The 57,671-nt window shown below is 45.6% G+C and carries 54 protein-coding genes (1 of these 54 only partly in view); 11 read left to right on the forward strand and 43 right to left on the reverse strand.

The features are described 5' to 3' along the window. Window positions 1-29: 29 nt before the first annotated feature. Together ACUN27_RS20140 and ACUN27_RS20145 are read right to left on the reverse strand one after the other, a co-directional pair. On the reverse strand, window positions 30-1,400 hold the full coding sequence (locus ACUN27_RS20140; RefSeq protein ID WP_315949970.1) for an ABC transporter substrate-binding protein: 1,371 nt from the start codon (window positions 1,398-1,400) through the stop codon (window positions 30-32). 138 nt (window positions 1,401-1,538) lie between these two features. Then, complete coding sequence (locus ACUN27_RS20145; RefSeq protein WP_445559508.1) at window positions 1,539-2,576, reverse strand: glycoside hydrolase family protein; 1,038 nt, start codon at window positions 2,574-2,576, stop codon at window positions 1,539-1,541. 125 nt (window positions 2,577-2,701) lie between these two features. Here ACUN27_RS20145 and ACUN27_RS20150 point away from each other — a divergent pair, with 125 nt between their 5' ends. Next, window positions 2,702-3,592, forward strand: coding sequence for an AraC family transcriptional regulator (locus ACUN27_RS20150; protein ID WP_445559509.1), 891 nt, complete (start codon window positions 2,702-2,704; stop codon window positions 3,590-3,592). Between the two features lie 17 nt (window positions 3,593-3,609). Here the strand turns inward: ACUN27_RS20150 and ACUN27_RS20155 are convergent, their stop codons facing one another. After that, entirely contained in the window at window positions 3,610-5,469 is a 1,860-nt protein-coding gene (locus ACUN27_RS20155) for an alpha-L-fucosidase (protein ID WP_445559510.1), read from the reverse strand. Window positions 5,470-5,698: 229 nt separating this feature from the next. Here ACUN27_RS20155 and ACUN27_RS20160 point away from each other — a divergent pair, with 229 nt between their 5' ends. Beyond that, complete coding sequence (locus ACUN27_RS20160) at window positions 5,699-6,124, forward strand: hypothetical protein (protein WP_315949966.1); 426 nt, start codon at window positions 5,699-5,701, stop codon at window positions 6,122-6,124. Between the two features lie 273 nt (window positions 6,125-6,397). Here the strand turns inward: ACUN27_RS20160 and ACUN27_RS20165 are convergent, their stop codons facing one another. The 3 genes from ACUN27_RS20165 to ACUN27_RS20175 all read right to left on the reverse strand — a co-directional run bounded on the left by ACUN27_RS20165 (window position 6,398) and on the right by ACUN27_RS20175 (window position 11,359). Further along, window positions 6,398-8,320, reverse strand: coding sequence for a hypothetical protein (locus ACUN27_RS20165; RefSeq protein WP_445559511.1), 1,923 nt, complete (start codon window positions 8,318-8,320; stop codon window positions 6,398-6,400). Window positions 8,321-8,533: 213 nt separating this feature from the next. Then, window positions 8,534-9,244, reverse strand: coding sequence for a YebC/PmpR family DNA-binding transcriptional regulator (locus ACUN27_RS20170; protein WP_315949964.1), 711 nt, complete (start codon window positions 9,242-9,244; stop codon window positions 8,534-8,536). An 81-nt stretch (window positions 9,245-9,325) separates the two neighbouring features. Then, window positions 9,326-11,359: a Na+/H+ antiporter gene (locus ACUN27_RS20175; RefSeq protein ID WP_445560649.1), complete on the reverse strand. Its 2,034-nt coding sequence runs from the start codon at window positions 11,357-11,359 to the stop codon at window positions 9,326-9,328. 440 nt (window positions 11,360-11,799) lie between these two features. Here ACUN27_RS20175 and ACUN27_RS20180 point away from each other — a divergent pair, with 440 nt between their 5' ends. Then, window positions 11,800-12,231: a DUF1641 domain-containing protein gene (locus tag ACUN27_RS20180; RefSeq protein ID WP_127454156.1), complete on the forward strand. Its 432-nt coding sequence runs from the start codon at window positions 11,800-11,802 to the stop codon at window positions 12,229-12,231. 21 nt (window positions 12,232-12,252) lie between these two features. Then, window positions 12,253-13,434, forward strand: coding sequence for an NAD(P)/FAD-dependent oxidoreductase (locus ACUN27_RS20185; protein ID WP_315949963.1), 1,182 nt, complete (start codon window positions 12,253-12,255; stop codon window positions 13,432-13,434). A gap of 80 nt (window positions 13,435-13,514) precedes the next feature. Here ACUN27_RS20185 and ACUN27_RS20190 read toward each other — a convergent pair whose 3' ends face one another. Continuing rightward, a complete protein-coding gene (locus tag ACUN27_RS20190; RefSeq protein WP_315949962.1) occupies window positions 13,515-13,970 on the reverse strand; it encodes a CBS domain-containing protein in 456 nt (151 codons plus the stop codon). Between the two features lie 193 nt (window positions 13,971-14,163). Between ACUN27_RS20190 and ACUN27_RS20195 the strand changes: the two genes are divergently transcribed. Together ACUN27_RS20195 and ACUN27_RS20200 are read left to right on the forward strand one after the other, a co-directional pair. Then, entirely contained in the window at window positions 14,164-14,595 is a 432-nt protein-coding gene (locus ACUN27_RS20195) for a MarR family winged helix-turn-helix transcriptional regulator (RefSeq protein WP_315949961.1), read from the forward strand. Between the two features lie 195 nt (window positions 14,596-14,790). Next, window positions 14,791-15,432: an FMN-dependent NADH-azoreductase gene (locus ACUN27_RS20200; RefSeq protein ID WP_315949960.1), complete on the forward strand. Its 642-nt coding sequence runs from the start codon at window positions 14,791-14,793 to the stop codon at window positions 15,430-15,432. 136 nt (window positions 15,433-15,568) lie between these two features. On the opposite strand, the gene ACUN27_RS20205 is transcribed toward ACUN27_RS20200, so the two are convergent. From ACUN27_RS20205 to kdgD, 17 genes are all read right to left on the reverse strand, one after another. Further along, complete coding sequence (locus tag ACUN27_RS20205; RefSeq protein WP_445559512.1) at window positions 15,569-16,483, reverse strand: NAD(P)/FAD-dependent oxidoreductase; 915 nt, start codon at window positions 16,481-16,483, stop codon at window positions 15,569-15,571. Window positions 16,484-16,552: 69 nt separating this feature from the next. After that, window positions 16,553-17,032 (reverse strand): RrF2 family transcriptional regulator, encoded by a 480-nt coding sequence (locus ACUN27_RS20210; protein WP_315949958.1) that lies wholly within the window; start codon window positions 17,030-17,032, stop codon window positions 16,553-16,555. A gap of 111 nt (window positions 17,033-17,143) precedes the next feature. Then, entirely contained in the window at window positions 17,144-18,472 is a 1,329-nt protein-coding gene (locus ACUN27_RS20215) for an MFS transporter (protein ID WP_315949957.1), read from the reverse strand. A 152-nt stretch (window positions 18,473-18,624) separates the two neighbouring features. Then, complete coding sequence (locus ACUN27_RS20220) at window positions 18,625-19,791, reverse strand: hypothetical protein (RefSeq protein ID WP_445559513.1); 1,167 nt, start codon at window positions 19,789-19,791, stop codon at window positions 18,625-18,627. Between the two features lie 145 nt (window positions 19,792-19,936). Next, window positions 19,937-20,806 carry a sugar phosphate isomerase/epimerase family protein gene (locus ACUN27_RS20225; RefSeq protein ID WP_315949955.1) on the reverse strand — a complete coding sequence of 290 codons (870 nt, stop codon included), beginning with the start codon at window positions 20,804-20,806 and terminating at the stop codon, window positions 19,937-19,939. A 29-nt stretch (window positions 20,807-20,835) separates the two neighbouring features. Next, entirely contained in the window at window positions 20,836-21,798 is a 963-nt protein-coding gene (locus ACUN27_RS20230) for a Gfo/Idh/MocA family protein (protein WP_315949954.1), read from the reverse strand. Between the two features lie 14 nt (window positions 21,799-21,812). Then, window positions 21,813-22,646, reverse strand: coding sequence for a carbohydrate ABC transporter permease (locus ACUN27_RS20235; RefSeq protein ID WP_315949953.1), 834 nt, complete (start codon window positions 22,644-22,646; stop codon window positions 21,813-21,815). A 15-nt stretch (window positions 22,647-22,661) separates the two neighbouring features. After that, window positions 22,662-23,621, reverse strand: a complete 960-nt coding sequence (locus tag ACUN27_RS20240) for a carbohydrate ABC transporter permease (protein WP_315949952.1) — start codon at window positions 23,619-23,621, stop codon at window positions 22,662-22,664. Window positions 23,622-23,691: 70 nt separating this feature from the next. Beyond that, window positions 23,692-25,098, reverse strand: coding sequence for an ABC transporter substrate-binding protein (locus tag ACUN27_RS20245; protein ID WP_315949951.1), 1,407 nt, complete (start codon window positions 25,096-25,098; stop codon window positions 23,692-23,694). A gap of 126 nt (window positions 25,099-25,224) precedes the next feature. Then, window positions 25,225-27,006 carry a cache domain-containing sensor histidine kinase gene (locus ACUN27_RS20250; protein ID WP_315949950.1) on the reverse strand — a complete coding sequence of 594 codons (1,782 nt, stop codon included), beginning with the start codon at window positions 27,004-27,006 and terminating at the stop codon, window positions 25,225-25,227. 25 nt (window positions 27,007-27,031) lie between these two features. Continuing rightward, the gene (locus tag ACUN27_RS20255; protein WP_445559514.1) at window positions 27,032-28,633 is read right to left on the reverse strand and encodes a response regulator transcription factor; all 1,602 of its coding nucleotides are present in this window, start codon (window positions 28,631-28,633) and stop codon (window positions 27,032-27,034) included. 176 nt (window positions 28,634-28,809) lie between these two features. Then, window positions 28,810-29,004, reverse strand: a complete 195-nt coding sequence (locus ACUN27_RS20260; protein ID WP_315949948.1) for a hypothetical protein — start codon at window positions 29,002-29,004, stop codon at window positions 28,810-28,812. Window positions 29,005-29,120: 116 nt separating this feature from the next. Beyond that, window positions 29,121-30,209: a toxic anion resistance protein gene (locus ACUN27_RS20265; protein ID WP_315949947.1), complete on the reverse strand. Its 1,089-nt coding sequence runs from the start codon at window positions 30,207-30,209 to the stop codon at window positions 29,121-29,123. Between the two features lie 14 nt (window positions 30,210-30,223). After that, window positions 30,224-30,898, reverse strand: a complete 675-nt coding sequence (locus tag ACUN27_RS20270) for a hypothetical protein (protein WP_445559515.1) — start codon at window positions 30,896-30,898, stop codon at window positions 30,224-30,226. Between the two features lie 197 nt (window positions 30,899-31,095). Then, window positions 31,096-32,553 carry an alpha-ketoglutaric semialdehyde dehydrogenase GucD gene (gene gucD, locus ACUN27_RS20275; protein WP_445559516.1) on the reverse strand — a complete coding sequence of 486 codons (1,458 nt, stop codon included), beginning with the start codon at window positions 32,551-32,553 and terminating at the stop codon, window positions 31,096-31,098. A gap of 3 nt (window positions 32,554-32,556) precedes the next feature. After that, on the reverse strand, window positions 32,557-33,558 hold the full coding sequence (locus ACUN27_RS20280; RefSeq protein WP_315949944.1) for a mannonate dehydratase: 1,002 nt from the start codon (window positions 33,556-33,558) through the stop codon (window positions 32,557-32,559). Window positions 33,559-33,571: 13 nt separating this feature from the next. Next, window positions 33,572-34,498 (reverse strand): 5-dehydro-4-deoxyglucarate dehydratase, encoded by a 927-nt coding sequence (gene kdgD, locus ACUN27_RS20285; RefSeq protein ID WP_445559517.1) that lies wholly within the window; start codon window positions 34,496-34,498, stop codon window positions 33,572-33,574. Between the two features lie 139 nt (window positions 34,499-34,637). Here kdgD and ACUN27_RS20290 point away from each other — a divergent pair, with 139 nt between their 5' ends. Together ACUN27_RS20290 and ACUN27_RS20295 are read left to right on the forward strand one after the other, a co-directional pair. Then, entirely contained in the window at window positions 34,638-35,645 is a 1,008-nt protein-coding gene (locus ACUN27_RS20290) for an AraC family transcriptional regulator (RefSeq protein WP_315949942.1), read from the forward strand. A 6-nt stretch (window positions 35,646-35,651) separates the two neighbouring features. Further along, on the forward strand, window positions 35,652-36,494 hold the full coding sequence (locus ACUN27_RS20295; protein ID WP_445560650.1) for an EcsC family protein: 843 nt from the start codon (window positions 35,652-35,654) through the stop codon (window positions 36,492-36,494). A gap of 310 nt (window positions 36,495-36,804) precedes the next feature. On the opposite strand, the gene ACUN27_RS20300 is transcribed toward ACUN27_RS20295, so the two are convergent. From ACUN27_RS20300 to ACUN27_RS20330, 7 genes are all read right to left on the reverse strand, one after another. Next, window positions 36,805-37,611 (reverse strand): serine/threonine protein kinase, encoded by an 807-nt coding sequence (locus ACUN27_RS20300; protein WP_445559518.1) that lies wholly within the window; start codon window positions 37,609-37,611, stop codon window positions 36,805-36,807. A 19-nt stretch (window positions 37,612-37,630) separates the two neighbouring features. Further along, complete coding sequence (locus ACUN27_RS20305) at window positions 37,631-38,197, reverse strand: DUF2812 domain-containing protein (protein WP_379172220.1); 567 nt, start codon at window positions 38,195-38,197, stop codon at window positions 37,631-37,633. Between the two features lie 16 nt (window positions 38,198-38,213). After that, the gene (locus ACUN27_RS20310; protein WP_315949940.1) at window positions 38,214-38,552 is read right to left on the reverse strand and encodes a PadR family transcriptional regulator; all 339 of its coding nucleotides are present in this window, start codon (window positions 38,550-38,552) and stop codon (window positions 38,214-38,216) included. Between the two features lie 167 nt (window positions 38,553-38,719). Next, window positions 38,720-39,829, reverse strand: a complete 1,110-nt coding sequence (locus tag ACUN27_RS20315) for a GerAB/ArcD/ProY family transporter (RefSeq protein WP_315949938.1) — start codon at window positions 39,827-39,829, stop codon at window positions 38,720-38,722. Then, window positions 39,822-41,066 (reverse strand): Ger(x)C family spore germination protein, encoded by a 1,245-nt coding sequence (locus ACUN27_RS20320; RefSeq protein WP_445559519.1) that lies wholly within the window; start codon window positions 41,064-41,066, stop codon window positions 39,822-39,824. The genes ACUN27_RS20315 and ACUN27_RS20320 overlap by 8 nt, the downstream gene beginning before the upstream one ends. Next, window positions 41,020-42,534, reverse strand: a complete 1,515-nt coding sequence (locus ACUN27_RS20325; protein ID WP_315949936.1) for a spore germination protein — start codon at window positions 42,532-42,534, stop codon at window positions 41,020-41,022. The genes ACUN27_RS20320 and ACUN27_RS20325 overlap by 47 nt, the downstream gene beginning before the upstream one ends. A gap of 143 nt (window positions 42,535-42,677) precedes the next feature. Continuing rightward, the gene (locus ACUN27_RS20330) at window positions 42,678-43,484 is read right to left on the reverse strand and encodes a methyltransferase domain-containing protein (RefSeq protein ID WP_445559520.1); all 807 of its coding nucleotides are present in this window, start codon (window positions 43,482-43,484) and stop codon (window positions 42,678-42,680) included. 89 nt (window positions 43,485-43,573) lie between these two features. Here ACUN27_RS20330 and ACUN27_RS20335 point away from each other — a divergent pair, with 89 nt between their 5' ends. Then, window positions 43,574-44,203 (forward strand): GNAT family N-acetyltransferase, encoded by a 630-nt coding sequence (locus tag ACUN27_RS20335; RefSeq protein ID WP_445559521.1) that lies wholly within the window; start codon window positions 43,574-43,576, stop codon window positions 44,201-44,203. 29 nt (window positions 44,204-44,232) lie between these two features. Here ACUN27_RS20335 and ACUN27_RS20340 read toward each other — a convergent pair whose 3' ends face one another. Both ACUN27_RS20340 and ACUN27_RS20345 read right to left on the reverse strand, forming a co-directional pair. Continuing rightward, on the reverse strand, window positions 44,233-44,793 hold the full coding sequence (locus ACUN27_RS20340; RefSeq protein WP_445559522.1) for a dihydrofolate reductase family protein: 561 nt from the start codon (window positions 44,791-44,793) through the stop codon (window positions 44,233-44,235). A 30-nt stretch (window positions 44,794-44,823) separates the two neighbouring features. Continuing rightward, the gene (locus ACUN27_RS20345; protein ID WP_315949929.1) at window positions 44,824-45,444 is read right to left on the reverse strand and encodes a hypothetical protein; all 621 of its coding nucleotides are present in this window, start codon (window positions 45,442-45,444) and stop codon (window positions 44,824-44,826) included. 193 nt (window positions 45,445-45,637) lie between these two features. Between ACUN27_RS20345 and ACUN27_RS20350 the strand changes: the two genes are divergently transcribed. Further along, window positions 45,638-46,504 carry a pentapeptide repeat-containing protein gene (locus tag ACUN27_RS20350; RefSeq protein ID WP_445559523.1) on the forward strand — a complete coding sequence of 289 codons (867 nt, stop codon included), beginning with the start codon at window positions 45,638-45,640 and terminating at the stop codon, window positions 46,502-46,504. A gap of 63 nt (window positions 46,505-46,567) precedes the next feature. On the opposite strand, the gene ACUN27_RS20355 is transcribed toward ACUN27_RS20350, so the two are convergent. The 3 genes from ACUN27_RS20355 to ACUN27_RS20365 all read right to left on the reverse strand — a co-directional run bounded on the left by ACUN27_RS20355 (window position 46,568) and on the right by ACUN27_RS20365 (window position 50,524). Further along, window positions 46,568-48,148 carry an extracellular solute-binding protein gene (locus ACUN27_RS20355; RefSeq protein WP_326059454.1) on the reverse strand — a complete coding sequence of 527 codons (1,581 nt, stop codon included), beginning with the start codon at window positions 48,146-48,148 and terminating at the stop codon, window positions 46,568-46,570. A gap of 281 nt (window positions 48,149-48,429) precedes the next feature. Beyond that, complete coding sequence (locus tag ACUN27_RS20360; RefSeq protein ID WP_445559524.1) at window positions 48,430-50,058, reverse strand: glycosyl hydrolase family 18 protein; 1,629 nt, start codon at window positions 50,056-50,058, stop codon at window positions 48,430-48,432. Window positions 50,059-50,122: 64 nt separating this feature from the next. Further along, window positions 50,123-50,524, reverse strand: coding sequence for an NUDIX hydrolase (locus ACUN27_RS20365; protein ID WP_326059458.1), 402 nt, complete (start codon window positions 50,522-50,524; stop codon window positions 50,123-50,125). Between the two features lie 106 nt (window positions 50,525-50,630). Here ACUN27_RS20365 and ACUN27_RS20370 point away from each other — a divergent pair, with 106 nt between their 5' ends. Further along, entirely contained in the window at window positions 50,631-51,068 is a 438-nt protein-coding gene (locus ACUN27_RS20370) for a DUF6376 family protein (RefSeq protein ID WP_326059461.1), read from the forward strand. 63 nt (window positions 51,069-51,131) lie between these two features. On the opposite strand, the gene ACUN27_RS20375 is transcribed toward ACUN27_RS20370, so the two are convergent. From ACUN27_RS20375 to ACUN27_RS20405, 7 genes are all read right to left on the reverse strand, one after another. Continuing rightward, window positions 51,132-51,704, reverse strand: coding sequence for a dihydrofolate reductase family protein (locus ACUN27_RS20375; protein ID WP_315949920.1), 573 nt, complete (start codon window positions 51,702-51,704; stop codon window positions 51,132-51,134). A gap of 102 nt (window positions 51,705-51,806) precedes the next feature. Next, window positions 51,807-52,997, reverse strand: a complete 1,191-nt coding sequence (locus ACUN27_RS20380; protein ID WP_445559525.1) for an oxalate decarboxylase family bicupin — start codon at window positions 52,995-52,997, stop codon at window positions 51,807-51,809. 185 nt (window positions 52,998-53,182) lie between these two features. Continuing rightward, window positions 53,183-54,001, reverse strand: coding sequence for a class I SAM-dependent methyltransferase (locus tag ACUN27_RS20385; protein ID WP_315949916.1), 819 nt, complete (start codon window positions 53,999-54,001; stop codon window positions 53,183-53,185). Between the two features lie 126 nt (window positions 54,002-54,127). Next, complete coding sequence (locus ACUN27_RS20390) at window positions 54,128-54,631, reverse strand: hypothetical protein (protein ID WP_315949915.1); 504 nt, start codon at window positions 54,629-54,631, stop codon at window positions 54,128-54,130. Window positions 54,632-54,728: 97 nt separating this feature from the next. Further along, window positions 54,729-55,412: a DUF7002 family protein gene (locus tag ACUN27_RS20395; RefSeq protein WP_445559526.1), complete on the reverse strand. Its 684-nt coding sequence runs from the start codon at window positions 55,410-55,412 to the stop codon at window positions 54,729-54,731. Window positions 55,413-55,535: 123 nt separating this feature from the next. Continuing rightward, window positions 55,536-57,254: an assimilatory sulfite reductase (NADPH) hemoprotein subunit gene (gene cysI, locus ACUN27_RS20400; protein WP_315949912.1), complete on the reverse strand. Its 1,719-nt coding sequence runs from the start codon at window positions 57,252-57,254 to the stop codon at window positions 55,536-55,538. Between the two features lie 35 nt (window positions 57,255-57,289). Next, on the reverse strand, window positions 57,290-57,671 hold the final stretch of the coding sequence (locus tag ACUN27_RS20405; protein WP_445559527.1) for an assimilatory sulfite reductase (NADPH) flavoprotein subunit. Its footprint extends 1,454 nt past the window's final position; the window shows 382 of its 1,836 coding nt (coding positions 1,455-1,836); its start codon lies beyond the right edge, outside the window; the stop codon is at window positions 57,290-57,292.

A 57,671-nucleotide genomic window follows, 5' to 3' on the forward strand; every position in this document is an offset into this window, starting at 1 on the left:
TGAGCGCCCGCCGCTTGCTGCTTCATTCCTTATTTTTTCATACCTGCCTGCTGCTCCAGCCAAAATTTATCCCATTCCTTCAGAAGGTCGTCAGCGGATTTTTTATCCAGCAAATAGGATTGCTGCCCTTTCATGCTCAGCTCTCCCCAGCTTCCATTACCTGGATATTTAAATGGCGGCGTATAGCTAATAAAAGTATCCGCTTTTGCGGTCATATCCAGGAGCGTTTTATACGGCCCTGTTTGAAAGAACGTATCCGCCGTCGCCGACGTATGGATCGGAATCGTGCCGATTTGTTTAGAGAATTCCGTATTTTCTTTCGGACTTGAGAGGTAGGAGATCAGTTTCCATGCTTCATTCTTATTTTTGGAATTTGCGGTGATCCCCCAACCTGCAGCTCCAGTACTAACTAATGATTTGCCATTAGGTCCTAGAGGCATGGCTGCCGTCTCTAACGTTTTGGGATCCATTTTGTCCTGAAGAACTTTAATAACGTCAGGATCCTGCAGCAAAATCCCGGTTACGCCTGACGTAAAGGCTTGAACCTGGTCTTGGAAACCCCAGTTGATGGAGTCCGGCGGCGAGGCTTCTTTATAAAGCCTTTTATACAATTCTAGCGCTTGTTTGGCTTCGGGAGTCCCATAGATCGTCTTGCCATCCTTCGTAAATGGCGCATTGTCAAGATTCATGACTTTATCATTGTAATCATAGATCATATGATCAAAATTGCCATTCGCTCCCGGGCCACCCCGGAAGGAGAAGCCGTACCGATTTTGCTTCGGATCGGTCAATTTTTTAGCTGCATCCACCAGCTCATCCCACGTTTTCGGCACGGTTAATCCCTTGGCTTCAAACCAGTCTTTCCGATAAAACATTTGTCTTTGATACAGCGCATTAGCTACAAAGTAAAGTTTGCCACCCGTAGATCCTACAACTTTGGATGTACCGGAAAGTGTTTTACTATCCGCCCAGCTTGATGCATAGGAATCCAACGGCTCAAGATAGCCATTATTGACATATTCGGCTATGTTCAAATCCCTAACCTCTAGAATATCAAGGTCTTGCTTAGCGGCCAGCATCGTCCTGATCTTATTATCTGCTTGGTCGAAAGGCGGCGAAATAAGCTCAACCTTGATGTTCGGATTGTCCTTCTGAAACCGTCCAATCGCATCTTGAAGCAGCTTCGTGCGCTCCGGGCTTGTTAGACTTTCGATCATCTGAAGCGTCACTTGTTTAGCAGCGGGCTCCGTACTTTTCGGAGCGTCAGAAGAAGCTGGCGTACTTCCGCCAGGCGCGGGCGTAGTACTCGTACTTCCGCTTCCGCTGCACCCTGCCAAGCTCCCCAATAACATGACTCCGGCTAGCATAGTTGTCCATCCTTTTATTGCAGCTGCCCCCATATCTCACGGCCTCCCCAAATTTGTTATATTCAACTATATTGTCTTAATTCAATAGATATGTCTTACCTCTTCATGAAAATAAAGAAGCCAGCCTCTGATCATCAGAGACCGGCTAGTTCATTCACAATAGCTTGATCGTTATTCCGAGGCAATCGGCACCACCATGTTCCATGTATGAGATGCTTTGCTGAATCCTCCTGCTCCATCGGCTGTTGCTGCAAACAAATGCGTTGGTTTTCCATCTTGGAAAAGAATGAAAGGTCGCTCGAAACTGCCCATTACCGTCTCCGTACCGTCATCCCAACGAACTTTCCTGGAGTAAGCTTTAGGATTGTCAGATAAATTCCAGGTTAATCCATCTATGGAGTGAGCCTGAATACCTGCATGCAGCTCTCCGCATATGCGACCGTCCATATCTTTGGCGATAAGCTCATATCGCTCACCCGTATGCCAAATAAATGGATCTTCCAGATGAAATTTAGCAGGTGGAAATACAGGATCTTCACTGACTACGCGATAGGGACCTTCGAAATGGTCGGCGCGCGCTGCACCGATCATCATGTTCCCGTGTACATTTCCTTCGTATTGACGTGCTTTATAGATGAGCATGACGGAACCGTCCTCGTGAATACAAGGCGCAGGATTGGAAGTCAGGAAGCTGTCAAAATGCCCTGGTCTTGTCGGTAAAATCGGAGCATCCCTCCGCTCCCAAGGACCGAACACACTCGTAGAAGTAGCGATGCCTATACGCTTATTTGCGCGAGCAACAATACATCGCGGATCTGTAAGTCCGAATTCTTCTCCCGGCTGTACATCAGCCAGAGGATTCGTTGATCCCATATAATAAAGCACATAAGTATCCCCGTGTTTCGTTATATGTGGATTATGCGTGCTGCGGCCGTCCCAATATTCAGCACCGCGTGCAGGAAGCACAATCTCCTCGAACGCATAGGGCCCTTCCGGTGTATCGGAGACCGCTCGAACAACCTCTGAGTGAACAAGCCAGCCTGGATGCATCGGCAGATGTTTGGGCCACCGGGATGCAAACATGTGAAAGCGTCCATCCTCACCTTTTATCACAGAGCCGCACCACACCCAGTATCCTTCCATCCGAAATCCCCCGTTCTTTGGTGCAGGTTGCAATCTGTCGTACAAGTTTTTAGTTTGAATAGACATATAAATCCTCCTTTATTTTTTAAAGTGATCGTCTCAATTGACAGCCGTTAGCAAGCGGTTTATCCTAAGAAAAATGCGTAAAATGGCAGCGTTCTTGCGTTTTTCGCAGACTGAGGTGTGAACCAATGACGGAAATAACTTCTATCGTCTCGATCGAGCCATCCATTCGGGCAGCTCATTATCATGCCTATTCCGGCAGAGTAAAAGAGAAAAACCGATTTGGCTACAGCTTTGCTTTTCATTTGATTTATAAAGGATCTGGCTCTGTGCAGATGAACGGCAGAAGTTATCCTTTAAAGAAGGGCACGCTCGTTTTCATTCCTCCCGGCCTTAAACATACTTTTCACATGAATGAGTCGCAGCCGATTTCTTCCTATGATATGTATTGCGATTTTTTCACGAAAAAGAAGACGATTCAGCATCTGTATTTCGATCCTCAGCTTGATTTCGAACCCGGTCTTCTGACAGAAAGCAGACCATGCAAAGAGTTGGAGCAATTAACTGGGATCACGCAGCTAACCCGGTATCCAGAACTTATTCAAACCTTTATTCAGATCGTTCGCATGAATCGATTGGACATTCAATATAAAGCGGAGATCGTAAACAGCCTGCTTTACAGTTGGATTTTACAGTTAATCAATTTAAATTTGTCGGACAACATCCCTGATTACCGCATTCAAAAGATAATCGATCTCATGGAACAGTATCCCGGGATGAACCCGCCCTATGAGCAGTGGCTTGAAATGTGCCAATTAAAGAAATCCCAGTTCTATAGCATGTTCAAGAAAATGACCGGATTGACGCCAAAAGAGTGCTTCTTTCGAATTAAAATGCAGCGAGCCTATGCGACTATCCATGAAAGTAAACGCTCGATCACATCGATTGCGGAAGATCTGGGATTCTCCTCGGTTCATTATTTTTCACTGCAATTTTCCAAATACTTCGGCCTTCCTCCCTCTGAGCTTAGGAAGCAGACGAAGGTTGCAACGGTGTCCTATTCCAAGAAAGAATCCTGACATAAGGCGATGCAGCGTTAATTCCCAACATCCGTTGTATCAACTTCAACATAGGATTCTTTCTGTTCTTGACTTGTCGACAACGGAATGAACGTAATGGCATGAAGCCTCATGAGCTCGCTCCCTTCGATGGAGACAGGCATCATCAGGAGGTCATGCTCTCCTGCGGCAAGCGTCACTTCGTGCTCAATCTGCATGGGAGCAGCTGTCTCCAACGGTGCAATCTGACCCGGAATCCGCTGCTCACCCAGGCATATCGCATAGCTCCCTCCGTACGCAGGTCCAGGTGCGCTCATGCGGATCAGCAATTTATAGACACCCTGATGATTTAATCTCACACGCCACTTGACGAATTGGTGGATACTTGTCCATTTCCATACATAATCGTTGCCCTTCTTGCCGTCCCCGTAACCAATGCCTTTGCTCACTTCTGCATCAAAAGCTCTTAACGTAGTCGTCTGACTGCCGCTGATTAACCGTCCGGGGTGTACGGCAGGCTCCCCATCTACTTCAATGACCATAACTCGATGATACTTGTTACTTGCCTGCTCAGGCACAAGGATCTCCCAATCGTAGTAATTCAGTCTGCTGACAGCCAGATGTTCAGCCGATTCATCACAAGCTTTCTTGATATGGCTTTTCAAGCCGCCTAGCACCAATTTCCCTTCTTGTGGCCAATCAAAGACGTGAAGATACAGCAGATTGCCTCGCCTCGTAGACTCTCCCCAACTCTGGACGGCAAGCGGCGTTTTCTGGGAACCGTAGATGCTCGCCCCGTTCACAGCTAACCAAGAACCGATTCCTTGCAGGATCGTACGATCCTTCTCATCGATGAGTCCGTCGCCCTTTGGCCCCAGATTCATGAGAACATTACCTCCTCGCGCTGCTGACTTCGCCAACAATTGAACGAAGACCTCTGCCGGCTTGTGCGTATGATCATCAGCGGAATAGCCATACGATTCATTGGTCGTTGGAATTGTTTCCCAGTCACCTTCGCACGGAAAAATCTCTAACGCACGATCTGCCGTATTCACATAATCGGAGAAAGTGTCAAAACCGTATCCATGAGCAAGACGCCCATTGACAACAATGCGATCATCAGCCTCACGAATCGCCTTCAGAATTCTTAAATTTTCTGAAAGCGGCAATTTATGAGGTGTATCAAACCACAAAAGATCCGGCTCATATTTGTTAATTAACTCGACAATTTGCGGGATTGATTTCTGATCCACGTAATAGTCCGCGACCCTGGGTACTAGCTCCGGATGTTCGTTGAACCACAGCTTGCCCTTACCTTCGTATAAGCGGAGGTCGCCTCCCGGATTCGCATATTCCCAATCGTTGCCCGGAGCGTCCGGGTGCTCCCAGTCGAAGGCGTGTGAATAATAAAAACCAAACCGCAGGCCATGCCGTTTGCAGGCATCTTTCAGCTCTTGCAGCGGGTCCCGCTGGAATGGGGTCATCCGTATATCGAACGGATAGGCATCCGACGGATAGATCGCAAAGCCGTCATGATGCTTGGCCGTTATGACGACATACCGCATGCCTGCCGCTTTAAATAGCTGTACCCAAGCATCCGCATCAAATTGTTGCGGATTAAACTTCTCGATGCATTCCCTTTTGTATTCATCAAGACTGATTTTGTGAGCTCTCATTACGTGTTCGGCATAACCTCGCGACGGCTGGCCTTTCCATCTCCCCCCGGTTACCGAATATGCCCCCCAATGAATGAAACAACCGTAGCGTGCTTCGCGCCACCAAGAAATCCGCTCTTCTTTGTTCACTAACGAAGCAGGCCACCAACTTACAACTGCCTGTTCAACTGCCAATCGATCTCGCTCTTCTGGATCAAGGATCGTTTTACTAGATTTCGTCATCTTGATGTAGGTCCTCCAAGTAGTTTTCCTACATTATGCCGTCCGATAGCAGATTTGTATTTAGATGAATTTCCGTTTATTTAGATAAATTTCCAGTGTTTTAGGCTCATACTTTCGGGGAACATTGTTCATCATTAATGCCTACAATCCGACAACGCGTTTCGAGCGACATTTTATATACAATCTATTAATCTATTATTAATACTATGATTAAAAAGGAGGACCTGTCGTGGCACATAAAGTGATCAGTGATGAAGAACTATTGTTGCTGCTGTCTCCTATTTGCGATAATCAAGAAACGAACGTGTCTGAGAAGCCGAAACTATCTATGAAACTACTGTATGAACTTATTAAAAAGCTAAAACAAGAAAATGTGATCCTCTCAAATCGGATTGCTGAATATGAGCGCAGATTGGATATCCTGATGGAAAGCAAAGCCCAAGTCGCAAGCAGCGCGGAGATGACCGTCCTAATCGAACCGGCACGATCAACAGAAGTAAAGCATGAGCTTAGCTTATTGCTCTCCTCTAATGATTTAACACCGCGTTCTATGCGGCATCCCTCTCCAAAGAAAAAGTCGATATCGCTTTTATTCTTAAAAGCTTTAACCAAATTGTTCATTCGACGCCGCAGATTCCATCCTTTAAGACACTAAAAAGCCGTCTCCAAAGTAGCCTGTACGACTTTGGAGACGGCTTTTTAAGCCTTGATCTCAAGGAGCGGAACTGTGATCCTCTTTTTCTAAAGAATAAACTGATTTTACAAGTGAAAGGGAACTACGAGCCACTATTTCATCAATTTTACCCTCAAAGCAGGATAATGGCACAAATAGAGCCCTGTAGTTCCGCATCGACCTCAAATCTGCTTATTTTGTAGAAATAGCGGCCCATCGTTCCTCTATCATGCATGCACATCGAGCACATACATCCTATTTCTTAATTTCAAACACTGTCCCTACCGCCCCTTCAAATTTAACGAAGCCATCCTTATCCGAAACAATCAGCTCTAATCTTCCACCCTGTCGAGTTACAATCAAATCCAGCTCTCGCCCACATAGATGAACAGATCGAAGCGCCATATGATCCCAAGCATCCGGCAATCTGGGCTTACAGATAAAGCTGCTTAGCCCTGTAGGCTGAAGCCCGAAAATGCCCTCGGTCATAATGCGGCCATATAACGCGCTTTCCGCGGATAGATGCCTCTGATTGCCTTCCGGATACGCCTCAACAGCATATGGAACGTGATTTCCTAAGAGTCTCCGCCGCGAATACGAAAGCAAATAGGAGATCGCCTCCTCCGTTGCCCCTACGACAAATAACCCCCGTAAGGCATAAAGCGTAGAACGGTCCCAAAAAGTAGTGTCTCCAGCTTGTGTAACTAAACCGTCTTCTGACCATAGCCGTGGAGATAGCAAAGCTTGTATCGTTCCGGATTTGCGCTCCTCGATGCCCATAACTAACGGCGAACAAATCCATGATCGCAAGAGATCATTCCCGTCGTAATATCGATACGTGTCATAGCCTTCCACTACGGCACCGAAATATTGTTCAATAGCCTCATACAGTTCCTGAGCGGAGGAAACATATTGTTTGGCAATTGCCTCATCGCCAAGTTCTCGTGCTAAACGCGAACCATAAACATACGCGGCATAAGCCAAACAAGAGGTGGATAGATTCGCAGAACCGCTTGGAAAGCGCCCCTCCAACTCGTCGGAATCCGATGCGATTACGCCGTCCTTATTCTTTTGCTTTTCACAGAAGGTTAAACACCACATTATAGCTGGCCATAGTTCAGACGCAACAGCCCGATCACCTGAGCTAAGCGCAAAAAGCGCCGCTCCGTAAGCATACATCGCCGCATCGCCCCGGTCTCCCGCTCCTTCCCAGATATCACTGCCTTCTGCAATGATAGAGCTTGGAATCGGTTGATAGTCCGGTCCCATGAAAGCCGTATATAACCGCAGCGCATTACGTGTTGCTTCATTTCCAAGCGCATATCCCAGATAAGGGAAAAAGGGGCCGGCGTATTCCACTTGGTCATTGGTCCAGATAGCCGCATAATAACGTCCACCCCCAGGTCCATGCGTGGGTCCATTTTTCGTCTCAAAAATACTTTCCGCGGCTCTTACTTTCGCAAATGCAAACATTTGATTGAGAACCGGATCCGGCGTTTCTAAGCGTAAATTTTGATTCAATTGCTTAATCAAATTAGACCTCTGTTCCTTTTCCTGACGAACATCCGTCCTTACATCTTTTTCTTGCATATGCCTTGCACTAATGCGAAGACTGAAATGGCATGCCTCCTGTGGGCCGAGCCTATACTCGCTGGCAGCATCATGCGAAACTTCAATGAAATAAATGCCGGATACTCCTTTTACGGTTTTTCGCGACAAGGAAGAATTGATTTTAATAGAAACAGCTTGATCTGATGTATTCGTCACCACGAATTTCTCATAAACACTTTTCGAACTCGTTGAAGGAAAAAGGGTTCTCTCTATCCTTATCCCTTCATCCGCTTTACTTCGGATATACAGCAAACCATTGAATTGAAAGCATATCGGCTTTTCATTCACATTCGGATTTCCATTTATCCATAGAGTCGGCATCGAGGCCAGCTCAAAATCATGGATCAAGCTGCCGTGCGTATCATTTGGAATCGTCCTAAGGGTAGGCCAGACGACTTTGCGGGACAGAATCAGCTTTCCTTCTTGGTTGACACCGTAGCTGACAATAACGGACACTTTCTTGCCGCTCATTTCAAGATGATCTTCGTGAGCGTCTACGTGGTCTTGAGGTATGTTCCATTGGATACCATGATCTAGCAAACTCCATCTTTCCGGATGTTTAGACACTTTTTCCCCTCCTGGTAGAACCGTTGATATGGATGTCCATATTCTATGCGTATTCTTTCGGGTTAAGCATATGTCTAGTTTGCGAGTCATGTATACGTCATCCATGTTTGCACCATGCACCCATATTGGGAGAACATCGCAATATTATGAAATTGGGGTGCAAAAAAAGACCCGCGCGCGTCGCGCGGGTCTTTTAAACTAATCCTATATGAATTATTCCACGTTATGATAAACCTGCTGTACATCTTCCAAATCTTCTAAAGCTTCGATCAATTTATCGAATTGGACTTGTCCTTCATCCGACAAAGTGACGTTATTTTGAGCCAGCATCGTCAACTCAGCAATCGCGAACTCGCTAATGCCAGCTTGTTTGAAAGCTTCTTGAACAGCGTGGAACTGCTCTGGGTCTGCATAGACCATAACCATTTCATCTTCTTCCACGATGTCGCGAACGTCAACATCCGCCTCAAGCAAAACTTCCATGACTTCATCCATGCTTTTGCCTTCTAAGCCGATAACCGCTGTCGCATCAAACATATAGGCGACAGAGCCGCTTACACCCATATTCCCGCCATTTTTATTAAAAGCCGAACGAACCGCTGGCGCCGTGCGGTTCACGTTATTTGTGAGTGCGTCGACAATGATCATCGACCCATTTGGCCCAAAGCCTTCATAACGAAGCTCTTCATAAATTTCATCTGAGCTGCCTTTTGCTTTATCAATAGCGCGATCGATAATCGCTTTCGGTACATTGTACGTTTTGGCCCGTTCTAGAACAACTTTCAATGCACGATTCGCTTCAGGATCCGGTTCGCCCTTGCGTGCAGCTACATAAATTTCAAGTCCGAATTTCGCATAAATTCTACTTGTGTTAGCGTCTTTTGAGGCTTTCTTTTCTTTAATGTTATTCCACTTACGGCCCACGTTTGTTCCCACTTTCTGTTTTTATCTCATTTAACATAATAACCTATTTTCATTCAAAAAGTAAAAATAAAATCACTGAAATTAGCCAATTCCTTCAAGCTCATAGAGCGATGCTTCTCTGTTCCGAATGATTCGTCGAAGCAAGGAGGCCATATCGCGTGTGATGTCGCCCCGCTCATAGAACCATTGCACGGCATCGCGCTCCGCCTGTATAGCGATCCAATGCAGCTCACGCCGGCTGTCGATGAAGGAAGAATCTTTGCGCCTTGAGCCGAACGCGAACCTGCGCAGTCTGTCCACCATTTGCTGGTAGTAGTCCAGCACGCCCTCTGTTGCATCATCGCTTTGGTAGGCGCAGCGTTTGGAGAATTCTTCAACGACAGCTTGGCTGCATTGCATTTTCAATGTCCGAATCTCTGCCAAATCAGGCTCTACAATATTAGAAGCAAGGCGCGGCCGCGTCAAGAACGTAAATAGAAGTTTCAAGCGGCGCCAGATGTTCTTGACTAGCACTTTACCTAAGTCGAGTTTATTGGCCAAAATTATTTCTACTTGTTCCAGCATGTTTAAATAATAATTAGCCTGCTCACGGCTCACTTGTCCGTTTTCCAGACGCTCATGCACAACCTTGCGTTCAATATCCAGAGCCAGCAGCCGCATCTCGGCTTCTTCTTGTTGGAATCGCGGCAGACGTTTCAAGTTACCGTCCTTTTGACCAAGCTGCTGCATCATTAATTTGTAATCGCCAATTACCGTACCTACAACAACCTCATTCTTCTCGTTGCTAGTGTTCTGAAGAGCTCGAACGGCTGCAGCCATAACCTCCAGCTGCCACTCACGCTCCATTCTTTCCTGTTCCGCATCGCCGTCCGTATTTTTCTTCTTAGCGATCAGCGGGAGCACAATGCTTGCGGTCAGAAGAGAGAACAAAATAATGGAAGAGGCAAGAAAGATGATAAGGTCCCTTTGCGGAAACGGAGCGCCATTTTGCAAAATAAGCGGTATGGAGAAAGCACCTGCCAGTGTGATCGCTCCACGTACTCCCGAAATCGCCGTTAACGATAACATACGCAAGCTAGGTACCTCTTGATTCGTATTTCCGAACCAGCGCCCCCCTCTTGCAAAAATAAACGTCCAAACAAAACGCAGGACCAAGAGTAAAACAAAGATGAGAAGGGCATAACCGATCACTTTGAAATTATCGAAATGAGGATCTTTGAGAATCGTCCTGGATACACCCGGGATTTGCAAGCCCAGAAGAACAAAAACCAATCCATTCAGAACAAACAAAATGACTGACCATGTTGAATTAGAAACATTTCGAAGATTCGGCATCGTAAAGGCCAATCGCTCATTCTCGATCGCATGTACCAGTCCACCTGCTACCGCCGCCAAAATACCCGATACGCCTAACTCCTCGGCGATTAAATAGAGCATAAAAGGCGTCAATATTTGCAGCAGCATATGCATCGTCTCATCCTCAAGTCCTGCACGGCGCAGCAGCTGGCGAATGCCAATAATTAAAAAGGCGACTAGCGCTCCAATCACCAGGCCTCCAATGGAGATGACGATAAAGCTTAGACTTGCTTTGGGGAACGAAAACACACCGGTGACCGCCGCGGCAATAGCGAACTTGAAGGCGACGAGGCCGGACGCATCGTTCATTAAGGCTTCTCCTTCAAGGAGCCGCATCAAGCTTTTAGGCAAATGAATACGACCGGCTAAGGCACTGACGGCTACGGCATCCGTAGGCGAGAGAATCGCGGCTAATCCGAATGCCGCGGCCAAAGGGATGGAAGGAATCAACCAGTGGACAACATAGCCCACAACACATACCGTTATGAAAACGAGACCCACGGCGAGAAGCAGGATCGGCGCGCGCAATTTCCACAGCTCGTCTCTCGGTGTATGCTTGCCATCGTGATATAACAACGGAGCAATGAACAGCAGAAAGAACAATTCCGGTTCCAGTTCCAGGTGAATACCTAACGGTACAATCACCAGAACGGCCCCCAAGGCAATTTGAATCAATGGTATGGGGATAAACGGTACAAAGCGGTTCACGACATTGGATACTCCAATTAGAACCAATAAGATCAGAATAATAATAAACACATTCAAGTTTTATGTCTCCTTCCCCGATAAGTGCTATGTACAAACGATTACCACTGCTGCTTTTGTGGCGTTCTTGTGTAGTATTTCAATATTTTTCTTAAAGAATCCTTCCGAGATCAGCAAAAAACGACATCCGATCCATAGGACCAAAGCCTAGGAACCATAAGTCGTATTCGACGGGATGCACCTGGTTTTCCTGTACGGCTTTTAACAGGTTTTGTACCCCATTTTCAGCTAATGTTCACAAATTTGAAATATTTTCAATTATAATTTTGTGTCCATTAGGTGTACAATACCTAAATACGGTTTATATCCAATTGTGCGATGTTGCTTGACATTTTCTTATGTGAAAAATGTTACAACCATGTGGGAAACGATTGTTTCACCCGTACACATTGCGACAGTACCCGATTTTTTTCATCGCAAAGGAGGATTTTCATATGTCACAGACATCTGCTGTTCAAGAAGTGGCAGCAACGGCTGCTGCGGAACCAAAATCGTTAGACGTACTCGACCAATTGCTTAAGCCTGAGGTGCAACAATCTCTGACTGTTCTGGTCGATAATCTGCCTAAACTGGCAGAAATGGTGACTGTGTTAACCAAAGCTTATGATTTTGCGCAAAGTGTAGCTACAGACAAAGTATTGATCAACGATTTTGCCCATGGTATTGGCGAGTTTGTTAAACCGGTACAAGAAAAGGCAAAAGACATTGCATCCGCGGCTATTGAAGCTGGCGAACGCTCGCAGGCTGATGCAGGAGCAACAATCGGTCTATTCGGAATACTAAAAATGCTGAAAGACCCAGAAGTGCAGAAAACACTTCGTTTTGCACAAGCATTCTTGAACGTACTTGCTGAACGTAAAAACTAATACGGACTAGGGATGATAACGATGGCTAAACAAATACTTATTCTTGGCGGCGGTTATGGCGGCCTTTTGACCGCACTAACAGCGCGCAAACATCTGACAGCTTCAGAAGCAAACATAACAATCATCAACCGTTTTCCTACGCATCAAATTATTACGGAATTACACCGTCTTGCTGGCGGAACGATTAAAGAGCAAGCCGTTGCTCTTCCTTTGCAAAGATTACTTGGCAACAAACAAGTAAATATCGTGGTTGATACGATCAAAGAAATTAAACCGGATGATAAAAAAGTCATTACTACTAGTGGCGCAGTACATACTTACGATGCGCTGGTCGTTGCTCTTGGCAGCGAAACGAACTACTTCGGCATTCCCGGACTGGAAGAGAACAGCATGGTTCTCAAATCAGCTTCCGATGCGAACCGTATTCGCGAGCACGTTGAAGCGCGTCTGGATGCTTACAAAGCATCCGGCAACAAAGCTGACGCAACAATCGTTGTTGGTGGCGGCGGTCTAACAGGCGTTGAGCTTGTTGGCGAATTCGCGGATAAACTGCCTGAAGTTTGCCGCAGCAAAGGCATCGATTTCAGCGATGTCTCCATCTATTGCGTAGAAGCAGGTCCTGCTATTCTGCCAGTATTCCCTAAAGTGCTGATCGAGCGAGCGGTGGAAAGCCTTGAGAAACGTGGCGTCACTTTCTTGACTGGCGTTGCCATTACCGAAGCTACTAAAAACACGGTATCACTGAAAAGTGGACAAACCATCGAATCTAATACGATTATTTGGACTGGTGGTGTGAAAGGTAACCCGGTTGTCGGCAGCTGCGGAATCGCAGAAGATCGCGGTCGTGCGACTGTCACTTCAACGCTTCAATCCACTTCCCACTCGGATATCTTCCTTGCAGGTGACTGCGCGGTTGTATTCCCTGAAGGTGGCGAAAGACCATACCCTCCTACTGCACAGCTTGCATGGCAAATGGGTGAAACCGTTGGATACAACCTATCCGTTCAAGTCAAAGGTGGAGCAATGGACAAATTCGTTCCTGTATTCTCCGGAACACTTGGCAGCTTAGGCCGCAAAGACGGTATCGGAACAATTGGCGGTAACAACACACAGCTGAAAGGCTTACCGGCTTCCTTGATGAAAGAAGCAAGTAATATTCGTTACTTGTCGCATATCAACGGTCTGTCCGCTTTAGCTTATTAATGTCGCAAAAAAAGGATGCCCCCAACCTCTCGAGGCTGCCCGGACATCCTTTTTTTCCTTTTTCTAACTTTCGTATCCGCTTACAATAAAGTTTGAAATGAATGCCGGATGACGTCTCCCCTGCTAATGATGCCAACTAATACGCCGCGATGGACCACCGGCAGTTTTTTTATTCGTTTTTTACCCAAAATGGCCGCGATTTGCTCGATATCTTCTTCCGCATCTACCGCAATCACTTTCTTTTGAGCGATTCTCATGACACACATGGGAAGCAGACTGCGAACTCTCTCATCAAACTCTTCGTCGTCCCCTTTGATCACAGCCGTGTACATATAAGATCCGAATACATGATCATCATGCTTGCCGATGTAGCGCATAATATCTCCGTCACTAATATACGCAACCACTTCATTCCGCTCATTGACAACTGGAAGCCCGCTGATTCTGTATTTAATAAATTTCTCAATCACATCGCGAACAGGGTCGTTTTCTTTTACTTTGTAAACTTGGCGAACCATGATCTCTTTTGCTTTCATTGACGATCCCCCCCATATCATTTGCCTTCTGATGTATCTAGATGTATAATGCAACTATATATTTGTATTATACAACTATATACAGGGAACTTCAATTGTAATTCGTACCCTATTCTGAAACATATTCAAAATGAACCTAGTATGTTACGATAAATTCATAGTCATTTCTACTAAATTATAAACGAGGTACTCCATGTCCGAAAAGATCGATCATCCCGCTGAAACGATTGAGCTCGAACTCGCCATCCTCATGCGCCGGTTTCTAGCAGCAACGACCAATAGAAAAATCGGCACGTTGGACCGTTCCGCCTATCTATTACTCCATCAGATTTCTTCGAACGGCTCGTCTGGTGTGAAAGCTTTGGCGGAGGAGTTCCAGTTGGATATCTCGACAATCAGCCGACAGACCGCTTCACTGGAGCAAAAAGGTTACGTCTATCGGATTCCTGATCCTCAAGATGGACGTGCCTACTCGCTGCAGATCACGGAAAGCGGCGCCGCGGAGCTGGCCTCCAACAAGCAGGCTCGCTATGAACGTGTTGCGGAGCTACTGCGAGATTGGCCCGCAGAAGATCAGCAAAAATTCGGTGAGCTCCTAAGTAAATTTAACAGGATCTTTGCTTAACACAAAAAAGGCTTGCCCTACTGGGCAGCCTTTTTTGTGTTATCCTTATCTACCACTATGTGTCAATAGACAGGAGCATGTTTTCATAGTAACATACTAAATGTTAGTGATTGAGGATTAGTTACTCCTGACTCATTGTCGGGTGATCATAAACCGGAATCTCATTCCGATATTCGTAGAAAGAAGGAATTTACAATGTCAACTGTTCTTTATATCTCTGCTCACCCTATGCAAGGTGAAGCATCTTATAGTACTAGCGTTGGGAACCAATTTATTCAATCTTACCGCGAAGCTAACCCGAATGATGAAGTGATTTACCTTGATCTCTTTCAAATGGACATTCCGCGCATTGACGCCGATGTACTCACCGCTTGGGGGAAACTAGGTTCTGGCACAGCATTTGATCAATTAACTGCCACTGAGCAAAAGAAAGTTAGCCGTCTATCCGAGCTTGTTGATCAATTCGTTGCTGCAGACAAGTATGTATTCGTCAATCCGGTGTGGAACTTCTCCTATCCGCCTGTACTCAAAGATTATATCGACGCGATCTGTGTCGCAGGCAAAACCTTCAAATACGTAGCTGGTGTGGGTCCTGTTGGACAGTTGACTGATAAAAAAGCCCTTCACATTCAAGCTAGCGGCAGCGTCTTGTCTCCTGGATCGGCTTACGCTGATTTCGAAATGAGCCATCGCCATTTGGATACGATCATGAAATTCTTAGGTGTGCCAAGCTTTGATGCTATTTTTGTAGAAGGCATGGCTGCTGCTTCCGATCAAGCTCAAGCAATTAAAGATAAAGCCGTTCAAGAAGCTCGTACCCTAGCATTAACTTTCTGATTTCTATCTTACAAACATCAAAACCAGCCCTCGTGAATTTGACGAGAAGCTGGTTTTTTTACATCCGAATACTGGATTATTAATTAGCTCATGATAATAAGAAAACGAAATTGCTGATGCGGCGTCCAGCATTTATCTAACCCTGGCGATCCCATGCCTCTATAAGCAGCTCATTATTAATCCCGGCACCAGCTAAAGCACCTAATGAGGCGGCTGCAATCGCTTGATACATTTCTGAAGAGGCGTCACCTGCACCATAAATACCCGGAACATTCGTTTTCCCAAAAGCATCAACGACAATGGCCCCGGCTTCCGTCATCTGGCAACCAAGCGTTGGCGGGATATCAGATCCGGCAGCCAGCTTTGGTGCAAAGAATATACCCGTGCAAGGAACAATGTTGCCATCTTTCAAGATCACCTGCTGCACCATACCCTTGTCTGACTCAATGCGTAAGATCGGTGAATCAAACACGGATACATGATGCTGCTTGAGTTCTGCGCGTTGTTCATCGGTTAATTCATCGGGTCCATTCGTGCAAATGACATAGTCCGAGGTCCACCCTGCCAACAATTTGGCCATATGCATCGCCTTCGCGCCTTTTGTAATAACGACAAGCGATTGGTCTCGCAGCTCCCATCCGTCGCAATATGGACAAACGAACGCGCTTGTGCCATACACTTCAGTTAAGCCCTCAATATCGACTGGAAGGTCTTTCATGCCTACGGCGAACAGCAGTTTTTTCGCTCGATACGTACTGCCTTGTGCGGTCGTTATTTGGAAGTCACCATCCGCACCTGTTATCGTTACCGCAGTCTCATCAGCAAACTGAACGGATGGATACGCTTGAATCTGTTCTCTCGCAATCCGCCGAAATTCCCCCGGAGTTATGCCGTCCCGTGTGAGAAAACCATGCGTGTGCCGTGTTACTCGATTACGAGGCCTTCCTTCGTCGATGACCAGGACGTTTTTTCTGGCCCTCCCTAACACAAGCGCTGCATTCAATCCTGCCGGCCCACCGCCAATAATCCCTACATCTATAAGTTGTTTCATCTAATCACCCTCCTGGATCTCTAATATCCATAATATAGCTAGAAGAAGCTAATAGCTCCTTGTTACTACTTATTTATTACTTTTTGATGCTGCTGAATCAAGTGCCCCTTGAATCGTGTGCCGCTGTAAATAATGAACCATCTGCTGTTCAGCACCATCCATCACTTTTTTAACCAAACACTCACACCCATTGCCTGCATGATGGTCGGAATGATGCGAATCCTGAACGTTTGATTCAAAAAATAACTGATGCTGCTGTGAATCCAGATTGAAACATTCATACATCTTCTGACGGCCTTCCACAACCTGAATGACATCAAGAAACGTAATCAGATTTGCTGATTTAGCCAACTCGTAGCCCCCACTTGCACCTGTCATTGCACGCACGATGCCATCCTGCCGCAGCTTCGACATGATTTTGGACAGATAGCTCTCGGAGACTCCTAGGAGCGCAGCCAATTCCTTAATGCCTACATGTTGACCTCTTTCAGCGCGAGCTAAATGAATGATGGCATGCAGAGCATGGCCTGTGCTTTTGGAGAATTGCATGAATAACACCTTCCAGCGATTAAAATATACTCTTTACCCTTATGGACCTGCAATATCCATAATAGCTGACCTTCACTCATTTTACAAGTCATTGATTTCTTTTTGCGAACATCAATTTCCAGCCTGTTGCACTTTTTTACCCGAAGACTTGTACCACAATAACATCCCGATTGAAACCAAACCAATTAGCAGCAATAAGCCATACACATGCTGATAGGACAAAGCAAGGCTCGTATGCGTTTGAACCTCGAGCAAAATGCCGCACACAGCGACGGAGATCGATCCGCCACAAAACTGGATCAACTGCATCAGTCCCATGCCTGAACCGATGAGCGTTTTCGGAAGAATACGCGAAGTCTCGTTGTTTAAAGAGGACAGCGTTGCTGAAAATGCTGGCGAAAAGCAAATATACCCGACAAGCACAACGATGGAAGAAGTACCTACGACCGCGTAAAAAAGCAGCATAACTATAGAAAGCACGATGTGTCCAATCAGCAGAAACCGCAGATTCCCATAGGTGTCAATCCAGCGACCGACGAAGCGAGTCAAAAATGCCGATAATATGGCACCTGGAGCAATCGTCAATCCGATTTCCATCGCTGTGCGATGAAACAAGTTTGCCAGTACTAGCGGCATCAGAAATAGATTTCCAAGATTTAAAACCAACACACAAAACCCAATGACGACCAATTTACGAAAATCATGATTCCTCAATAATTCCGGGTTGATGAACGTTTCTTTCCCCCGCCTCAAATGCCAAGCATGCAGCAAGAAGGATACAACGCTGACTACGATCCAAATCATAGATAATTGCGTCACCGCTAATAGTACGGTAGCAGCATTGACAACGGTTAAGATCGCCCCGACGAGATCGAAACGGAAAGGCTGAGAGTCCTCCTTCGGAAGCAAGCGGAGCAGCACTGGCAGGATGACTAAGACGAGGCAAGTGATCGCAAACAGTCCGTTCCAGCCAAAATATTCACTGATAAGCCCTCCTACAATCGGGCCTAATCCAAATGCCATGGCACTTCCAGCTGAGATCATGGCGATGGCAGAGCCGCGTCTCTCTAAGGGCACGTATCGGCTCGCCAGCACCAAACCTAGCCCGGCCATGACACCGGCACCCGCGGATTGCAGGATACGAGCGGCAAGCAAAGCGCCGAAACTGTGCGCAAAAATCCCGTATACGGAAGAGAGGCCAAGCACAAGCAGCCCTACTGTCAGCAGCTTTCTTAACGGCACAATGTCCGTTAACCTGCTGTAAATAACCGTAGATAACGCATATCCAATGGAATAGCTAGAGATGACCCACGCCCCGAGATCCGCAGATATTTGGAGATCACCAATAATACTAGGGATAGAAACATTAAACATCGTCGTATTCATGATAACGATAAATAAGCCGACCGTCCAAACCGGCAGCACAACTTTGTCATTCAAATCCTTTCACCTCAACACATGTTTGTTGTATGTAGCATGCCATCTTCTGTCAATTTCTAAACTCATTGTATCATACAAGTAGTAGTGAAGTAACCATTTATCGAAAAAACCGCGCTAAGCGCGGTTCGAGAATGTTTATTTTCAACACAAGCTTATTTCTCCGTTCCCTGTAAACCCACGTGCATAACCGTACGACTTCCACCCCACGTTGAGATGAAATCCACTTGACTGGAGCAGGAGCGGCTCTCGTAATTGGCATGGCCTGTTTTATCCTGTGCCTTCCCAGTCCCTGGACTATGGATATTATCCAGAAAATCGACTTTACCTTCCGAACTGTCATATGCGATGCCAAAAGATCGCCATTCATCATGAGCGGTCTGCAATTCCTGAGCCGAGTACGATCCGCCGATCTCCAAATAACCCGTTGCCCCGGCATTTGCTTTCGTGCTGTTCCATATCGCTTGTGTCAATGGGCTGCAGCCGGTAATCGCATAAGACTGCTCAGCGGCTAGAATCGCATCGTCGATCTTGGCTTTCTTTTTGGCCGCTTCTTTCTCCTCAGCGATTCTGGTCTCATGGGCATGTACCAAAGATGTCAGGGCAATCTGTATTTTTTCTTTTGCCGCTTTGATTCTTTGATTAAGTGACAATATCTTTTCTCTTTCGAGGTCGGTATTGTTATCTTTCTCCCATAAAGCAGCATGCCGTTCCTTATCCGCCTCAACGAGATCAAACGCGAATGATTTATCCAGCTCAATAATTCGGTCGAGGTTGAAGACTCCCTGGGTTTGCTTACTTGCGATATCAGCAGCTAACAGTTCATTTGATTCTACATAAGTTCCCATATCGAAACTTTTGAAGGGAATCACTTTCTTCGCTGTAAGGAAGGTAAAAATATCCCGTACATTCTTCTCACTCGGATCACCAGAGAAACCTTGATCATCCATCTGTGCTCCCGTGCATTTATCCCTAAGCGTTTTCCATTCCGAGTGACTAAGTTCTTTGGGAATAATCTCAAATTGTTTATCCGAAGTACACCACTCATAGAATACCTTAACATCCTCTTTGTCCAAGTCGCTCCAATGTTCATCGATTTGGGCCATTAATTTTGTTTGCTGCTTAGGGGCAGGCCATCTCATAGCTTGAATCATTGGCGTCCCGACTATCATCTGCTGGACAGCTTTATTTCCGATTGTTCGTTGTAATTGTAAGAGGGATGAATAGGGATGATTCGACACATTCTGCTGGGTACTTGGCCTTCTTAAATTCCCTCCTTGTGACGGCTGTTTAGCTGCTTGACTCGAAATACGTGCGTGCATTGGGCTCCCCCTTGCAAGTCTACATCAGGATACGAATTCGACATTATCTTATCATATTCGCCACACCTTGGATATATTTTCCTTACTCAAAAAAACCTTATCTAAACAGCAGCATGCTGAATAGATAAGGTTTTTGAAGCCTACATTAAAAATAATTTCTTAAATGCGCCGCCGCTTTCACGATACCTTCCCGTTCCTTCTCCAATGTGCCCCAGAAACGGTGATCTTCCAGTTCAATGGAAATCGCACCTTTGTAACCCAGACGATCTAAACGTACAGCGACCTTACTCCACTCAACATCCCCTTGACCTGGTATTGTATACCGCCAAGAGCCTTCCGAGAAGCCATATTTTGCACCAAAAGTTGCCGGTAAGATGCCGCATTCATACAACTCATCATGCAGAATCTCGGTATCTTTGCCATGGCAATGATTGATTCTTTCACCGAACTCTGTCAATGCGCGTAAATAATCGATACCTAGCCGCACCATATGAGACGGATCATAATTTAAGCCAAAATGGTTGGAAGGCAGTGCATCAAACATGGCACGCCACATTTCCGGCGTACAACCGATCGTCGGGTAATGAGGGGCTGGCCCAGGCCAACCCTCTATGGCTATGTAGACGCCTTCGCGTTCCGCATGGCCCACAATCTCCGGAAATGTATCCTTCCATATGGCAAAGCTCTCCTGCCGTGATTGCGTATGATCTTCCGGCACGAGACACATGAACATGACCTTCGCTCCTAGAGCAGCCACTTCCGTAATCTGCTTCTTGACGGCTTCGGCCGCATTCTCTCTACGAGCATCCTCTTTGCTTAGAAGTGTTCCACCCATTTGCAAGGCATCCACGGAACCAATGCCGATCCCCGCTGCCTCACATATTTGTTTGACTTCAGGATTCAAATGCGGAACATCAAGGACATCCAAACCTGCTTGGACAGCCCATGCAGCGGTTAATTCAAGTCCTTCAGCGCCGATTCTAGGCGGTATGCGCATTCCTATTTGTAATTTCATCGTATTTCTCTCCTCATGGCAACTTAGCCTTAATAAGGTTTATACCCAGCAGCTTGATATATCATTTCCGTGAACTTAACAACTTTCAGCGCAAATGTACCTGGCACCTTGACCTCATGGCGTCCTAGAATGGCGTCGATAAAGCTTTTATCTTGATTCGTCGTTTGTTTAGGCAGTTCAGGAACAACCGGCTTTTCTCCAATGCGCCGGATCGTAATTTTACCATTATCGTAAAAAATACCTCCGTCTTCGCCGCAAAACACATAGGTTTCATGCCAGCATGGCGCAAAACCGATAATGTTTAGCCCAGCCACAGCGCCTTCCTCGAAACGGATGGAGGTAAATGAATCGATCTCCACAGGTGCTCCTTGGGTATGCAGGTTCGTCTTCACTTCAGCCGGTGTAAGCCCCGTCGTCCATAGGAGCACATCGACGATGTGACTTCCGGAATCCATAAGCATACCGCCTCCAGACAGCTCCGGCACTTGTCTCCACAAGCCGGTAGTGAACTGTTTCCATTCCTGATACAACGATGCCGTAATCGACGTCAGCTTCCCGATCTCACCACGTGCAATCGCATCGCGAATGAAAAGGAATTCCGGCTGGAAATGGCGCTGGTAGGAGACCTGCATGACTTTCCCAGCCTTCTCTGCTGTTGCAATCAAGAGCGCCGCTTCTTCTGATGAACAAGTCATGGGCTTCTCAATGAGAACATGCAGCCCTCTGCTCAGCGCATCGGTCGCTTGCTGGAAGTGCAGCGTATGCGGAGAGCAGATCACTACAGCATCTAACTCAATTTCATCCAGCATAACTTTATAGTCTGTAAAATGCTTTACACCTTCAAGCTCAAACTTGGTTGCAAACTTTTCTCTGTTCTCTGTGCTTGTATCACACAACGCTACAATGTCCGCTTCCTCTAATTCCAGCAGTTGACGGCCATGTACTTGGGAGATTCCTCCCGTTCCAATCATACCAATACGAATTTTGCTCATTGAACTGCAGCCTCCTATTTAATACCTGAGAAAGTAATTCCTCGAATAAAAGCCCTTTGTACAAAAAAGTAGAGCAAAATAATAGGCAATGTGATCATAACCAGCGTAGCCATCATCATCTGCCACTCGGCGCCGTGCTGCGATTTGAACGACTGCATGCCAAGCATCAACGTGTACTGGTTATCGTCTGACAAATAAATGAGCGGCCCCTGATAATCCGTCCAGCTGTTCATGAACTGAAACAACGCGATCGTCAGCAAAGCAGGTCGGCACAGAGGAAGAATAATTTGCCAATAAATGCGGAGTTCTGAGGCGCCGTCAATGCGTGCTGCATCTTCCAGTTCTTTGGGCAAGCCCATAAAGAATTGGCGTAGCAAGAAAATGAAGAACGGTGCGCCGAAAAAAGCGGGAAGCCAAAGCGGGATGCTGGTCCCGACCCAGCCGAAATTTTTGAAGGCGATAAAAATGGGAATCATCGTGACCTGATAAGGCAGCATCATGACGATGAGTGTCACTGCAAAAAGCGGCTTCGCCCCCCTCCAAGGAATTCTAGCCAAGCTATAAGCAACAAGCGGGCAGGATAACAGCACCGCGAATGTTGCCAGGCCTGCAATTGTAAGCGTATTCTTCAAGTATTTGAAAAAAGGAATGTAATCTAACGCTGCAGGATAGTTGCTCCACTCCATAACATGAGGGATCCAGACTGGAGGCCATGTGAACAATTCGTCGTTTGCTTTGAGTGAAGTAGATACCATCCATAGAAATGGTGAAAGGAAAAAGGCGCCAACTAGAATTAACAAGAGGTGTGAAAATATTTTTCGAGTAGTTCCAAGTTCTGTGCTTCCCATAATGATCTCTCCTCCCTATTCTTTTCCTTGATAATGGACCCAGCGCTTCTGCGACACGAAGATCAACGCCGTTAAACCGACCACAATCAAGAACAGAATCCAGGCCATTGCGGAAGCATACCCCATTTTCAAGTAACCGAATCCGTTCGTATACAGATACATGACATAGAACATCATGGAATTAGCCGGTGTTCCCTGACCATTCGTGAGGGTATAAGGCAGAACGAAATTTTGTAAAGCGCCGATGGTGCCCATAATTAAATTGAAAAAGATAACAGGTGTCAAAAGCGGTAATGTAATTGTTTTCGTTCGCTGCCAAGCACTGGCTCCATCCACGCTGGCGGCATCGTAGTAATCTTGGGGAATATCCTGCAAGCCTGCCAAATAAATAACAACGGCTTGCCCTGTGCCCCACAAGCTCATTAGAATTAGGGACGGCTTAGACCATGCCTCACTTCCAATCCAGGGCGGGCCGGATATCCCGATCTTTTCCAACCAAAAATTCACAAGACCGAATTGCGGGTTGAGCAGCCACAACCAGATGATTGTAGTCGCGACTGGAGGCACTAAGCTAGGAATAAAAAACAGGGTACGGTAAAAGCCTTGCCCACGTATTTTTAAATTTAGCAGCAGTGCCAGACACACGCCAAACGCAATACTGAGCGGAACGAAAATCACCGTATAGTACAAGGTATTATAAATACTAATCCAGAATACCTGGTCTTTAAAAAGATTTGCATAATTATCGAAACCTACGAATTCTCCGGGTTCAAGAATGCTGTAGGTGGTTAGGCTGTAGTAAGCTGACATAATAAGCGGATAGGCGTGAAAGAGAAGCAAACCGATAATCCAAGGCATGGCGAAGATCAATCCGAATAAGGAAATCTTTCTTTCGAAGCGCGTTTTCTTCGTCTTAACAACACTAGCGGAAGCTGATAATTTATTGATGGAAGTTTCAGTCTCAGCCAATTTCAATCCGTTCCCCTCCTTTTCAAGTATAAGAGGCAGGGCCATGCAGAATGCCCTGCCTTCTATTTTCTAGAAACTAATTACCTACTTTAGCTAATTCGGTGTCCACATTCTTCTTCACTTCATCGAGCAGCGTTTTGGCATCACCTTTGCCATGAATCGCCAAGTCTTGCACCCTGATGGATTCATTCCACAAGAAGGCCCCTACAGGGGATACCGGTCTTGTGTATGCCCCTGGCATTAAGTCCAAAAATACCTTTAAGTTCGGATTTTCGGACAATTTCAACTCTTCATTAACTTGCGGCATTGCCGTAATATCATTTCCGGCTTTCGGACGTTTGGCGTAGAGCAGCGTACCTTCCTTATGCGCGACGAACTTGACGAATTCCCATGCTTCCTTCTCATGCTTAGAGCCCTTCGGAATAACGTAGGACCAACCGCCTGCCCAAGTCGTCGGTTTAGCGCCATCTGCTACAGGCATTGGGGCAACGCCCCAATCGAAGTTCAGTTTGTATTTCGCCAAGTCATTCAAAATCCAGTTGCCATCAAATTCGAAACCAACCTTACCCGTCCAAAATGGATTCATACCGGTTTGCCCCATGGCATCGGAAAAACTGGTCAAGTTTCCGATGTCATACTTTTTCGCATAGTCAGCCATCCATGCAAGCGCTTTAACGTTCTGCGGATCGTTCGGCGTCAAGTTATGGCTGCTATCCTCCCACTTCCCGCCAAAGTTCCAAGCATGCGTGAATAAGTATCCTTGATTCATCCATGGGATAAAACCAATTTGCGAATATTTGCCGTTGCTGCCCTTTTTGAAAATCTTCTCCGCCATTTGATCTAACTCTGCGATCGTTGTAGGCGGCTTATTCGGATCAAGTCCCGCTTCTTTCATCAGCGTTTTGTTGTAGAACATCCCGCGATTATCAGTACCCCATGGTAACGCGTATACTTTGTCTTTATAAACCGTTTCGGCCCAAAGCCCTTTATAATAGTCATCTGGAGATATTCCGCTGCTCTTCACATAGCCCGATAAGTCTGTCAGTGAGCCTTTGGCCGCCCAAGAACCGATCAAGAATCGGTCGAACAAAGCGACGTCTGGCGGATTTCCGCCGGCAATAGCCGTCAGCAATTTATCGGAGGCTTGTGTTTGGCCTGTTGTCTCCACGAAGGTCATTTTCACTTTTATGTTAGGATGCTGCTTCTCAAAAACGTCTACTACAGTAGCTTTAAAATCCTTCTGATAGTCTCCGCCCCACGGAAACCAAAAATCAATCGTAACCGGTCCGCCTGAACTTGTAGCCGCTTTAGGCGTGCTAGCGTCTGTGCTCTTTGTTTCTGTTCCTTTGGTACTTGGACTGCTCGATGCGGTGTTCGTGGAACTGCAGCCGGCCGCTGTCAGAGTAATTGCCAGTGCTGCTGAGAGTGGGAGTGCAATCAACTTTTTGCTTTGCCAATCGATACGTTTTTTTCTATTGTTCATATTGATCCTCCTTTAAGTTTCTCAATCGCTTATGAGCTTACCTTTATTGTAGGCGCTTTCAATGCCTCCTTTAAACGTGGGGATTTTTGTTTTTAGTGTATTATTTTTGTTCGTTCACGGATTTCGTCATACTCGAAGTGGCAGCACTAGCTTCACTGTTGTTCCTGACCCCGGCGTACTCGCAATCGAAAGGCCATATTCTTTGCCATAAGTTAGCTGAATTTGTGAATGAATGTTTCTTAGAGCAAAATTATGCTCCCCCTCCCACTCATCACTTGCCATCATAGCGGTTAGCTCCGCCATTTTATCCGGTTGAATCCCGATTCCGTCGTCCTCGACCTCGAAGTGTAGAATCTGACCGTCCAGTTTCCAACGGATATCCAACCGGCCTTTGCCTCGCTTATTCTCAAGCCCATGATAAATCGCATTCTCAACAAGTGGCTGAAAAACGAATTTCAGAACTTTATGGTTCAGCATGGCGGAATCTATGTACATATTTACGGTAAATTTGTCTTGATACCTTACTTTTTGAATCGATAAATAACTCTCGAGCAGCTCAACGCTTTCTTTGACCGTTACAAAATCATTTCCTTCACTTAAGCTGATCCGGAGATATTTCGATAAACCGAAAATCATCGTACTGATCTCATCGACCTTATAAATGCGGGAGATCCAATGAATGGAATCCAATGTGTTATACAAAAAGTGAGCATTTATTTGAGAAGCCATCATTTTCAATTGCGTTTCTTTTTTAAGCAGTTTTTGAATGTACACTTCATCAATTAAATCCTTAATGCGCGTCACCATCGTGTTAAAACCGTGATACAGCATGCCGAATTCATCCTTGCGTTCATCCGTAATTTGCACATCGAAATCACCTTCTCTTGCCCTGCGCATAGACCAGAGAAGCATCCTGACGGGCTTATGCATTTGCTTAGCAAATAAAAACGCTAAGGCAATTGCCACAACGCTAAAACCAATGACGAGATAGACTGTGTAATAGGCAATTTTTCTTGAATCACTGACCAAGTTTTGAATCGGGGCCATACCGACAAGCTTCCAATCATTAATTTTCAATTGATCATAAACGACCATGAGATCTTTGCCATCGACCCTGTCTGTTAAATACCCGCTGGGATTCGGCGGAAGATTCAAGCCGGCTGGTCGCATGCTCAGTGAACCGTCCGAATCGGCAACAACCGTATCATTCTGATTTACAATATACGTCGTACCATGAGCTTGGAAATCAACCTCGGACAAAAATTGCTGGATCAACTCCGGATTAAACTCCATGATGAGCACCCCGAGCGTTTGATTCAGATTGTCGAAGTTTTTGAGCGAACGGCCCATCACAAAAACAGGTTTATTGTCTTGATCCAGTGTTGTTTGCACAAGTGGGGATCGGATGCCATACCATACCACCTGACCGTTAGCAGCTTTAATCTGCTTGTACCAATCCTGCTCTTCTTCCACTTTGCTCACCATCGGCAGTTCCGTAAAACCCGTGTTTGTGAACCGATAGGAAGCACTACGCTCTCCCAAAATATAAATGTTCAACGTATCATTTTTGACATTCACCAAGTTGGATAAAAACTTGCCGATCTGTTGGTTGTTATAGCTTTGATCGTAGCTATCTCGGTATTCCCCGAGAATACCCTTCTGAATTTCCTTATTGCCAAAAATTAATAAAGACCTGTTATCATATTCGTTCATAATAAGCTCAAGCCGCCTGTTCGCTTGCTGAATCGTTTGCCAAGCTACTTGCGAGACTTTGGAGCTGATAATTTCATTTGCTTTATGATAGGATAAATACCCCATGAGCATGATGGAGATCGTTATGCTTGCAAAAAATAAGATGAATAATTTATAGCCTACGGAACGCCATTTAAGATGCGCAAGAAGCTTCAAGCGATTGTCCCCTCCATATTAGGCATTAGACGCCAATATCGCGATACTGAGCTGGCGTCATTCCCTCCTGCTCTTTAAACAGTTTTGCAAAATGCCTGAAGTCCTGGTAACCCACCTGCTCCGCCACCTCATAAATTTTAAGCGTGGAAACCTTGAGCAGCTCCTTAGCCCTGTTGACCCGAAGACGAATTAAGTATTTACTGAACGTCTCCCCCGTTTTTTCATGAAATATTTTGCTAAAATAAGAGGGGTTCAAAAACAAATGCTCGGCAACCCGGTTCATCGTTAGCGGTTCTGTATAATGTTTTTCCATATAGTCGACAGCGAGCTCAATAAATCTTTTTCGATTTCCCGAGGCGTTATCACCAGGCTGGAATTGGAGCAGGATCGTGAGGAGCACATCCTTTAAATCCGATAAAGCAAAGTAGGGAAGGACAAAGCTCTTATTTCCCTCTTTCAAATCCGAAGCATAATTGATTTCTAATTTCATCTCCACTTCTGTGAAGAGTGCGGTTAAGCCCTTTCTCAGCACATGCGGCGAACATTTCTGTTTATGTATTTGCAAATGTCCGAACAATTCATCAATCAATACACGAAGGGCAGCATCATCGCTAAGCTTCACAGCATGTACAAATCGGGTTAACCAACCATTAGGCGGCGTATATTTAGGAAGTGAATGAGATGGAGACACGTCCATCCGATCCGCATCATAAACCTTACCGTATCCTTCGTAGAACGCATAAGCGGAAATCTGCACGGCTTCTTGGAACGAGGCATGGATGTCTGTGATATGACTATTTTTACTTATTCCAATGTTAATGCCGATTCCCAAGTACCGCCAGCAAGCGGAGATGAGTGTCTCCCAAATCCCCTGCTCATGGGCAAGATCAGCTTCCTTGTTGGGGGAAACTAGAATGGCTAAATCTGTATCGGGGTCGTCATGCAATGGACAAGCGATCATCTTCATTGCATTTTTCCCGGTTTCTTTGGCTAGATTGCCAATGGCATGGCGCAGCAAGTGATGCTCCTTCGGGTTGTGCTCATGCACGCCCCAGTCATAAATCTTGATCATGATGACTTTGATCTGATCGGGGTTTAGTGGAATATTGAGACGATCCCACACAGTGCGCGAGAATTGTTGTGAAGCGCTTCCATTTGTGAGAAGCGTTTCAACATACCGCTGCCGCGCCAGCGGTAAACTTTCTCGAACGCGTTCTGACATCTGCACGAATTCGTTATGATCTTCTCTTTCACGTTTTATTTGTTCAATGCACTTCCGCACAACCTCCAGCATGAGTGTTTCCTCAATTGGCTTCAGCACATAATCAACGGCTCCGAGACGCATCGCTTTTTGCGCATAGCTAAACTCGCTGTACCCGCTAATAATAATGATTTTTGAGGGCATATTGGCGTTTTTGACGGCTTCAATGAAAGCAAGGCCATCCATACGCGGCATTTTGATATCTGTGATGATGATATCCGGCATCTGGTTTTGAATAAAGGTTAAAGCCTCTTCTCCATCCTCTACATCTCCTATGACTTCTATGCCTTCTGCTTCCCAATCAATCGTTGTAACTAATCCTTGACGAACCCACCTTTCATCATCCACGATTAATAAAGAGTACATTATTCATTCTCCTCTCGTATAAAAGGTCAGCTACCCTTCAAAAACGCTTATTTCTTAGATGTCTTTTCCATACTTTACATGAATTTGATAGATCTGAAAAGTGGGTACTAAAAAGATGTCCAGGTCCAGAGAAAGGAAATAACTGGAGAAACTCCAGCTATTTCTTCGTTAGTACTTTAAACCTCATTTTTATTCCCGGATTTCCGCCGCTTCATGACGTTGTTCACTAAGTTTTGGGTTGCGTCTTGTGTGGAATCAAACACATTCTCAATGGCGTTTTGGACATAATTTGTCGCTGATTGGCCCATGTTATTAAACATACTCGTTTTGTTTTCAACGATATTCTTCTGGCCTTTCGTCGAATCAGGCATAATACTTACCTCCCCTTTCAATTGGTTTGACATTCGGTCTAATTTCCCAATTATGGACAAATCTTATTCATAAAAAAAGCAAGGCTGCCCAGTACGTAGGGCAGCCTCGCTTTATTTTATTCTAAAAGTCCGCTAAGCTCAGCGTCTTTCTCTGCATTTGTTTTATTGCCAGGCATTAAGCCAAGTCTCTGGGTCATCTGCTGGCTAATGTTCCCGAGCCGTTTCGTGTGCTCCGTAGCCGATTGAATGATTGTCCGATTAGACTGTTCGAACAGATCCAGCGCACTAAAGAGATCATTCATTCCGCGCTCAATGGAATCCATCTGTAATCCTGAATTCCCAAGCAGCTCGTTCGTTTTCTGCGTCGTTTCCTTCAACAACCGTGAGTTGTCCTCAAACATTTTATTTAGCGTCGCGTTCGCCGAATTGACAGCATCAATGGTTTGTACTTGATCCTCAATAGCCATTGAAATCATCGCTGATACCGTAAGTAGATTCTGCGTTTTGTCGATTGTCGCATCGACCGCATCGATGAGTTTATCATTATTGTCATTGATGATATCGGTACCCGCAATCGCTTGCTGATAGAGGATGACCATTTCCTGAAATGACTGTATACGCGTCACTACTTTACGAAGGCCTCTTTCGAGATGAACCTTACGGCCTTCATTTTCCGGCTTGCTAATCTCCGTTTCAAACAACTGCTTTAAGTTTTCGCCCATGGCAATCCGCATTTGAAGATTGTAGACCGATTCTAAAGAGTTTTTCTTCAATGTTTTCATGTAAGCCATATTTTCTTCCAGTGTTTCCTTACCATTGCGAAGCGATTGGACGATCGCATTCACGTTCGTTTTTACAGACTGATATTTGTAAATATAATTTTTCAGCGGCGTCTTTTTCATGATTTTCTCGAAAAATCCCAACTGCTTACTTTTGCTCAAAGAATCGATTTCATGACGAAGTTTCAAAATGTTGTTTTGTACTTCCGATCGTTTGCCAGACATCAATTCATTCACGGGGCGCTCTAACATGGCTAAGGATTGACCGGCTTGCTCCATGGTTTTGGCACCCATACGACCAATGGAGTCCATCAAGACTTCTAATTCCATATCATCTGTAGTAGATACTTTCTGGAGCATTTGTTTCGCTTCCTGCTCCACTCTCTGCAAATCTGCAGATTTTAATTGCACTAATTGGGTTGTCATCGTTAGTTCCTCCTTTAGTCATCAGAACGATAGCGTTGTTGGATGAGTTCCATTCGCGTTTGCAGTTCAATCAGATCTTTTTGTTCAATTGTCTCAACATACGTAGAGAGTTTGGAGTTAATATCCTTGATCCCCGTAAGCAGGAGTCGACGATTTAGCCGTTTCGCTTCTCCACCCAGCTTCAGAAAGGGGTTAATCGCGCCATTCAGGTCCTTGAAGATCAAACGTTGTATGTTATGATTCATGTTTGCATCATTTAGTTCTTTCAACTGTGGAATTAACCGGCCAACTCGTGAAAGTAAACTAAGCGTCTTCTCTACGATTTCATTATCCAGTGTGTTCTTCTGGCCTTCGGATATCATCGTCTCTTCGATGACATGAATGTACTCGGCAATCGGACCCCAAAATGGATCGGTTTCATTCTCACTTTTGCCCTGCGGCTCCACTTCACTGCCCAGATTCGTGCTGCTTGTACTCCTCGCATTTGGCAAAGCATCACTGGCAGCATTGGGAGCTTGCAACTTTTTCACTTCCATTGAATGATTGCGACTAAGCAGGATAAGACTGCCTAATGAAAAAGTAGTTGGCACTAATAAGTTAATTGCCCCAGGCAGAAAGCGGGCAGTTATGAGACTTACAACATACCCCAAAACGGATATGCCTATAGCAACTTTAAACTTCGATTGCACCGTACATCCCCCTTTTTTCACCTAGTTGTTAATTCATCTATAGAACTATTATACATTCAAACACTAAATTCACACAAAGATTGCTGACATATCTTGTCGCCTTCTCTCCTTTTTCGATATGAAGCGTTCATTTAGCAGAAAAAAATAGTTGAGCAGGAAGCTAATCCCGCCCAACTATTCACTTTTAATTCCCTTATTTAAGCTTTAACAAATATCGTTTTAATATCCGTATAAAATTCAATCGCCGCTTGCCCCTGCTCCCGAGATCCCGAACTGGACTGCTTCACTCCGCCGAAAGGTGCTTGTAATTCTACACCTGCACTCTCCGCATTAATCCGGACCATACCGGCATCGATATCCTGCATGAACGTCAACATAGTCGAAATATCCCGTGTAAAAATCGAAGCGCTCAGTCCAAACTTCACGTCATTCGCGATTTGGATCGCCTCTTCCAGCGAATCCACCTTAATAAGAGCAAGCACAGGGCCGAAAATCTCTTCCTGCGCGATGGTCATCGAGCTGGATATGTTTTCAAAAATGGTTGGTTCAACAAAGTAACCGGCTTCCAAATCCCGCCCCAGGCCTTTTCCGCCTCCGCATAGTAATGTGCCTCCTTCTTCTACACCTTTTGTGATATAGGAAAGGACCGTGCGGAACTGGTTTTCACTCGCAAGAGGACCCATCCACGTTGCAGCTTCAAAGCCGGAGCCTAGACGGATATTCTGAACTTTCTCCAGCAGCTTCATCTTAAAAGCTTCGTAAATCTCGCTATGCACGATTACTCGGCTCGTCGCTGTGCATTTCTGCCCCGTTGATTTTAAGCCTCCGCTTATAGTGGCATCAACGGCTAGGTCTAGATCCGCATCCCGTGCTACGATGACGGGGTTTTTTCCGCCCATTTCGAGCTGGTACTTGGCACCTCTTGCCAGAGCGCTTTGCCCGACTCTTTTCCCCACAACGTTCGAGCCAGTAAATGTGATGCCTTGAATGTCCGGATGGTCAGCCATTGCTTGTCCGATGAGGCCACCATCGCCCGTCACCATATTAATGACACCGGCAGGAAGCCCTGCTGCATGGAAACATTCCATGATCAAAGCAGCGGTTACCGCTGTCTCTTGCGCAGGCTTGAACACAACGGTGTTACCGTAGATCAAAGCAGGGGCCATTTTCCAGATAGGAATTGCAACCGGAAAATTCCAAGGCGTAATCACGCCAACGACGCCAAGCGGCGCACGGGACGTGAACATTAACGCGGCGCTATCCGTAGAAGAGATCACGTTACCGATACTTCGCATGCCTTCACCGGCGTAATATCGCAAAATCGCAACACCGCGCGCGGTTTCCCCTTTCGCCTCCGGGAGCGTTTTTCCCATTTCGCGGGTCATCATTTCCGCAATTTCATCCAGGCGCTGCTCCACTAGATTAGCTGCCTTGAACAAGAACTCACCGCGTGCCGGGCCCGATAATTTGCGCCATCCCATCTTGGCCTCTTTGGCCGCGCCAACAGCTTCCTCCAGATCATCCAACGTTGATTTCTGGATGTAGCCCACTGTTTCATGGCGGTTAGCCGGGTTCATGCTGGCTTCAACCAGGTTGCTGGAAGCGGATTTCCACTCTCCGCCTATATAATTGAGAAACGTTTGAGGTTCAAACATGGTTTAATCCCTCCCGCCTCTAAATTCGGTTAATGCCGCGAGCAGCGCTTTCACATAGCCGATGGAATACGCCCAACCGACCCAGCCCATGCCGGATTTCGAAGGATTATGAGGAGCACGGTCCATTTCAAGTGAAGTAATGTGATCCGGGTTAATACAGCCGTTATAGCCAACCTGATGCAAGGCTAATAAAATTTTCGCCATATTCATGTGCCCATCGTCTAAAAGCGCCTCTTCAAATGCCCCTGCCGTTGCCAGGCTCCCCCGAATATTACGGAAGTGAACCAGAAAAATTCGATCTTTACGCCCGTATTGATAAATTTCATCAAGAACTAGCGGTGTGCCGCCTGCTTCTCCGCGAGTACCGACGCAGTACACCAAGCCAACATTTCTGCTGGGATACGCATCAATAACGCGATGAAAACCAAGCCCGCCGAATGGCGTATTATGATGCGGTGTATCTGAGGGATGAACAGCCAGATTGACATTGTACTCTTCTGCCAACGGAACCAGCTTGCCAAAGACGAGATCGAAGCGCTTCCACCAAGCGTTCAATTGTTCCACGGTAGGCGGCTGCTTGTCTGGATTCCGATGAATAGATTCCCCGCGTACCAACGCCCCTCCTCGGTGCACAGCCGTGTATTCCTCTGACAGATAAGGAAAGACATCGCCCGCAAACCGCTGACGAACGAGCGTGATCCCCGCTTCGCCAAAAGCTTTGATGGCATTGCTGCCATGATCCAACTGGATCTCAGATCCAGGTTCCTCCAACATAAAACTGTTTGATATATCTGGAAGCGTCACACGGTTAATGTCCATCCCATGTGATCGGATTCTTCGTCTTAACTTAATCAGTTGGTCGAGATCCGGATAACCAAGCTCCTTCACGCCGGGAAAGGAAGATCCTCGCGTAAAATCAATACAATCGACGCCAAGCTGGCACATTTGTCTTAAATCGCTATCGGAGAGATCACAAGTTGGAACTTGAATCGATACCTTCATCATTGTTCATTACCTCCTATAAGTTATTGGCAGCATCGATCAAGTCCACGCTCTTTTTGATAATCGATTCCAACTGCGCATAATGCTCTCGTTCAACTTGCACTAGTGGTGACCGAACTTGCAAACCAACGGGCAGACCGACGATATCCATCCCCGCTTTGATCAAGGAAACTGCATAACCTTTGCGAAGCTGCCGGATCCGGTGAATCGGCAAAATCACTTCGCGATAGATCGCTTGCAGCAATTCCTGATTGCCTCCGATTAGGCTCTCATGAAATTTCCTTGATACTTGAGGGATATAATTGGATATGGCCGATGAATAGGAATGGAAGCCAAGTGCATGATAGGCAGGCATCGTTAGTTCCGCCAGCGGCATCCCGTTCATCCATTGCAACTTATTTCCAAGAGATTGCACAAATTCGATATTAAGCTCGAAGTTGCCTAACCCGTCCTTGAATCCAATGACATTTGGCAGATCTGCCAATCTTTCTAGCGTATTTAATGTAAACACCGCATTATCACGCTGATAAATAATGACTGGCAATACCGTGCTCTGAGCGATTGTCCGGTAATAATTGTACAACCCTTCCTGCTCAGGGATGATCAAGTAAGGCGGCAGCAGCAATAAACCATTTGCTCCAATTTTTTCCGCCAGTTGGACGCGTTGGACCGCTTCCTTCAGGTTGCCCCCTGCGCCTGCAAAGACAGGCACTTTTCTAGCCGAAACCGAGACTCCAATCGTAACTAGCTGCTCATATTCTTTGATATCCAAAGATTGAAACTCTCCAGAACCGGCACAAACAAATACCGAATCCAAGCCACCCGCCAATAAAAATTGCACATTCGCCTCAAACGCTTTTTCATTCACATTCTCGTTATGATCAAACGGTGTTACCGGAAAACCCATGATCCCTGCCAACGATACATGCTTGTCGCTTCCCATATCGAACAACCCCTTTTCGTAATCTTCCACCTCATTATAGAAAACGAACACGAAGTCAGTCTTTGTAAAAACACGCCGCTTTTTTAAAAAAATCCGTGATATAATAGATGTCAGCTTACTAGAGGGGAGAAGCGCTTTCATGCTGAACCATACTGTTTATTCTCGAAGTAACCTATACCTCAACCAACATGTGGATCAGCTGCATGGTGCCTCCGCATCCATCTTTGTTCACTACTGGGGGGCAAAGCCGCAGCACAAGGGAAATAGCCCTCATGCGCATTCCTTTTTTGAAATTTGTTATGTCGTCCAAGGTGAAGGCGTTTACTTTTCAGATGGTGTAACCTATCCGCTGCGTGCTGGAACGCTTTACTGTTCCAAGCCTGAGAGCAGACACTATATACAAAGTGATGAGGGCATGCTGCTGTTGTTTTTTGCAATTGAGCCCATAGCGTCCGAATCGAGCGAAGCTTTTATTCACGATTTTCACCAATTAAGTGCTTATCCGCATTTATTCATCCCGAATGCCGAGCAAACCTCGCCAGCACTCATCTGGCAAGCGCTGCTCCTGCATGCAGCTGAGTCCGAAATTCGTTATAAAGAATCAATTGAACATCTAGCCTATACACTGGTCATGAGTTGTATCAGCTTATTTCTGCAGCACTGCCTTTCTGGTGATACGGCTTCATCCACAACACGAACAGAGCTTCAAGGCACTCTCAAACGTGCAAAAGAATATATCCAAACTCACCTTACGAAAAAAATAGCACTTTCAGATGTTGCCCAATGCCTGCATGTGTCCGAGCGGCAGCTCTCTCGCCTCATGGCGGAAGAATTAGGGCAATCCTTCCCTTCCGTCGTCAAAACCGAAAGGGTCAAAAGGGCCGCCTATCTGCTAGGTTACACAGACATTCCGCTTAAACAAATTGCCGAAGATACCGGCTTTGAAAGCATCCACTATTTCACGCAAGTGTTCACCAAGGAAATGGGCACTCCGCCAAGCTCCTTCCGCAAAAATAGTCTTAACGCCGAAACTGTCGACGCCTGGATTCACAAATATTTAGAACAAGTAGCAACCCGATATCAAAAAATCCTGCCTTTGCATCCAAATACAGCTCTCAAACGTATACAAGATGCAAAGGAGTTGTAAATCATGATGGAATCAAGGGAACAATTGCTGCAAGAGCTGAACATTGTTAAAACGTGGGAGTCTGAGCAGAAAGATTTGTGGTTTTGGGAGAAAATCGGGCGTCTGCCATTTCAAATATTGGATCGGCTTACACCTAAAGTATTGAATAAGAAGATTAGCGATGCTTTGAATGAACTAGGGAATTATTTGCAAGCGGGTGGCCGGTATCTCATCTCTGAAACCGGGACATTGCGCCATATTGAAGAAGTGCGTCACCGAAGCGAAGGTAATCATCAGGCCCATACACAGATTGCTGATATTCAAGACGTGGAGACACTTCCACTACGGATCCTGGATCAAGCAGCAGATGAGATTATTCACAATCGGACGAAGTTAGCCACGCTCCAAGGAGCAACGACAGGAATTGGCGGCATTCTGACTCTGGCCATCGATGTTCCAGCCATTCTCGGCCTGTCTTTGAAAACCATTCAAGAACTGGCTATCTGTTATGGCTATGATCCCAAAATCAAGCAGGAACGCATCTTCACGATCAAATGCATGCAATTCTCTTCAGCGGATATCGTCGGCAAGAAAGCAATTCTTGATGAGCTCAGCGACTATGCGGCAAATGATCAAGCAGATGTGCAGATGATTTCACAGCTGCAAGGTTGGCGGGAAGTTTTTGCTACTTATCGCGACAATTGGGGTTGGAAGAAACTGTTCCAGTTGATTCCTATTGCCGGTATCCTCTTCGGCGCTTGGATTAACCGTGGCACGCTTAAAAACGTAGGCGAATCTACAAAAATGCTGTACCGGAAGCGTAGAATTCTTGAACGCTTACGCGATTTAGAAAATCAAAACATTGAGTAGCACCCAACCCTATTGAAACTAATGGAGTCTCCCTTCGTATTAAAAATTAAAACGATTGGAGGCTTCCTGACAAATGATAAAATATTTGCTAAAAAAGCTATTAGGCTCCATTTTCCACTCCAAACACCGAGGTTATCGTCACAATAGCAGTCATCGAGTCCATTACGGTCGTCGTCATTCTTCATCCGATCGGTACTACGGTAACGGACACAGCCAGCAAGGTCATGGTTATTACCGAAACAGACAACATAGTTCAAGTTAACACTAAGCCGCGAAAGTGGCTTTTTTGTTTGCTTTCATGAAGAACGATTTATAGCTGCTCCAGGATTGTATTCACCTCATCGATGAATGCTTGCGTACTCGTATAAGCAGGATCTATCTGAAGCAGCTTGCGAATCATTCGTTTCGTCGCCGGTGAGAGATCAAGCTCCTCCTCCCAGCCTTTGGCGCTTTCCTCAAGTACACCTGTCGTCTCAAAGGTTGAATACAGCATGAAGAGCAAAAAGTGACCGATTGCATACTGATCGGACGTCACCTCAGTAGCCCGCCTCCGCTGCAGCGCTTCCCCTTCTACATACTCAATTGGTTCCCCAATTCGTGAAGCTAAGCCAAAATCAATTAAATAGATGCGATCCCCCTGCAAAATGACATTAGGAATCCGGATATCACGATGGACAAAACCTTGTGTGTGCAGGTAGGACACCACTGGCATTAACTTGCGAATCAGGCTTAAGGCTTCTTTTTCTGAAAACTTCGCGCCTCTTTCAAAAATCAAATCTTCAACGGTTTGCCCTTTCATATAATCCATGAGCATGAACTTCTGTTTATTTTCCTTAAAAAATGCTAGACATCTTGGTATGGATGGATGTTGCAGCTGCTGCATGATTTCAATCTCCTTTTGCAGCAAGTCGCGTCCCAACTTCCCTTTGCTCGGCTTCGCTTGCTTAATTACGAGTTCTGCACCAGTCCTGATGTCCTGGCACAAGTAGGTTAACCCGTAACTTCCCATACCAAGAAATCGCAGGATACGATACTGAGCTTGAAGCAATGTCCCTTCTTGCAACGGATAATCGATCCAAGCGGCATACACTTTTTTCACATAGGCAAGCAATGCCATAATCGCTCCTTATTATCCATTAGTTTTCATCAAGTTTCTTGATTTTTTGTTGAAATCGCAAACAGCCGTAGACTAGCAATAAAACACATATGAATTCAAGGGGAACCAAGAAAGTAAATGTGTTTCCGATGAGTTGTGAGTGTGGTTCGGAGAACAGTTTAGGTGCATTTATGAGTAACAGCGCCAAGTTGGCTAGTGCTACAACGCTTAAAGTGAGTTGTACTCTTTTGAATAACAGCTTTAACGATAAGCGGTCCGTATAAATATCATACGATTCGCCTTCACGAAACGGCTTTCTGAAATAATGCCAGCCAAACAGAGAATCTACGTGCTCCCAACCTGAATCCTCAAAAAGAGCCTTATATTCATCAAGGTTATTTTTGCCGCTGATTTTTTGGTAATCCATTCGGTAAACATAGCGAACCGCGCTATTTTTCTCAAAACGATTGCGGAATACCCCCGGTTTGACTAGGTGTAGGCCTTGTGCAGACAAAGAAGTGAACCACGACTCATCCTTCTCATAATTCCATACAAATGAAAATCTAGTCCGATATTCGAATTGGTTACTTAGCGTATTGGTCATCATTAGCACGCCCTCTCTCCTACTCTACATTTGCGATGGCTGATCTTGCATTCGACAGCAGTTCTTCCATTCGATCCATCTCAGCTTTTAATACATGCCTGCCCAGCTCCGTTATCGCGTACAGCTTGCGACGCGAATCAACACTCGCTTCCGTCTCTAACGCGTGCTCGATTAACCCTTTTTTCTGCAGTGTGTTTAATGCTGTGTACAAAGTGCCTGCACCTATGCGTACCCTGCCGGCGCTCATCTTTTCTACATCCTGCATCATCGCGTAACCATGTGCCGCACGGGGATATAAAGTCACTAAAATATAGTAAAATGCTTCCGTCAATGGCAGCAGATCTTTGGAAACCTCCATATGGCTCTCACCTCCATCCAATCCATATTTATATCGCCTTCAGTTATATCGAATTTCAATGTATCGTATATCGATATAATAAATCATGATATATCGCATGTCAATATAGTTAGCGATAAAAAACCGTCAGAGAGGCACGATCCTTCTGACGGTCCTTTGATGTTCAGTTAAGAGTTCGGCTGCATGCGGAGCTTTTTCCGTTTCATAAGTGCCAGTAAAAACAGGATAAGCGGACCTGCTACCATGAAAATCGGGAAAATGTAAGGAGCAGCTACTTTTACAGGAAAAATGACGGAAATCTCCTCATAGTTAAAGGGTATTAATGTGGCTAACAAGACGATCGCCGATATCACCCATGTCATTTTTCTCCAGTCTTTCAAACCCAAAAGCTGTGATGTGCCGTAGCTTGAAACAAATAGATATAGCGATAATTTAGTAAAAACACTCATAATCCAAATCGTTACAACGATCGCATCCAGGTTTTCAATGATACCGCCGATGGAAATCGATCGAACGATCATGAGCATTGGATACGTGTAATTCGCGGCCACGTTGTGTCCAAACATTAAGATGCTGAAGATAACGGATATCAATGTTACGATACCGGAAAGCATTACGCCTCCTACCGCATGGCGGACAATCTGCTTCTTCTGCACAACAAAGGCAATCAGCATAAGCAGCATGATGCAATCGCCTAAGAAGGCGGCCGCTGGCAGCGAACCTTTCATCAATGCCAGCAAACCATTATCGATATAAATCGGCAGTAGCCGATCCCTGTCCAGTTGATTAATGGCCAAAAACATAGGCCCTATAACGCCAATTAATATGATCGGGCCCGTTAGTTCACAAATTCGTGCAATCACACCAACACCATGCACAGTCGGATAGATCACAACAAGAAACATGGGGATTTGAATTAAAAAAACCGGTGTTCTGGGCATGATTGTCCCTGTAATAAACAAACTAAATTGTTTTAATATGACGGTAAGAATGACGATCCAAACCAGCAAATACATCACCGAAATCACACCGCCAAACCATTTTCCAAGCAAAATCCGGTTAAATTCAATGAGTGTTTTATCCGGAAAAATGGAAGCCAGCTTCCCGCAAATATAGGCGATTCCTATCGCCACCGCGGTAGAAACAATCAAGGATATCCAGGCATCCTGATTGGCCAATTGAATAGCTGGCGCCGTTGTCAATAAAATGGTCATAATAACTTGCGTGCTTACCATCATCCAGAATATTTGGCGAGTCGTTAAAACCATGTCACTCATCGCTAACCTCACCTCTTCTCTGATATACAGGAATATTGGCAACTCCTGGCCCCTGTATAGTGCTATCAACTTCCACTTGCATCTCCATACTTTGGAATATGGAAGTCCACTCGCCCTTCTTGTCTCTCCATATTAGTGGATATTTTTTGTGAAATGCCCTTGCAAATCCTACAACATCAGCTTTTTGCTCCGTTTGCAAACGATGCAGGGTATGTAACATAATTTCCTTCATTGCTTGATTAAAAGGTTCCTCAATGCGTCTCATGGCATCGTTGCCTTTTGCTATATTAATTGTGCTTGAGTTCTGAATGACATTTCCATCCAACGTTAATTTCACTCTCATTTTCCAAACGCCGTTTTCAATCGAAGGGTACAGTCGAATTTTGGTATGCATGATCTTGATGACAATGTTACCGCCGTCTAATTTTTGAGTCATGGTTATATTGCGTCCAAGATCTTTTGGTCTTAGTAAGCGAACTCCCATGATGTCTTCAGGACTTAGAAAGCCTTTCAGTTTCTGCTTTTGGATGACGGACATTCCTTCGACAGTTAGAATCTGCTTTTTAGCCTTATTTGTAATTAGGGTGGCAGGTGCGACCACCGGTAAAAGAAAAGATTGCGATTCAGCGCTTAACAGTTCCTCCACTTCGTGCATGGTTGAAGAATGGTTTACTGGCTTCTGAGAAAGTTTAATTAAGGTTTCATAGGTATTAGGATCCACTTGCGACTCCAACAGCTGCCTGGCGGTCCCTTTGCAGATAAAGAAGTTGGACTGCTCCCGCGTCTGGATATCTCTGAATAAGAAATCAAACTCATCACTCAAGCCTTCTCTTGCCAATTCTTCCCCAAAAAAGAAGGCTTTCGCATGCCCCCAAGAAAAAAAACGAGGCAATTTTTTTTGCAATTCACTTAAAGCATCTGCCATGGATTTGCCCACCGATGACATGGTGTATACATTACCTTGCCCCCCGCCATTGCCCTCATTACTTGCCGAGGCTGGATTCGGAATAAAGACTTGAACGGTCATTTCGATTTCATCTTCATCTTTCATGTCTACTCCTGCGGAGATAATCAAGGCCATGTCATTGACCTCCACACGATCCCAGCAGCCTGTAGTCATAAGCAGTACTAATACAAGTACTGGGAAGCCAATCCGATGCCTCAATTCTTTTCCCCTCCATCCTGCATCATTACTTTGTATCCGGTTTATCGCCCTGTCTTTTGATATTGCCCTCACTATAAAACAACGGTCGCGTTTTCAGTTTATTGATAGGAGCCCTGAAAAGCACATCCTTAATACCGCTTAGGGAAATTGGAGCTAAAGGAGCCATGTAGGGAACTCCAAATGAACGAAGTATACAAAGATGGCTTATGACTAACAACAGCCCCAGAATTAGACCAAATAACCCCATAATTCCTGACAAAATCATAATGGGAAATCGCAGGATTCGGAGCGCAATGCTTGCTGAGTACTGAGGCATCATAAAGGATGATATCCCGGTAATGGCAACAACCATGACCATTGGCGCCGAGACAAGGCCGGCTTGTATAGCCGCCTGGCCAATGACAAGCGCGCCAACGATACTGACTGCAGAGCCGACTTGCCTTGGAAGTCGAATACCTGCTTCACGCAGCGCTTCAAACGTAATTTCCATAATGAGTGCTTCCACCAAGGCCGGGAACGGAATTTCTTCCCTCGATTTGGCCACGCGCAGGAGCAAAGTTGTCGGCACCATCTCCTGATGGAAGGTTAGAACCGCTACATATACAGCAGGTGCGAGCATCGCAATGAGGAAAAACGTGTAACGGAGCCAACGAATCAACGTTCCGATTAAATATCGCTGATAATAATCCTCAGGTGATTGCATCATGGACCAGAACGTAGCCGGGACGATCAGCACGATAGGCGTATTTTCGGTCAGAATAAGAATACGTCCCTCCAGTAAGCTTGCTGCAGCCACATCGGGGCGTTCTGTTGCTTGTATTTGTGGAAAAGGCGAATACGTATTGCCCTCGATCAGTTCCTCGATGTATCCGCTCTCAAGCACACCGTCAATGTCGATCTGCTCTATTCGCTCTGAAACCTTGCTGATAATATCAGGCTTCGCGATACCATGAATATAAGCTATTGTGACTTCCGTTTTAGAATAAGTCCCCACCGTGAAGGTGATGAACTTTAACGCCGGCGTCTTTAATCTTTTTCGAATTAATGAGGTATTGACCGTTGTCGATTCGATAAAACCTTCTCTTGAACCACGGACAACAGATTCGGCTAGCGGCTCTTCAACAGCACGTGTATCGTACTTCATAAGTCCAATCGTTAGAGCGCCTGGTACGGTATCAATGAAGACAACGGATCTGCCTCCCAGGACGTCGTGGAGGACTTCACCAATGGTTTGGAGCCCATAGACATCAGACACATTGACATAATCTTTATAAGTTTCGATCGAACTTGCTGAGTCTGCTTTCGAGTTCTTTAGCGGGGTAAGCACATTTCCATCAAGAAGTTCCACATCCACAGCGCCGCGGAGATACAGCATACAGGCGTTCAACCCGTTGTGAGTGTGAAACTGAGTGAATAATACATCTGCACAATCTGTAAAGTAGGTTCGCAATATTTGCAAGTTACCGGAAAGTTCGGCCGAGACAGCGGTCTGATAGGCTTCTTTCTCGACACTTAGCTCCCTCGGAATCTCCATCTTCATGCCAAACTCTCCTTAATCACGCACTTTTTACATATTGTTATGCGCTTAAAGTTATTGGAATATTCAGGTTGATGTGGAAGGAACATCGAGTTCTCAAATGGCAATATAAAAAACCTCCCTAATTGATTAGGAAGGTTCCGCTCTCAAACTTCTTTCATTTGCATCGCTTTCTCCAAAATGACCGTGTCATACAGCTGTGATACCGTACTTGCACGACTTTGTGTCCACCCGGGCAAGTGATTCCCCTCCGGCCACGTATAATTAAACAGCGATTTTAGCCCATTGCCGTATCGGATCAAAATTTTCACACGACTGCTTGCTAATTGTCTCAAATCCTCAAGAACCTCCTGCTTATTGGCTACATGTGAAGCCACAATAATATGCGTTGCCTCTTGGACAAAGGCCAACTCTTTCAATGGTTGGTGGGTGAAACTCACACGATTTACCCTGTCGCTCATTGCCGCTGCTTGCTCAGCGAGTTCTACCGCTTCCTGGTCTAAATCTTGTCCTACCACTTCCGCACCGGTCACTTGGGCAATGATTAGCGCAGAGACAGGGAACGCTCCTGAGCCAATAAACAACACTTTGCTTTGTTGAACAATCTGTAAACATGCTACTTCGGAACGAACGGAATCTGATAATAAATCCATATACTTGCTTTGCTGAATTTCATCCTTTTCCCCATGTCCTGCTTGATATTTCTCCAATACACGCAAAGCACGAATGGACGCTTCCCTCACATTTCGCGAAAGTTCCTGCACTTCAATATTCGACTGCCATAAAGGCCAGTTTTGAATATTCTCCTCTTTATATATAAAATCACTTAGGTCATCTAATTTATTTTTCAACATCGTGTAACACTTCGGAAAGGCGCTGGTATAAGATGTTATTTGCCTAATTTCAAACTCCAGCAATTTCAAACTTAAAATAAACTCGTATTCCTCTAGCATGGATCCCCCTCCTTTTTACCTACTGATAATACATATCTGACTATTCTAGTGAAAAGTACAGAAACCAGGGGAGGGCGTGAATTTATTTTTTGGATGAAAAAGGGGACTTTGTCCGGCTACATTTTTCGCTTTTTCCATGGGTAATATCTAGTATAATAGTGGTTAAACGTGTAGATTTCCGTATCTTATTGGGGGGCAAGATGAGTAGACATATGCATACAAGCCAACATACTGAAATTATTTTTTATAAACCTGAACATAAAGCCGCTTTGGAATCGTTCTACTTGCCAGAAGACCAAAAACAGTTCACTGGCATGCCTAAAGAGATGCTTCATATCGCCTTGGAGGATAAACACCGTTTTCCTGTTGTTATTGTTTCGAATGATAAGCCCGTTGGATTTTTTATTCTATATGACGGAGAAGAACGATTTGACTATTCGGATCATTCGAATTCCCTTGTGTTTCGCGCTTTTTCAATTAATCATGCAGATCAGGGGAATGGTCATGCCAAAGCAGCGCTCCTGCAGCTGAAAGAATTTACCCAGCAGCATTTCCCGGAAGCAGAAGAAATTGTACTAGCTGTAAATTTGAACAATCTTCCCGCACGACAAGCTTATTTAAAAGCAGGTTTTAGAGATGATGGCCGCACAAAAATGGGCCGAAACGGTCTTCAGCATATCCTGGTTCTGCCGATCGAAAAAAAGAGGAGCTGCCTTTAAGCAGTCTCCTCTTTCTATGTTGTCTTCTTCTACTTCTCGTAATGGAGTAAAACGTTTCCTGAGCGAAAGCTCCTCGTTTCCTTCAATTTCAGGTTTTGTCTTCCACTCGCATCATGAAATAAAGGTTTTCCCGAACCCAGAACGACCGGAGTGACCACAAATAAATATTCATCGATGAGTTCCGCATTAAATAACTGCTGCACAATCGATCCGCTGCCAAAAATGACAATGTCCGCTCCATCTTCTTGCCTGATCTCTTGAACGAATTTGGCGATATCCCCATTCACTAACCTGGAGTTCTCCCAGCTAGCACGTTCCATCGTCGAAGAAAAGACGATTTTGGTCATCTCGTTTAATTCATTCGCCATCGCCCGAGCCCCTGCTGGTGCATTCGGATTATTGGCCACTTGGGGCCAATAACCTTCAAACATCCGGTAGGTCGCTCTTCCGAAAAAAATCGTATCCGGATTCATCATCTCATGCGCGGCTTTGTCGACTTCAGGATCATGGATAAACCAATCGATTTCCCCATTTAGCCCCTTATAAAAGCCGTCTATAGATACTCTGTTAAACATAATTACTTTTCTCATGCGTGCCTCCCTATTCCTGACCTGTCACCTTTATCGTTGTATAGTAACTTCGTCAATTAAGGGCATTTTCCTCCGTTTTGCCTGAATGACTAAATAAAGGCTGGTCAGCACCGCGCCTATCGTTCCACAAATAATATCTGTCATCGTATCCACCAAGCTGCCGTTTTGCGAATTCAATCCGAACCAATGATCCGTCGTGAACTCATATATTTCCCAAACTCCTGCCATCGCTACAGAAAAAAAGAGGCTTAGCCATATCGCGACCTTTGCGCTTGGCGTGACGGATTTGTTCTCTAGATCGCTTGCTTTCCCATAAATAAGTAAGCCCACAAAACAAAGGATGACACCTGAAAAGAGATGCTCAACTTTATCCAAATAGGGTACGACACTATAAAATCCGAATTCATTTGCCAAAAACATCGTTATGAAAATGAACAGCAGCACACAGAACCTAAGCGCCGGAAACATCGTGCTCTTGGTCAGCTTGACAACCCCTCTGATCAACAGCAGTACCACTGCAATCAAGACGGCCTGCCACATTTTCGGCGATATCCCTTTAATCAGAAAATATACAAAACATACGGCCGCAAGCACATACAACGCCAGTTCAAAAAGATCGTTTCCTCTGTCTTTTCGCATAAGCTTATGCATCGCCATCTCCCATTTCATATGGAAATAATTACTATCTACTCTGTAAAAAGTATATTATTCCCAGATTGGAGGTAGTCATACGAGTAGTAGCAAGTTTAGTTATAACCAACTTATACCGTTGACGAACTAAATCCTGAAATTTATATTGGAAATATCTGAATGACATAGAAAACTAGCAAAAGGAGGACAACCTTTGCCGGAACCTCATGAATCTACAGCTGTTTCCAACGATGATTATCGCCAACTTAGGGCGGATTGCGAAAACTGCTTTGGTCTATGCTGTGTAGCGCTGCCCTTCTCCGCCTCTGTCGACTTCGCGGTTGACAAACATGCCGGCCAGCGCTGCCATAATCTAGGTGATAACTTTCGCTGTGGTGTACACCAGGATCTAAGAGAAATCGGTTATCGCGGATGCACCGTATATGATTGTTTTGGCGCTGGTCAACAAGTCGCTCAAGTGACTTACAGCGGTAAAGACTGGGTGAAAGCCCCCGAAACGGCGAAACAAATGTTTGAGGTGTTCCCTATCATGAGGCAGCTGCATGAGCTGCTCTGGTATTTAACCGAAGCGCTCGCGCTTGAGCAGACGCAGTCTATACATGAAGCGCTTCGTTCAGCACGGGATGAGACGGAACGACTCACAGCCCTAAGTGCTGAAGCGCTCTTGAAACTGGACTTTGGGGCACATCGTGCGAATGTGAATGTCTTGCTCCTGCAGACGAGCGAGCTCGTAAGAGCAAGTGTGCAGCGTCAGCTGAAAACTTCCCGTGGGCGTCAAAAGAGCTACGGACGTGGTGCGGATCTCATTGGCGCCAACCTCCGAGGCGCTGATCTAAGAGGCGCGCATTTGCGGGGCGCCTATCTGATCGCTGCGGACCTGAGAGAGGCAGATTTGCGATCAGCGGATCTCATTGGGGCTGATTTCCGGGACGCCAACTTGAGTGGCGCTGACTTTACAGGAAGCCTCTTCCTCACGCAGTTCCAAATCAATGCCGCAAAGGGTGATTCGCAGACCAAGCTGCCGAAATCGCTCAGCCGGCCGCCTCACTGGAGCGCCTAGACACAACGAAAGGCTGGGATAGAATGTCTTTTCAGACTCTAGCCCAGCCTTTATTCGGTCAACTTACTTCCATTTCTGAGCTTCTGGACCTCTGAGTTTGATGCCGCTTCTCTTCTGGTAGAGCTCATTCGCAGCCTTCAGCGCATCGTTCCCGCCTTTGGACTTCCACTCTTCGATAACCTTCGGCCAATCGCTGATCGGCTCTTTGCCATACACCATTTTAACCATATGTGTGAGCAGTACGGCAGGCGCTGTATCGGATAAAGGTGCTATGTCCGGATTTTTCTGCATAGCTTCCAAAATCGGATCAAACTCCAAGCCGCCACGTCCTTCATTCGGTAAAACGGTCTCAAACGTTTTGAGTAGATCCTTCCCATCCTGCGTTGTGTTCAAAATTTGCTTGCGGAACGCATCGTCCTTGACCATATGAAGGAAACCGCTCAGATAACGCTGTTCGGATACCTCCGCATCCGTTTTCGGCTCTGTCGGCAGCGTCAGGTCGAACCACTTGTCAGCCTCTTCCGATGTTTGCCATTCGAAGAACTTAAGAATGCCTGGAATTTTATCCTTCGCTGTTTTCGCATTGATTAAATAGGAACGTGCACCGGATGAATATAAATATCCACCGCCCTTGCCGTCTGGACCAATCGGAGAAGGAATAATTTTGATTTTCGCATCAGGCACGGCTTGCTTTAATTGCGTTTGCCACTGCAGCAGCTCCTGCGCGTTCATTTCCCACATGCCGGCTTTCCCTGATAAAATAATGTTTTTGAAATTGGTTGGATTAATCGTTGCAAATTCTTTATGAATTAACCCTTCGTCAAACATCGTTTTGTACGTTTGCAATGCCTTCTGCATGTTTTCTGAATCAAAAAATTTCGGCTGTACTTTCCCGTCAACGACCTCAAATTGGCTGAGGTACGGGTAAACATCGTAAGCGCCAAAGAATATATCCGCATATTTAAAATCTTGACGTCCCATGAACGGATGCTCTACACCTATTTTCTTAAAAGCGCGCAGCATGTCCAGGTACTCATCAACCGTTTTCGGATCCTTCGTGATCCCGGCTTTCTGCATCAAATCTTCGCGCACCCAAGTCGCTCTTCGGGAAGGCTGGGAAATATATTCCGGAATCGCATATATTTTACCGTTCAGCGTAACTTCGTCCCATGCCGCTTGCGGAATTGTCTTCAACAAATTTGGCGCGTACTGTTTAATAAGGTCATTCAATTCAAGAAAAACGCCTGCTTGAACGGAACCTGCAAGCTCTTTACCACTCGTACTGGCTCCCGCCTGCACGACGTCTGGAATGTCGCCTGTTGCAAACATTTGAACCATCTTCTTCTCAAAATCGGCATGCGGCACTAAACGAATATCCAGGTCTGTATTCGTTTTCTTCTCCAGCTCTTTCACCCATTTGTCCTCGTTCAAATTCGCTGCTTTTTCTACATAATCAAAATTCAAAGTTCGCAAGGAAATGCTGAATTTCGTTGGTCCTTGCGGCACAACAGGTGCTGCGCTCGCCGTTGCAGGTGAAATCGCAGATGCCGCAGGCGCCGGCTTATCTGTATTGGAGCTGCAGCCAACCAATCCGGTTGTTAGTGCAAAAGCCATCGTACATGCCATCCATTTTGACCTTCTCATCGTACCCCTCATTCCTTTACATGTTATGATAAAACGAAAGCGCCAAGCGCTTTCAGTTCAATCCAGAATCGTAGATCATCCGGCTCATAAATGTTGGCATGCACCCTGTTGTAACCGCTTCCAGCGGTTTCTATTTTCATCGTATACGAATCCGCGCGAACCTCATATAGGGTTCCTTTAGGGGAAGTCGGTTTTTTTTTAGGTTTTACTTGTCTCCCACACGAAAATGAAAAGGGCTGTCTGAGAAGATCATTTCTGACCTTTCCAGACAGCCCTTATGCTTATTTTGGATTAAATAATGCCCAATCCGACTCGGTATAATTGCCCATGTACCATAAAGAAATACCTTTTAACCCATAATACTTCGCAAGCCATACCTTTTTATCCACACTGGCCGTATCTTCATAATAAATATCGTGGCTGCCACGATCATCTTGGAAAGAGATCTCCCTCAGAAAATAAGGTAGGCTCATCGATTGATTAACTCCTGGTGATGCAAGTCTTTTTTCAACAGCTTCTATCTCCGGATTGTACAGTTCAGCAACTCCGTTTGCTGTGATCCATTGATTAGCCTGCTTAGATATCCCTAGCACCAGTTTTTCTTTGGGAACAATCGCTAATGTGCGTTTCACCGCATCGTTCACCAACGGCAATGGAGCAGAAGGAAGTTTACTGTCATTATGCGTAAAATCATAAGCCATTAGAACGACAGTATCCGCTAAAGCGCTAATTTCTTTTAGATCATAACCTTTATAGTAATAATCAGGTTGAACCGTCACCGTTAGTGGGTAGGTTGGAATTGCCGCCTTCAATGCTTTCAGAAATTGACTATAGTCAGGTGCACTAGTTGCGTCCATTAGCCCTTCAAAGTCGATGGTTACTCCAGTAAATCCATATCTGGCATCAGTAAGAACCCCTTTTAAAGATTGGATAAACGCTTTTTGCGCGGGCTCGTCCTTCAAGAAATTCTTCAGATTTTTCTCACCGTAATAAACCATTAAATTTTTCTGAATGTTGGCTGCATTCGCTGTCTGAACAACCTCCTCCCAGCCGGTAGGAATACGGTATTCGGTCGTTGCTGTCTCCAATTGGGCATTGCCAGGCGCTTCGTATTTCAAATGCGACCATCCGAACGTAACTTGATCGAGCAGCGGCATGTGGTTGATGGCAGGATAAGAATTAATCGCATAAAAACCTACCGTATCTAATTCACGAGTGTCTACTTCTGTCTGAATCACACGATAAATGATGGCAGCCGCTTCTTTGCGTGTCAGGGATTGCTTCGGGTGAAAACCCGTCTGATCGCCTTCCATGATCCCTTGATTGACCGCAAAGTAGGCAAATGAAAGCAGATTCTGATTCAAGGCGTCGCTATCGGCAAAATTTCTCTTCTCCTTCTCGTCGTGCCAGCCTTGAAGCGTCCAATGGTTACGAGACTCGGCAGTCTGAGCATCGAGCAGCGCTTTACCGACAATGCTGGCCACCTCTTCTCGGGTTATCGCATGTTCCGGGTGAAACTTGCCCTGCGAATCCAGCATAAAATCAAGCCATTTCCGCTCATATGCCGCGGATACGTATGGGTATGACCATCGCCCCTGTTCAACATCGACAGGAGCTCCCGCCACTCCTGAGACAGAAGCGGAAGCAACTTCCACCTGGTTAGCATTCATCAGCAATTTAATGAACGCCTCCCGCGTTAGAGTTGCTTCCGGTTTGTACGTCAAATCCGAATAGCCGTCAATAATACCGAGCGCCGATAACGAATAGACTTCATTTTGAAACCAATCCTCATTGGTAACATCCGTGAACGGTTTTAAGGAAACGTCATACGCATAGGCGGTCCCTGCCGAGGCCAGTACGAACAGCGCAGCAGTTTGAACAACCGCTTTTTTTAACATAGACAATAGCATTCTCTCCCCTCTGTCCTAATTTGACGTTAAGAGAGAGAATTAGTTGCACAAAATGTCTAAAACCTTACGGCAGCAGATTCTTTTCGTGTAAATGATCAAAAATAATTTGAACCACGCGTGAGACTCGATCCCTGTCTTTATAAGACAGCCATTCCAATTCATCAATTTCGGAAGCAGGACGGAGTTCGCCGTCATAATCTGCCGTATAACAAGCCATTTTCACGACAATACCCTCTGCCTTACCGTCTGCTTGCGCTTCGAAATTCCCGAAATGCGCCACTGTCTCCGGCTTAATATGTACCGAAAGCTCCTCCTCAATTTCCCGGATCAACGTCTCGGTATCCGTCTCCCCAGGGTCTCTTTTGCCTCCAGGCAAATAATAGAGTTCTTTCCCCTTCGAACGTGTCCCCAATATTTGTCCATCCACGATACGGATCAGCGCAATCTTATCAATAAATGTCGTCATCTCATTTTCTCCTTATCTTGAAACTCTATTTTCTATTGATGCGTATTAAAACAATACCAAACCAAAACAGATTTCTCAAATTACACGGAAAAGGAAGTGATGATTAATGAGAAAATCCATGCTGCTTTTCGTAGTACTTTCATCCATGATGATAGGAGCGTGTTCGTTCCTGGACGGGGCGAATCAATCAGTGGATTATGTGAAGCAAGCCACGGCGCATATTAACAAACTAAGTACATTCGCTGAAGAAGCACCACAACTAATCAAAGACGCTGCTACGAATCCTGAAACTAAGCAAAAACTTGAAGATCAACTACTCGCGTTAAAAACGGAAATCGAACAATTTAATTTGAAAAGTGTTCCTGCTTTCGCTAAAGATATTCACCAGCAACTAGTTGAGAAAAATAAAGTTTTGTTAGATGAAATTAATCAAGTGGTAGTAAATGGACACTTGGCGCTCGACAAACTGCAAAACTCTCAAATCCTTGCTACAATTACGGACATCACGGGGTTAATCAATCGTATTTCCAATTTAGGCAGTTAACAAAAAAAGAGTTAAGCGATTTATTTTCGCTTAACTCTTTTTAACTTTTTATTATCGAACGTATTACTCCTTTTTAGCTTCGTAATGAAGTACCAGCACGCCCGAAGGAAGTATCTTGGAAGATAGGAGATTCAACCGTTTGGTCGCCTTATCTTCTTGAAATAATCGCGTACCGCTCCCTAGCACAATGGGACTAACGGTTAATCGGTACTCATCGATTAAATCCAAATCCATAAACGTGTGTGCGATGCTTGGGCTGCCGAAGATGACAAGGTCTTTTCCCGGTTGCTGCTTGAGCTTTCCGATTTCCTCTGCAATATTCTCGTTAATGAGCGTTGTGCGGTTCCATTGAACTTCCCTTAGGCTTTTAGAAATCACAATTTTCTCAACGTCCTCAATCCAATTCGCATGATCGATATCATGCTGCGTGCTTTCAGGATCGTTCAGTACAGTAGGCCAATAGCTCTCCATCATCTGATACGTTACGCGTCCATAGATGGGAGACCCCACAGTCTTAACGATCTCATCCGCAGCGTCCATCAAATCTTGGTCATAAGAGATCCAATTCAATTCCCCATTCGGTCCAGCTACAAAACCATCTAGCGATACGTGCACGAATAAAACCACTTTTCTCATTGTCATTCTCCTTTAGTTTGATAGTCTCACTTCATTTTAGTGGATTCAAACTAAAAGACACAACATCTCATGAATTTCTATCACATTTTCAAAAAAAATTTTTTATCGCGGATAGTTAGAAGATCCCGGATATTTGACGACCCGCCATTTATCTTTGCGCAGCATATGGATAAGCTCAGGTCCAACATGCAAATTGCCTTTCACAAGCTCCTGCGGCGTGAGTGCCATCAACTGGTTTAGTGAAACATCTTCAAACAGGTTGCTTTTAAATATTTCAAGAAACCATAGGGATTCTGTTCCTGTATTTTGAATATAATGCCCCGAAGCAAATGGCACATAACCGACGTCACCTGCCCGGTAGTCAAACGTCCTGGCGTTGCCACTGCCGAGAACCACCGTCATGCGTCCCTGACCTGCGAGGTAGTACTGCCACTCATCGTTATTAGGATGCCAATGCAGTTCACGCATAGCACCTGGTTCTACTTCGACGAGGGCTGCCGCAATTTTTTGTGAGATGGGAAAATTTCTTGAGTCTACGATTCGTACGCTTCCGCCGGGTGTTTTGATCGGTGTTTGAGCTAACAGTTGGTGTTTGAAACTTAAGGGAATTGTACCGTAAGGGGATTGCACTTTCTCACTTTCGAGCGAGCCGGGAACTTTGTCTTGATAAATATAGACCTGATGATTTGGAATATGGTCAAATGCACTTATGGGAACACCGAAATTTGCAGACAATACATCTTTGGGCGTATGAGCAAACCAATCGGAAATCGATAACGTATGAAGGTCAGAGAAGTTGCCGTCATCGAAAACAAGCAGGAATTCGCAATGCTCCAACCCTTGAATCGAATGTGGAAGCCCTGGTGGGAAATACCAAAGATCACCTGGACCGACATCGGCAATAAAATTCCGCCCTTCTTGATCTATTGCCGTAATACGCGCACGTCCGAGCAGCATGTAGGACCACTCCGCTTGTTGGTGCCAATGCAGCTCCCGGACACCGCCAGGTGTTAGACTCATATTAACACCGGCCAACGTCGTCGCGATCGGTAATTCTCTCGCTGTAATTTTCCGCGACCACCCACCGTGGTTTAACGTCATGGGAGTGTCAGAGAATGAAAACTTCAAGTTAGGCACTAATCCGGCATCGGTTATAGGTGGAACCAGCATATTGGGGTTTTCCTTATCCCGCATGATATCCCTTGGACCTGTGTCGATTCCACCGGCGCCGTCATAACGGATGGGCTGTGGTACTATGCCGTTCATGCCTTGATTCCGTTTGGGAGAATCCATGGTACACTCCTTTCTTCAGTGGCGATTATGATATCTCATTCTAAAAAATATATGTATCGTGCTGGCTGTACATGCTTGCACCTCAATCAATAAAAGTCCTACTAAGTTGCAATTTTCTAGCAACAACTCGAAGAAATACAAAAAGGCTATGATGAACTTCTTCATCATAGCCAACCTTTTGAAACCTAAACCACACCCATACGAAACCGGTAACCGAACAAAATTTCCCGTTCCACGCCACCAAAAACCTCAGCTACCAGCTCGCGGAAAGCTGAGAACTCCTCGCGCAATTCCTCTGCACCTAGCTTCAGCGCGGTTTGCAAACCTCCCTGGCTGAAAGCCAGATTCGCATAACGCTCGGCATCGCACGTTTCCCAGTTATGAAAGACGATCTCCCTCGCATATCGAAATAAGCCGGAGTCGCGAATTTGCTGCAAATGCCCCTCTTTGTCCCATTTGTGGGCTTGTTGCTCACTCGGAGCCAGTTCTAACGCTCTAGCATCGCCTAAAGCGAGGAGCCGCTTGTACTCATCTTCAATCCTCCAGTCAAGCGCCGGCGGCCAATCACAGTCGTAAGCAGCGAAAATCCCTCCGGGACAGAGTACGCGAGCGAACTCACGCAGTGTGCTTTGCGGCTCCATCCAATGGAAAGATTGCGAGCAAGTAATAACGTCAGCGGACGCAGAAGGCAGTTCCAGTTCATGCGAAAGCCTTTTGACAAACTGCATATTCTCAGGTTTATGTATCGCTTCCCACTTGCTAACGGCAACAGCGCGCATATCGTCATTGGGCTCAACGCCAATGATTTGATCGGCTTCATCAAGCCATATAAACGTTGAAAGACCTGTGCCGCAGCCTACGTCAACAACGGTTTGCGGTTTATGCTGCAAGTACGTTGTTATCAGCTTAACGACCTCCTGCGGAGCCGTGGGACGATTCTGATCGTACAACGCGCCGAATCCGGCAAAACGCTGTACATTACTCGTGCGTACGTTCTCTATCATGGGCACAATCACTCCTTCATTCATCTACATCCCTAATTATACCTCATCCCACATTTACAAAAGATGAAATTGTTTTATAGAAAAACGATAGAGCTGCCGCAGCAGCCCCTGAATAACCATGGTATGTTAATACGTGACTATTTTTTTAAACAATTCATCGACCTTATCCTGCATACTGCGAACCGTTGTTTTCTTATATTGCATTCCTAGCCGAAGCACCTTCAACTGCTGCCTGCGCGAAAGTTTACGAAACCGCGGTTCACGTTTCAGAAATGTACGGATGATCGACCAACTGCTGACTGTTACCCGATCCGATTTGATGGCTGGAAGATCGTAAGGCAGCGGCCGCTTGCGAAAACGATCAACAAATTTCCCAACACTCGCAGATAGTTTGCTTTCATCGACAAGGCACACCGCTGATTGTTTATGCGTATGTTTTTTGAGGAAATTCAAATGCTGATGTCCGTCTACAACGACGTATCCTTTGTCTTTCTTGCTTTTTTGCACAACCAATAAATGCATTAGATCTTGCGCTACTTTTTTTAATTCTTTTTTCCGCTGTGAGGTTTTGGTTGTGGTACTTTCCGGCTTAATTTTACTCAGCGATATATATTGCACGGTATATCTCACCTGTACCCCTCCTCGTCAGACCGCTGTTCATAACATGATTTCCTTGATGTAACAGTGTATGTGGGATAGTGTCAAGTAGATGCTTGTTTGCTCGAAATTAGTCGGTTAACAACGTCCAGGGACGCGCCAAATCCCTCCAACTAACAGGAATTTCTCCCCCATTGCTGACATAAACCGCTGTCAGAAGCTCAGTCACACCATTCATCTGACCATCGATTAATATCTCTTTGATCTGCGAAGGGGTACTTGGCACTAAGTCATTTTTGACAAGGCCAAACTGTTCCAATGGCAGAAACATAGCCAAGCTTTTCTTATAAGAACAATGATTGGGGAACCGCGGCGAACTGCCCGAGTCATATTTGGATAGTGTAATTTCAGTTCCATGTTTCATTAACAAAGCAGAAGCATCAAATTCGAGAACGGCAAAAGCTTCCTCCGGCTCTCTTCTAGCATACGTTGCCATCATTTTTTGACAATCTTTCAGCGTTGGCCATAAAAAAACATGCCGGTCCAAAAACGCCCGAAACTTCTCTTGTGTCGTAGAGGCGTCGATCATGCTATCTGCGATTCTCAAATGAGAATTGATCGTAACCTGTTGATCTTGATAGTTCAAATGCCTTGGCGCTAACCGACGTGGGCCATCCTGTGAAGGATCGATTTGATAACTTGAAAACAGGGTGTCAAAATGCGCAATTGCCGGTAAATTTTTAGCGCGTGTAAAATGGTATAGCCTTTTTCTATTTGGTGTTTTAGTGATCGCTGAGATGTTCGTGTCATTCATCATTTTGCTCCTTATAAGTCAAACCTCGCCATATTTTACCACAAGATCCGCATGAACATTCAAAAAGGGACCATCCTGGCAGATCTATGACAGATCTTCAGGACAGCCCCACAAAATTAAATGTTATGCGTGAAAATCTTGGCCGGAACGAACTTCTTTGACATAACCCGCACGAATAACGAAGTCACCGAAGTGCTCGCCATCCCAACGCTCTTTGGCATATTGATTAAAAATCGGACCAAGCGATTGTAAAATCTCAGCTTCGCCAATATTTTCTTTGTAAAGCTTATTCAGTCGGTTACCCGCGTGGCCTCCTCCCAAATACATGTTGTATTTTCCAGGAGCTTTACCGATAAACGCAAGTTCAGCCAACATCGGACGTGCACAGCCGTTCGGGCAGCCTGTCATACGAATCGTAATTTCTTTCTCGCTAAGGCCTGCTTCTTCCAGCATCGGCTCGATTTTATCCATCAGCTCTGGCAAGTAACGCTCGGCTTCCGCCATCGCCATGCCGCAGGTCGGAAGTGCCACACAAGCCATGGAGCTTCTGCGCAGTGCGGAGTAATGAAGACCATCTGTCAAGCCGTATTCCTTGATTAATTCCTCGATTTTTTTCTTCTTCTGAGCGCTAACATTCCCGATAATCAGGTTCTGGTTCGCAGTAAGTCGGAAATCGCCGGAATGTACTTTGGCAATTTCACGAAGCCCAGTCAACAGCTGATAGCTACCTTCATCTTTGACGCGTCCATTTTGGATAAATAAGGTGAAATGCCATTTGCCATTGCTTCCTTTTACCCAGCCATAACGATCTCCGTTATCGTCAAACTGATATGGACGAGGAGCTTCAAGTTTCCAGCCCAGACGAGCAGTCAGTTCTTCAACGAACCATTCGATGCCGCGGTCATCAATTGTATATTTAAAACGTGCATGTTTACGCACGGAACGATCACCATAATCACGTTGAATCGTGACGGTTTTTTCTGCCAAATCCACAACTTGATCCGGTGTAACGAATCCAATCACTTGAGCAACCTGCGGGTACGTCAGCGTATCGCCATGCGTCATCCCCATGCCGCCGCCAACGGATACGTTAAAGCCTTTCAGCTTCCCGTCTTCCACAATGGCAATGAAACCAAGATCTTGTGAGAATACGTCTACATCGTTAGATGGTGGAACGGCAATACCGATTTTGAACTTACGCGGCAAGTACACTTTTCCGTAAATCGGTTCTTGCTCAACGTCTTGGCTGTCGATGACTTTCTCTCCGTCCAACCAAATTTCGTGGTAGGCGCGAGTTTGTGGATCCAGGTGGTTACTAATGCGGCAAGCCCATTCGTAAACTTCACCATGCACATCCGAAAGGTAAGGATTAGGATTGCACATTACGTTACGGTTAACGTCACCGCAAGCTGCGAGCGTGCTGAGCAGCGAGGCATTGACTTCTTGAATCGTTTTCTTCATGTTCCATTTCAGAACACCATGAAGCTGGAAAGATTGTCGTGTCGTTAAGCGAATGGTTCCATTCGCGTATTTCTGTGCTACACGGTCCATCATAAGCCATTGGTCCGCCGTCACGACACCGCCGGCTGCACGTACGCGCAGCATGAATTGATAGGCCGGCTCCAGTTTTTGCTTTTGGCGCTCATTACGCAGATCTCTGTCATCCTGCATATAGCTGCCGTGAAACTTCATCAGGCGGTTATCATCTTCAGGAATCGATCCTGTTATCGTATCTAGAAGCGTATCAGCGAGACTCCCCCGCAAATAATTCGTTCTAAGTTTAATGTGTTCAACGTCGCTATGCGGTGCGCTGTTCTTCGACAATAAATTGTTTTCTGACATATCGGCTCTCTCCTCTAGCAATCAACGGCTTCGTCTTAGTAGACGTCCCGCTGATAGCGTTTCTGCTGTTGCATCCGGGACAAGTATTCAGCCGCTTCTTCCGAGCTGAAACCGCCCTCTTGTTCAATAATTTTTGCCAATGTTTCATGAACATCATGAGCCATGCGTTTTTCGTCCCCGCAGACATACACGCTAGCCCCTTCTTGCAGCCATTGATACAATTCTTTGCTTTTCTCAAGCATGCGATGCTGAACATACACTTTTTGATCCGTATCACGGGAGAAGGCGACATCCATGCGCGTTAGAACGCCATCTTTCAACCAACGCTGCCATTCGATTTGATACAAGAAGTCTGTTGAGAAGTGCTGATCGCCGTAGAACAACCATGATTTGCCTTCCGCACCTGTTTCTTCGCGT

This window comes from Paenibacillus sp. WC2504 (assembly GCF_052682475.1).

What these genes read in the sequence shown, in the direction of transcription:
- ACUN27_RS20140 (WP_315949970.1), bottom strand. Translation starts at nt 1,400, where the DNA reads ATGGGGGCAGCTGCAATAAAAGGATGGACAACTATGCTAGCCGGAGTC.
- ACUN27_RS20145 (WP_445559508.1), bottom strand. Translation starts at nt 2,576, where the DNA reads ATGTCTATTCAAACTAAAAACTTGTACGACAGATTGCAACCTGCACCA.
- ACUN27_RS20150 (WP_445559509.1), top strand. Translation starts at nt 2,702, where the DNA reads ATGACGGAAATAACTTCTATCGTCTCGATCGAGCCATCCATTCGGGCA.
- ACUN27_RS20155 (WP_445559510.1), bottom strand. Translation starts at nt 5,469, where the DNA reads ATGACGAAATCTAGTAAAACGATCCTTGATCCAGAAGAGCGAGATCGA.
- ACUN27_RS20180 (WP_127454156.1), top strand. Translation starts at nt 11,800, where the DNA reads ATGTCACAGACATCTGCTGTTCAAGAAGTGGCAGCAACGGCTGCTGCG.
- ACUN27_RS20185 (WP_315949963.1), top strand. Translation starts at nt 12,253, where the DNA reads ATGGCTAAACAAATACTTATTCTTGGCGGCGGTTATGGCGGCCTTTTG.
- ACUN27_RS20190 (WP_315949962.1), bottom strand. Translation starts at nt 13,970, where the DNA reads ATGAAAGCAAAAGAGATCATGGTTCGCCAAGTTTACAAAGTAAAAGAA.
- ACUN27_RS20195 (WP_315949961.1), top strand. Translation starts at nt 14,164, where the DNA reads ATGTCCGAAAAGATCGATCATCCCGCTGAAACGATTGAGCTCGAACTC.
- ACUN27_RS20200 (WP_315949960.1), top strand. Translation starts at nt 14,791, where the DNA reads ATGTCAACTGTTCTTTATATCTCTGCTCACCCTATGCAAGGTGAAGCA.
- ACUN27_RS20205 (WP_445559512.1), bottom strand. Translation starts at nt 16,483, where the DNA reads ATGAAACAACTTATAGATGTAGGGATTATTGGCGGTGGGCCGGCAGGA.
- ACUN27_RS20210 (WP_315949958.1), bottom strand. Translation starts at nt 17,032, where the DNA reads ATGCAATTCTCCAAAAGCACAGGCCATGCTCTGCATGCCATCATTCAT.
- ACUN27_RS20220 (WP_445559513.1), bottom strand. Translation starts at nt 19,791, where the DNA reads ATGCACGCACGTATTTCGAGTCAAGCAGCTAAACAGCCGTCACAAGGA.
- ACUN27_RS20225 (WP_315949955.1), bottom strand. Translation starts at nt 20,806, where the DNA reads ATGAAATTACAAATAGGAATGCGCATACCGCCTAGAATCGGCGCTGAA.
- ACUN27_RS20230 (WP_315949954.1), bottom strand. Translation starts at nt 21,798, where the DNA reads ATGAGCAAAATTCGTATTGGTATGATTGGAACGGGAGGAATCTCCCAA.
- ACUN27_RS20235 (WP_315949953.1), bottom strand. Translation starts at nt 22,646, where the DNA reads ATGGGAAGCACAGAACTTGGAACTACTCGAAAAATATTTTCACACCTC.
- ACUN27_RS20245 (WP_315949951.1), bottom strand. Translation starts at nt 25,098, where the DNA reads ATGAACAATAGAAAAAAACGTATCGATTGGCAAAGCAAAAAGTTGATT.
- ACUN27_RS20255 (WP_445559514.1), bottom strand. Translation starts at nt 28,633, where the DNA reads ATGTACTCTTTATTAATCGTGGATGATGAAAGGTGGGTTCGTCAAGGA.
- ACUN27_RS20260 (WP_315949948.1), bottom strand. Translation starts at nt 29,004, where the DNA reads ATGCCTGATTCGACGAAAGGCCAGAAGAATATCGTTGAAAACAAAACG.
- ACUN27_RS20265 (WP_315949947.1), bottom strand. Translation starts at nt 30,209, where the DNA reads ATGACAACCCAATTAGTGCAATTAAAATCTGCAGATTTGCAGAGAGTG.
- gucD (WP_445559516.1), bottom strand. Translation starts at nt 32,553, where the DNA reads ATGTTTGAACCTCAAACGTTTCTCAATTATATAGGCGGAGAGTGGAAA.
- ACUN27_RS20280 (WP_315949944.1), bottom strand. Translation starts at nt 33,558, where the DNA reads ATGATGAAGGTATCGATTCAAGTTCCAACTTGTGATCTCTCCGATAGC.
- kdgD (WP_445559517.1), bottom strand. Translation starts at nt 34,498, where the DNA reads ATGGGAAGCGACAAGCATGTATCGTTGGCAGGGATCATGGGTTTTCCG.
- ACUN27_RS20290 (WP_315949942.1), top strand. Translation starts at nt 34,638, where the DNA reads ATGCTGAACCATACTGTTTATTCTCGAAGTAACCTATACCTCAACCAA.
- ACUN27_RS20295 (WP_445560650.1), top strand. Translation starts at nt 35,652, where the DNA reads ATGGAATCAAGGGAACAATTGCTGCAAGAGCTGAACATTGTTAAAACG.
- ACUN27_RS20300 (WP_445559518.1), bottom strand. Translation starts at nt 37,611, where the DNA reads ATGGCATTGCTTGCCTATGTGAAAAAAGTGTATGCCGCTTGGATCGAT.
- ACUN27_RS20305 (WP_379172220.1), bottom strand. Translation starts at nt 38,197, where the DNA reads ATGATGACCAATACGCTAAGTAACCAATTCGAATATCGGACTAGATTT.
- ACUN27_RS20310 (WP_315949940.1), bottom strand. Translation starts at nt 38,552, where the DNA reads ATGGAGGTTTCCAAAGATCTGCTGCCATTGACGGAAGCATTTTACTAT.
- ACUN27_RS20315 (WP_315949938.1), bottom strand. Translation starts at nt 39,829, where the DNA reads ATGAGTGACATGGTTTTAACGACTCGCCAAATATTCTGGATGATGGTA.
- ACUN27_RS20325 (WP_315949936.1), bottom strand. Translation starts at nt 42,534, where the DNA reads ATGAAGATGGAGATTCCGAGGGAGCTAAGTGTCGAGAAAGAAGCCTAT.
- ACUN27_RS20330 (WP_445559520.1), bottom strand. Translation starts at nt 43,484, where the DNA reads ATGCTAGAGGAATACGAGTTTATTTTAAGTTTGAAATTGCTGGAGTTT.
- ACUN27_RS20340 (WP_445559522.1), bottom strand. Translation starts at nt 44,793, where the DNA reads ATGAGAAAAGTAATTATGTTTAACAGAGTATCTATAGACGGCTTTTAT.
- ACUN27_RS20345 (WP_315949929.1), bottom strand. Translation starts at nt 45,444, where the DNA reads ATGCATAAGCTTATGCGAAAAGACAGAGGAAACGATCTTTTTGAACTG.
- ACUN27_RS20355 (WP_326059454.1), bottom strand. Translation starts at nt 48,148, where the DNA reads ATGAGAAGGTCAAAATGGATGGCATGTACGATGGCTTTTGCACTAACA.
- ACUN27_RS20360 (WP_445559524.1), bottom strand. Translation starts at nt 50,058, where the DNA reads ATGCTATTGTCTATGTTAAAAAAAGCGGTTGTTCAAACTGCTGCGCTG.
- ACUN27_RS20365 (WP_326059458.1), bottom strand. Translation starts at nt 50,524, where the DNA reads ATGACGACATTTATTGATAAGATTGCGCTGATCCGTATCGTGGATGGA.
- ACUN27_RS20370 (WP_326059461.1), top strand. Translation starts at nt 50,631, where the DNA reads ATGAGAAAATCCATGCTGCTTTTCGTAGTACTTTCATCCATGATGATA.
- ACUN27_RS20375 (WP_315949920.1), bottom strand. Translation starts at nt 51,704, where the DNA reads ATGAGAAAAGTGGTTTTATTCGTGCACGTATCGCTAGATGGTTTTGTA.
- ACUN27_RS20380 (WP_445559525.1), bottom strand. Translation starts at nt 52,997, where the DNA reads ATGGATTCTCCCAAACGGAATCAAGGCATGAACGGCATAGTACCACAG.
- ACUN27_RS20385 (WP_315949916.1), bottom strand. Translation starts at nt 54,001, where the DNA reads ATGATAGAGAACGTACGCACGAGTAATGTACAGCGTTTTGCCGGATTC.
- ACUN27_RS20395 (WP_445559526.1), bottom strand. Translation starts at nt 55,412, where the DNA reads ATGAATGACACGAACATCTCAGCGATCACTAAAACACCAAATAGAAAA.
- cysI (WP_315949912.1), bottom strand. Translation starts at nt 57,254, where the DNA reads ATGTCAGAAAACAATTTATTGTCGAAGAACAGCGCACCGCATAGCGAC.